Origin of the sequence: Nibribacter ruber (genome assembly GCF_009913235.1) — a bacterium.
GTDB classification, from domain to species: domain Bacteria; phylum Bacteroidota; class Bacteroidia; order Cytophagales; family Hymenobacteraceae; genus Nibribacter; species Nibribacter ruber.
Window position 1 is genome coordinate 287,960 of record NZ_CP047897.1, and the last position, 57,671, is coordinate 345,630.

The 57,671-nt window shown below is 50.7% G+C and carries 52 protein-coding genes and 1 tRNA gene (2 of these 53 running past the window's edge); 19 read left to right on the forward strand and 34 right to left on the reverse strand.

The features are described from left to right. A protein-coding gene (locus GU926_RS01215; RefSeq protein ID WP_160688259.1) for a tetratricopeptide repeat protein crosses the window boundary here: on the reverse strand, positions 1-1,107 show its 5' portion. Its footprint begins 684 nt before the window's first position; only the first 1,107 of its 1,791 coding nucleotides appear in the window; it begins with the start codon at positions 1,105-1,107; the stop codon falls past the left edge of the window. A 133-nt stretch (positions 1,108-1,240) separates the two neighbouring features. Here GU926_RS01215 and GU926_RS01220 point away from each other — a divergent pair, with 133 nt between their 5' ends. After that, a complete protein-coding gene (locus tag GU926_RS01220; RefSeq protein ID WP_160688261.1) occupies positions 1,241-1,459 on the forward strand; it encodes a PspC domain-containing protein in 219 nt (72 codons plus the stop codon). On the opposite strand, the gene GU926_RS01225 is transcribed toward GU926_RS01220, so the two are convergent. From GU926_RS01225 to hisS, 5 genes are all read right to left on the reverse strand, one after another. Then, positions 1,424-2,479 (reverse strand): glycosyltransferase family 2 protein, encoded by a 1,056-nt coding sequence (locus GU926_RS01225; protein WP_232058394.1) that lies wholly within the window; start codon positions 2,477-2,479, stop codon positions 1,424-1,426. The two genes, GU926_RS01220 and GU926_RS01225, sit on opposite strands and share 36 nt — an antisense overlap. After that, positions 2,469-2,804 carry a YbaB/EbfC family nucleoid-associated protein gene (locus tag GU926_RS01230; RefSeq protein WP_160688263.1) on the reverse strand — a complete coding sequence of 112 codons (336 nt, stop codon included), beginning with the start codon at positions 2,802-2,804 and terminating at the stop codon, positions 2,469-2,471. The genes GU926_RS01225 and GU926_RS01230 overlap by 11 nt, the downstream gene beginning before the upstream one ends. 183 nt (positions 2,805-2,987) lie before the next feature. Next, positions 2,988-4,622, reverse strand: a complete 1,635-nt coding sequence (locus GU926_RS01235; protein WP_160688265.1) for a T9SS type B sorting domain-containing protein — start codon at positions 4,620-4,622, stop codon at positions 2,988-2,990. Next, a complete protein-coding gene (gene hutH, locus GU926_RS01240) occupies positions 4,619-6,124 on the reverse strand; it encodes a histidine ammonia-lyase (protein WP_160688267.1) in 1,506 nt (501 codons plus the stop codon). Before hutH ends, GU926_RS01235 begins: the two co-directional genes overlap by 4 nt. Beyond that, positions 6,124-7,506, reverse strand: coding sequence for a histidine--tRNA ligase (hisS, locus tag GU926_RS01245; protein ID WP_160688269.1), 1,383 nt, complete (start codon positions 7,504-7,506; stop codon positions 6,124-6,126). Before hisS ends, hutH begins: the two co-directional genes overlap by 1 nt. Positions 7,507-7,713: 207 nt before the next feature. On the opposite strand from hisS, the gene GU926_RS01250 reads away from it, so the two are divergent. Continuing rightward, positions 7,714-8,490, forward strand: a complete 777-nt coding sequence (locus tag GU926_RS01250; protein WP_160688271.1) for a glycosyltransferase family 2 protein — start codon at positions 7,714-7,716, stop codon at positions 8,488-8,490. A 96-nt stretch (positions 8,491-8,586) separates the two neighbouring features. On the opposite strand, the gene GU926_RS01255 is transcribed toward GU926_RS01250, so the two are convergent. The 11 genes from GU926_RS01255 to GU926_RS01305 all read right to left on the reverse strand — a co-directional run bounded on the left by GU926_RS01255 (position 8,587) and on the right by GU926_RS01305 (position 21,138). After that, positions 8,587-10,140, reverse strand: coding sequence for a bifunctional GNAT family N-acetyltransferase/carbon-nitrogen hydrolase family protein (locus GU926_RS01255; protein ID WP_160688273.1), 1,554 nt, complete (start codon positions 10,138-10,140; stop codon positions 8,587-8,589). 163 nt (positions 10,141-10,303) lie between these two features. Beyond that, positions 10,304-10,960, reverse strand: a complete 657-nt coding sequence (locus tag GU926_RS01260; RefSeq protein WP_160688275.1) for a 3-oxoacid CoA-transferase subunit B — start codon at positions 10,958-10,960, stop codon at positions 10,304-10,306. Between the two features lie 89 nt (positions 10,961-11,049). After that, positions 11,050-11,406, reverse strand: a complete 357-nt coding sequence (locus tag GU926_RS01265) for a four helix bundle protein (RefSeq protein WP_160688277.1) — start codon at positions 11,404-11,406, stop codon at positions 11,050-11,052. 70 nt (positions 11,407-11,476) lie between these two features. Beyond that, entirely contained in the window at positions 11,477-12,175 is a 699-nt protein-coding gene (locus GU926_RS01270; protein ID WP_160688279.1) for a CoA transferase subunit A, read from the reverse strand. Between the two features lie 120 nt (positions 12,176-12,295). Next, on the reverse strand, positions 12,296-12,700 hold the full coding sequence (locus tag GU926_RS01275) for a YrzE family protein (RefSeq protein WP_160688281.1): 405 nt from the start codon (positions 12,698-12,700) through the stop codon (positions 12,296-12,298). Positions 12,701-12,797: 97 nt separating this feature from the next. Next, a complete protein-coding gene (locus GU926_RS01280; RefSeq protein WP_160688283.1) occupies positions 12,798-13,727 on the reverse strand; it encodes a bifunctional riboflavin kinase/FAD synthetase in 930 nt (309 codons plus the stop codon). Then, positions 13,724-14,416, reverse strand: coding sequence for a tRNA pseudouridine(55) synthase TruB (gene truB, locus GU926_RS01285; RefSeq protein ID WP_160688285.1), 693 nt, complete (start codon positions 14,414-14,416; stop codon positions 13,724-13,726). Before truB ends, GU926_RS01280 begins: the two co-directional genes overlap by 4 nt. Continuing rightward, positions 14,416-15,258: an undecaprenyl-diphosphate phosphatase gene (locus GU926_RS01290; RefSeq protein ID WP_160688287.1), complete on the reverse strand. Its 843-nt coding sequence runs from the start codon at positions 15,256-15,258 to the stop codon at positions 14,416-14,418. Before GU926_RS01290 ends, truB begins: the two co-directional genes overlap by 1 nt. Then, positions 15,259-15,486 carry a DUF3098 domain-containing protein gene (locus GU926_RS01295; RefSeq protein ID WP_160688289.1) on the reverse strand — a complete coding sequence of 76 codons (228 nt, stop codon included), beginning with the start codon at positions 15,484-15,486 and terminating at the stop codon, positions 15,259-15,261. 14 nt (positions 15,487-15,500) lie between these two features. After that, the gene (locus GU926_RS01300; protein ID WP_160688291.1) at positions 15,501-16,400 is read right to left on the reverse strand and encodes a cell division protein FtsX; all 900 of its coding nucleotides are present in this window, start codon (positions 16,398-16,400) and stop codon (positions 15,501-15,503) included. Positions 16,401-16,494: 94 nt separating this feature from the next. Then, positions 16,495-21,138 carry a translocation/assembly module TamB domain-containing protein gene (locus tag GU926_RS01305; protein ID WP_160688293.1) on the reverse strand — a complete coding sequence of 1,548 codons (4,644 nt, stop codon included), beginning with the start codon at positions 21,136-21,138 and terminating at the stop codon, positions 16,495-16,497. A gap of 6 nt (positions 21,139-21,144) precedes the next feature. Here GU926_RS01305 and tsaD point away from each other — a divergent pair, with 6 nt between their 5' ends. The 5 genes from tsaD (at position 21,145) to GU926_RS01330 (ending at position 26,970) form a co-directional block, all read left to right on the forward strand. Then, positions 21,145-22,158 (forward strand): tRNA (adenosine(37)-N6)-threonylcarbamoyltransferase complex transferase subunit TsaD, encoded by a 1,014-nt coding sequence (gene tsaD / locus GU926_RS01310; protein ID WP_160688295.1) that lies wholly within the window; start codon positions 21,145-21,147, stop codon positions 22,156-22,158. A 245-nt stretch (positions 22,159-22,403) separates the two neighbouring features. Beyond that, positions 22,404-23,813 (forward strand): M14 family metallopeptidase, encoded by a 1,410-nt coding sequence (locus GU926_RS01315; protein WP_232058395.1) that lies wholly within the window; start codon positions 22,404-22,406, stop codon positions 23,811-23,813. A gap of 214 nt (positions 23,814-24,027) precedes the next feature. Beyond that, positions 24,028-25,260, forward strand: a complete 1,233-nt coding sequence (locus tag GU926_RS01320) for a nucleoside recognition domain-containing protein (protein WP_160688299.1) — start codon at positions 24,028-24,030, stop codon at positions 25,258-25,260. A 283-nt stretch (positions 25,261-25,543) separates the two neighbouring features. Then, positions 25,544-26,554, forward strand: coding sequence for an MBL fold metallo-hydrolase (locus GU926_RS01325; protein ID WP_160688301.1), 1,011 nt, complete (start codon positions 25,544-25,546; stop codon positions 26,552-26,554). A gap of 182 nt (positions 26,555-26,736) precedes the next feature. Next, the gene (locus tag GU926_RS01330; RefSeq protein WP_160688303.1) at positions 26,737-26,970 is read left to right on the forward strand and encodes a hypothetical protein; all 234 of its coding nucleotides are present in this window, start codon (positions 26,737-26,739) and stop codon (positions 26,968-26,970) included. A 57-nt stretch (positions 26,971-27,027) separates the two neighbouring features. Here GU926_RS01330 and GU926_RS01335 read toward each other — a convergent pair whose 3' ends face one another. Next, a complete protein-coding gene (locus GU926_RS01335) occupies positions 27,028-28,284 on the reverse strand; it encodes a serine hydrolase (protein ID WP_160688305.1) in 1,257 nt (418 codons plus the stop codon). Positions 28,285-28,625: 341 nt separating this feature from the next. Between GU926_RS01335 and GU926_RS01340 the strand changes: the two genes are divergently transcribed. The 9 genes from GU926_RS01340 (at position 28,626) to cphA (ending at position 37,815) form a co-directional block, all read left to right on the forward strand. Next, positions 28,626-29,021, forward strand: coding sequence for a thioesterase family protein (locus GU926_RS01340; RefSeq protein ID WP_160688307.1), 396 nt, complete (start codon positions 28,626-28,628; stop codon positions 29,019-29,021). Continuing rightward, positions 29,022-29,495 carry an SsrA-binding protein SmpB gene (smpB, locus tag GU926_RS01345; protein ID WP_160688309.1) on the forward strand — a complete coding sequence of 158 codons (474 nt, stop codon included), beginning with the start codon at positions 29,022-29,024 and terminating at the stop codon, positions 29,493-29,495. It begins immediately after the preceding gene. Positions 29,496-29,606: 111 nt separating this feature from the next. Next, on the forward strand, positions 29,607-30,383 hold the full coding sequence (locus tag GU926_RS01350; RefSeq protein WP_232058396.1) for a C40 family peptidase: 777 nt from the start codon (positions 29,607-29,609) through the stop codon (positions 30,381-30,383). A gap of 97 nt (positions 30,384-30,480) precedes the next feature. Continuing rightward, the gene (locus tag GU926_RS01355) at positions 30,481-30,990 is read left to right on the forward strand and encodes an HNH endonuclease (protein ID WP_160688311.1); all 510 of its coding nucleotides are present in this window, start codon (positions 30,481-30,483) and stop codon (positions 30,988-30,990) included. 39 nt (positions 30,991-31,029) lie between these two features. After that, positions 31,030-31,377: a hypothetical protein gene (locus tag GU926_RS01360; protein ID WP_160688313.1), complete on the forward strand. Its 348-nt coding sequence runs from the start codon at positions 31,030-31,032 to the stop codon at positions 31,375-31,377. Positions 31,378-31,829: 452 nt separating this feature from the next. Beyond that, entirely contained in the window at positions 31,830-33,722 is a 1,893-nt protein-coding gene (gene rpsA, locus GU926_RS01365; protein WP_160688315.1) for a 30S ribosomal protein S1, read from the forward strand. Between the two features lie 131 nt (positions 33,723-33,853). Next, positions 33,854-33,924: transfer RNA gene (locus GU926_RS01370), tRNA-Cys, on the forward strand. A 348-nt stretch (positions 33,925-34,272) separates the two neighbouring features. Continuing rightward, positions 34,273-35,148, forward strand: a complete 876-nt coding sequence (locus tag GU926_RS01375) for a cyanophycinase (RefSeq protein WP_160688317.1) — start codon at positions 34,273-34,275, stop codon at positions 35,146-35,148. 36 nt (positions 35,149-35,184) lie between these two features. Then, complete coding sequence (gene cphA, locus GU926_RS01380) at positions 35,185-37,815, forward strand: cyanophycin synthetase (RefSeq protein ID WP_160688320.1); 2,631 nt, start codon at positions 35,185-35,187, stop codon at positions 37,813-37,815. Positions 37,816-37,946: 131 nt separating this feature from the next. Here cphA and GU926_RS01385 read toward each other — a convergent pair whose 3' ends face one another. After that, on the reverse strand, positions 37,947-38,888 hold the full coding sequence (locus tag GU926_RS01385; protein WP_160688322.1) for a hypothetical protein: 942 nt from the start codon (positions 38,886-38,888) through the stop codon (positions 37,947-37,949). 110 nt (positions 38,889-38,998) lie between these two features. On the opposite strand from GU926_RS01385, the gene GU926_RS01390 reads away from it, so the two are divergent. Next, positions 38,999-39,616, forward strand: a complete 618-nt coding sequence (locus GU926_RS01390; RefSeq protein WP_160688324.1) for a methyltransferase — start codon at positions 38,999-39,001, stop codon at positions 39,614-39,616. Positions 39,617-39,753: 137 nt separating this feature from the next. Then, entirely contained in the window at positions 39,754-40,566 is an 813-nt protein-coding gene (kdsA, locus tag GU926_RS01395) for a 3-deoxy-8-phosphooctulonate synthase (RefSeq protein WP_160688326.1), read from the forward strand. A gap of 181 nt (positions 40,567-40,747) precedes the next feature. Here kdsA and GU926_RS01400 read toward each other — a convergent pair whose 3' ends face one another. Continuing rightward, positions 40,748-41,518, reverse strand: coding sequence for an O-methyltransferase (locus GU926_RS01400; RefSeq protein WP_160688328.1), 771 nt, complete (start codon positions 41,516-41,518; stop codon positions 40,748-40,750). Positions 41,519-41,548: 30 nt separating this feature from the next. Further along, on the reverse strand, positions 41,549-41,935 hold the full coding sequence (apaG, locus tag GU926_RS01405; protein WP_160688330.1) for a Co2+/Mg2+ efflux protein ApaG: 387 nt from the start codon (positions 41,933-41,935) through the stop codon (positions 41,549-41,551). A 109-nt stretch (positions 41,936-42,044) separates the two neighbouring features. On the opposite strand from apaG, the gene ung reads away from it, so the two are divergent. Then, positions 42,045-42,707 carry a uracil-DNA glycosylase gene (ung, locus tag GU926_RS01410; protein WP_160688332.1) on the forward strand — a complete coding sequence of 221 codons (663 nt, stop codon included), beginning with the start codon at positions 42,045-42,047 and terminating at the stop codon, positions 42,705-42,707. Between the two features lie 106 nt (positions 42,708-42,813). On the opposite strand, the gene lepB is transcribed toward ung, so the two are convergent. The 13 genes from lepB to GU926_RS01475 form a co-directional block, all read right to left on the reverse strand. Further along, complete coding sequence (gene lepB / locus GU926_RS01415; RefSeq protein ID WP_160688334.1) at positions 42,814-43,914, reverse strand: signal peptidase I; 1,101 nt, start codon at positions 43,912-43,914, stop codon at positions 42,814-42,816. Between the two features lie 10 nt (positions 43,915-43,924). Then, entirely contained in the window at positions 43,925-44,641 is a 717-nt protein-coding gene (dapB, locus tag GU926_RS01420; RefSeq protein WP_160688336.1) for a 4-hydroxy-tetrahydrodipicolinate reductase, read from the reverse strand. Between the two features lie 3 nt (positions 44,642-44,644). Continuing rightward, positions 44,645-45,265 carry a DUF5683 domain-containing protein gene (locus tag GU926_RS01425; RefSeq protein ID WP_232058397.1) on the reverse strand — a complete coding sequence of 207 codons (621 nt, stop codon included), beginning with the start codon at positions 45,263-45,265 and terminating at the stop codon, positions 44,645-44,647. Positions 45,266-45,293: 28 nt separating this feature from the next. After that, positions 45,294-46,202, reverse strand: a complete 909-nt coding sequence (locus GU926_RS01430) for a ParB/RepB/Spo0J family partition protein (RefSeq protein ID WP_160688340.1) — start codon at positions 46,200-46,202, stop codon at positions 45,294-45,296. A 20-nt stretch (positions 46,203-46,222) separates the two neighbouring features. Next, positions 46,223-47,002 (reverse strand): ParA family protein, encoded by a 780-nt coding sequence (locus GU926_RS01435; protein ID WP_160688342.1) that lies wholly within the window; start codon positions 47,000-47,002, stop codon positions 46,223-46,225. An 8-nt stretch (positions 47,003-47,010) separates the two neighbouring features. After that, positions 47,011-47,691, reverse strand: a complete 681-nt coding sequence (locus GU926_RS01440) for a metal-dependent hydrolase (RefSeq protein WP_160688344.1) — start codon at positions 47,689-47,691, stop codon at positions 47,011-47,013. A gap of 1,156 nt (positions 47,692-48,847) precedes the next feature. Then, entirely contained in the window at positions 48,848-50,674 is a 1,827-nt protein-coding gene (gene yidC / locus GU926_RS01445) for a membrane protein insertase YidC (RefSeq protein ID WP_160688346.1), read from the reverse strand. A gap of 16 nt (positions 50,675-50,690) precedes the next feature. Further along, positions 50,691-52,313, reverse strand: a complete 1,623-nt coding sequence (locus GU926_RS01450) for a CTP synthase (protein WP_160688348.1) — start codon at positions 52,311-52,313, stop codon at positions 50,691-50,693. A 148-nt stretch (positions 52,314-52,461) separates the two neighbouring features. Continuing rightward, positions 52,462-53,829, reverse strand: coding sequence for a hypothetical protein (locus GU926_RS01455; protein ID WP_160688350.1), 1,368 nt, complete (start codon positions 53,827-53,829; stop codon positions 52,462-52,464). Between the two features lie 98 nt (positions 53,830-53,927). Then, positions 53,928-54,857, reverse strand: coding sequence for an aspartyl protease family protein (locus GU926_RS01460; RefSeq protein ID WP_160688352.1), 930 nt, complete (start codon positions 54,855-54,857; stop codon positions 53,928-53,930). Between the two features lie 206 nt (positions 54,858-55,063). Next, the gene (locus GU926_RS01465) at positions 55,064-56,206 is read right to left on the reverse strand and encodes a hypothetical protein (RefSeq protein ID WP_160688354.1); all 1,143 of its coding nucleotides are present in this window, start codon (positions 56,204-56,206) and stop codon (positions 55,064-55,066) included. A 127-nt stretch (positions 56,207-56,333) separates the two neighbouring features. Continuing rightward, the gene (locus tag GU926_RS01470; RefSeq protein ID WP_160688356.1) at positions 56,334-57,293 is read right to left on the reverse strand and encodes an ATP-binding cassette domain-containing protein; all 960 of its coding nucleotides are present in this window, start codon (positions 57,291-57,293) and stop codon (positions 56,334-56,336) included. A gap of 145 nt (positions 57,294-57,438) precedes the next feature. Then, positions 57,439-57,671, reverse strand: the 3' portion of a protein-coding gene (locus tag GU926_RS01475; protein WP_160688358.1) for a threonine aldolase family protein. Its footprint extends 793 nt past the window's final position; the window shows 233 of its 1,026 coding nt (coding positions 794-1,026); its start codon lies off the right edge, out of view; it ends in the stop codon at positions 57,439-57,441.

Sequence of the window (57,671 nt, forward strand, 5' to 3'; positions counted from 1 at the left end):
CGCGTACTGCATCTCCTCGGGGGTTAGTTGGTCGGTGTTGGTTTTGTTTTCTACAATCTTGCGAGCCAGCAGGTAAATCTCATAATCCTTGCGGGGGTTAGGCACATAGTCTACCGTCACCTGCGCATAACGTAGTACCGGGTACACGTACATTTCCAGATACTCATAAGCCGGCAAGGTGCGCAGTTGTTCTTCCTTTTCGGCAAAGGTGCCTTTGCTCTGTACAATGTTCGTGATCTGGGCTATCTGGTCTTTGGGCAAGGCTGAGTTCTGGATCCGTTCTAAGAAGGTGTCCCACTGCAACTGCCGGGAGGTGACGGCGAAGGCCACTTCCTTGGGATTGTTCACGTAAGACTCGGCGTTCAGTTTCTGCTTGATGTATTTTTCCAGGGCGGAGGCTCTTTTGGCGGCGAGGTGGCGTTCAGAGGTTTCTTCTTTCTCTGGGGAGTGCACCCCCAGAATCTCCACCTTGCTGGTCTTTTTGTTGGACAGGATGAAATCATCCAGCAGCTTGATGTTGGTGCCTTCGGCCTGCCGGAGGTTGGCAGAGCCCTGGTCAAAGAAGATGGTGAAAGTGAGTGGGTCTTTGCTCTCGTTCTTGTATTCGCCGGGCATATATTCTGCCGCAAACGCGTGCTTTACCAGGGTTGCCGTGGTTCTAATGCCGGGTGCCAGAATGACTGGTTTGGTGTAGCGTACCTTGCCTTTGGGATTGGTCAAAACACCCTGCGCCATGAGATTGCCTCGGGCCTTGGACGGCGTATAGGGAAACCCGAACGAGCGCTGCATATACGCCTTGCCATCCGCGAAATTATATTCGCCAAAATCAAAGCCAAGGGAGCCCACATGCTCCTGCACGTCTTTGCTGTTCTTGTAGTAGATGCGAATGCCGTAGCGGTAATCTTCCTTGAGCAAGTGTTGAGGCACCTCGGCTTTCACTTCTACGGGTACCAACTGGCCCCGGGTCATGAGCACTTTTGGATCTACCGTAAGCGTTTGCTGCCGCTCCAGTTTCTTGGCCAGTTTTGAGAAGGTGCAGCCGCTGCTGGCACACAATAAAAGAAGCACTAAAACGGTTTGAGTAGAGCGGAGAAAAAGTTGGGGCATATCTAAAAGTAGAAAAATATCGTATAATACGGCCTACAGCGTCATCAAAGATACACCAGCCACCATTTTGGGTCCGTTTAAGGATTGATTCGCTTTAAAAATAAGTATCTTAGGCATCCTAATAATCACTACCATGAAACAAGTGCAGTATTTCTTAGAAAGCCAGGCCTTTGGAGTGTGTACGAAACTGGGGGAGAAGCTGGGCTTTGCCACCAGCAGCATACGTCTGTCCTTTATCTACCTTTCCTTTTTAACGTTCGGCTCACCGGTTATCGTCTACCTGATCATGGCCTTCTGGCTGAACGTGCGCAAGCATTTACGCCGGGAGCGCAGCACCATCTGGGACGTGTAGGTCTTTAAACGTCTTTCTCCCTTTAATAAAATATTGCCAGACCACGCTGTGGCCGTACCAACCGGTCAGTTGCGTGGTTTCCTTTTTTACAGGCAAGGCCTGTCGCTTTTCCTTCCAGTACGCACCCTTCTGGCCGAAGAACTCACGGTGCGCCTTCCAAATAGCTTGCACTTGCTTCCATTGCCCCTTTAAGAGAAACTGCACCGCGGCTACGCCGTCCAACACCAACCGGGTATAAAAGATTTTGTTCAGCTCTTTGTCAGACAGGTTCTTGTAGAGCAGGGCCGCGCCGTTCCTGAAGTTAAGGAAGGTTTTTCTGGGGTTGTCTTTGGGCAGGGTGCCGCCGCCCACGTGGTAGACGGTGCTCTGGCCCTGGTAATATACCTGATAGCCTAAATTCTGAAAGCGCCAGCATAGGTCAATCTCTTCCATGTGGGCAAAAAAGGCTTTCTCCAGGCCCTGCGCCTGCCAATACGCACTGGCGCGCACCAGCATGCAGGCACCAGTGGCCCAAAAAACCGGAAGCGTGTCATCATACTGGCCACAGTCCTGCTCCAGGGAGTCAAAAATCCTGCCTCGGCAGAAAGGGTAGCCATATGCATCTAAAAAGCCCCCGGCGGCACCGGCATATTCAAAGTGCATGCGCTGGTAAAAAGACCTTATCTTGGGCTGACAGGCGGCAATCTTGGGGTTTTGCTCCAGCAGGCTGACCATAGGCGGCAGCCAGTTGGGCGTCACTTCTACGTCTGAGTTGAGCAGCACATAATAGGTGGCTTCTACCTGTTTCAGAGCCTGGTTATAACCCTCACAAAAGCCCAAATTTTCTGGCAGTATGATCTGCCTCACTTTGGGGTAGTGCTCTGTCAGGAAGGCCACAGAATCATCTGAAGAGTCATTGTCTGCCACGATGACCTCGGCCTCTGGACTGTTCTCCAGCACATTGGGCAAAAACTGCTCTAGCCAGCGGCGGCCGTTCCAGTTAAGGATGACCACCGCCACCGTAGGTTTCTTATAATCCAAAGCCGCTCAAGTCTAAGCCAGGTATGTTAGGCAGCATGCCCGAGGTGTGTTTTTTTAGCTCTTCCTGGGCTTTTTCGCCGGCGTCTGCCAATGCCTTGTTCACGGCGGCCACCACCAAGTCAGACAGCATTTCGCGGTCTTCGGGCTTTAGAAGGTTGTCGTCAATCTCAATTTTCAAGATGCGCTTTTCTCCGTTGGCCGTGGCTTTCACCATGCCGCCGCCGGCCTCTGCAGAGACGGTAATGTGCTTGAGATTTTCCTGGGCCTCTTTCATTTTGGCCTGCATCTCTTTCACCTTGCCCATCATTCCCATCATATCAAACATAGTATCTCCTTTCTATTTAATGAAGGCAGGAAGCACCCGCCTGTAATGTAAACTAACGCGAACGAGCCAAAAGAGATGGCCGCTGCCGTTGTCAGGCCAAAAGTACAGCCTGAAACATACTTTTCAAACCATCACTCTGTCTGTCGTTTTTGGCCTGTTTTCCAGAAAACAGGCTAAAAACGCTCATCGTACCAGAGTAACGGGGCCGCTCTTGGTCAGGCGCTGGCCGTTCACGTCTGTGGCTTCAAACCTATACAAATACGTGCCCGCCGGTGCCGGTTTGCCTTGATATGTGCCGTCCCATCCTTTGGTAAAGTCCTTGCTCTCAAAAATCACCTGCCCCCAGCGGTTGAGCACCTGCAAAGTAAACGTGCTGGCAAACTTACCAATAGCCCTGAACGTGTCATTAAGCCCGTCATTGTTAGGGGTAAACGCCGATGGAAAGTAAAACTGAAACGCCTGCTCCACGCTGGCCGTGTTGGAATAACTTTGGTACGATGCGTTTTTGGCCTTAGACAGGAGCCGGTACGTAAGGCGTTGGAAGCGTTCCTGTGGTTGCACGTCTACATACACCTGCCCTGTGACCGGAGTGGTCCAATACACTTGCCCTTGCTCATCTAAGAGCTCCAGCGTTTGCTGTTCTACGCCCTCAGGGAAGCCTTCATACGTAGTCCAGGCCAAGCGTACCTGCTCGTTTTGCTGACTTTCTGCGGTGAGAATGACAGGGCAGGCGGTGTTGCTTCTGGCCGAAGTGATGTTGCAAGAGTCAGTGTAGGTGGTTTGGTAGCAGGGCTTGAGCGAAAGATTTGCCAGTGAAGCATCAACGGCGTTTTTAGGCTGTTTTTCGAAAATAAGGCCAAAAACGCCCGAGCTCTGGCTGCGGTAAATGCTTTGATCCTTAAATGTTTCCTGGGCGGGCACCATTGTTTCTACCTGTACTTGGTTCTGCAGGTTAAAGCTCACCAGCAGCAAAGGCGCCGCTGGCGGAGTAGTTCCTGTGGTTGTCACCTGCACTGGAAGCGAAACACTCAGGCTTCCGTTCTGCAACAGAGTCACTAACTGGTATGTGTAGGTCCGTCCGCAGGCCACCTGAGCATCTGTGTAGGATCTCTGGGCAGGAACTAGGTTTTGCAAGGGCTGGCCGCCGCGCAGCAGTTGGTAGTTGACCACGTTGCCGGGACTTGGGTTGGGTTGCCAGGTCAGCAGATTTTGCCGGTCACCGGCGGTTACTTGCAGTTCTTGGGTACAAACAGTATTGGAGATGATGTTTTCCTGCCCGGTACAAACATTAATGACGCGCACTCTAAAACAGCCAGAGGAGGAGGCCAGGGTAATGGAGTGCTCGCTCTGCCCAATTGGAACTCTGGCCAGTGTGGTGACCGGCGTAAACGCACCTGAAGGAGAAGCCGCCTGCTCTACCAACACGTCATTCACCGCACTGGATTGAATCTGTAGTTGAAGGCCCCGCGGCTGCAGCGCCAGTTTTTGAAGGACGGGCGGTGAGGAGGGAACGCCTGCTTTGACCTCAAAGGTCCTCTCGCAGAGCGTACTACTTACGTTTTTGAGTTGCGTGACGGTGTACGTACCCGGCTCTGTGAACGTGAATGACGTCTGCTTCGCGTTGAAATCCAAGCCGTTGCTTTTGTCAAAGTCATAGTACTCTGTGCCACCGGTGGTATTGTCCTTGAAGGTGATGCGCTGGCCCACGCAAAACGTCTCTACTACCTGATTCTGTTCATTGTAGGCTAAAAAGCATTGGGCTTGAACGTTAAATGCCCAGCCACACATTATGAACAAAATCAGTAACAGGTTTCTCACGCGGTCAAGTCTTGGAATGGGAATTGCCGTAAAAACAGCACACTGGCCTGAATATCATCATGCAACACGCGGTCTTTGTCTAAAGCTGGTACCTGGTTTCTGTAGGCGCTCAATAGTTTTTCCAGGGCGGGTGATGTACGACCAGGGCCTCTGAATTCCATGGCCTGTGCGGCGGTCATCAGCTCAATGGCCAACACGCGCTCTACATTCTCCAGCACTTTGTACGCTTTGGTAGCCGCGTTGGCGCCCATGCTCACGTGGTCTTCCTGCCCGTTTGAAGAGACAATAGAATCTACGCTGGCCGGGGTGCACAATTGCTTTGTCTGACTAACGATGGAGGCCGCCGTGTATTGCGGAATCATTAAGCCAGAATTAAGCCCCGGATTGGACACCAGGAAGTGCGGCAGACCTCTCTGCCCAGAGATGAGTTGATAGGTGCGGCGCTCTGAAATGCTGCCCCATTCGGCTAGGGCTATACTGAAGAAATCCAGCGCCAAGGCCAAGGGCTGCCCGTGGAAGTTACCGCCGGAGATGATTAAGTCCTCGTCTGGGAAGATGTTGGGATTGTCCGTCACGGAGTTCATTTCACGGGTAATCACCTGCTCCACGTAGACCAGGGCATCCAGACTGGCGCCATGCACCTGCGGTACGCACCGGAAGGAATAAGGGTCCTGCACGTGTTGCTTGGGCTGCTGCTGCAACTCGCTTCCTTCCAACAACCTTAAAATAGTAGCCGCAGATGTCAACTGTCCTGCATGCGGACGCACCTGATGGATGAAGGGTAGAAATGGATCTGATTTGCCATCGAAGGCTTCCAGGGAAAGGGCCGCCAACACGTCTGCAGCGGCGGCGATCTGGCGGGCGCGCAAGCACAGCAACACGCCATACGCGTTCATGAACTGCGTGCCATTCAACAAAGCCAATCCTTCCTTGGCCTGTAATTGAATCGGGCTCCAGCTGAAGATGTCCAACACCTCATGGCCCTTCAGTTTAAAGTCCTGGAAACGCACTTTGCCTAAGCCTAAAAGCGGCAGGCACAAATGGGCCAAGGGAGCCAGGTCGCCGCTGGCACCCAGAGAGCCTTGTTGGTAGACTACGGGGTAAATATCGCGGTTGTAAAAAGAAATGAGCCTGTTGACGGTGGCCAGTTGTACGCCACTGTGCCCGTAAGCTAGGGACTGCACCTTGAGAAGAAGCATGATTTTGACCACCTCGGCGGGTACCTCGTCTCCTGTGCCACAGGCATGTGACATCATAAGATTGCGCTGCAATTCTTCCAGGCTGTCATGGCCAATGGTGGTGTTGCACAAAGACCCGAAACCCGTGTTGATGCCGTACACCGGCTCTTGCGACTGGGCCAGGCGCTGGTGCAGGTAGTCAAAGCAGTGCGTAATGCGTTGCTCTGCCTCTTGAGACAAGCCCAGCGTTAGGTTACCACGCAAAACCTGACCAATCTGGTCCAGGGAGAAAGGGGCCGGGGAGATGAGGTGCTGGTCAGGCATTAGGCAGAAAAATAGGTTTGAAGGTGGTCAATGATTTCAGCGAGCGTTAAACGCTGTTGCTCACCGGTGCGCATGTTGCGCAGGTTCAGAAGGCTGGTGTCCATTTCCTCAGAGCCTATCAAGAGCACAAACGGAATCTGCTTCTGATCTGCGTACGCCATCTGTTTTTTAAGCTTGGTGGAGTCTGGGTACAACTCGGTTGAGATGCCCATAGTGCGCAACGCTTGTAACACCGGCAAGGCGTAGCGCATGGATTCTTCGTCAAAGTTAGCGATGAGCACTTGCGTGATGGTCTGGCTGCCTTCTGGGAACAGGTTGAGTTCTTCCAGCACGTCAAAAATGCGGTCCACGCCAAACGAGAAGCCCACGCCAGACACGCCCGGCAGGCCAAACATACCCGTCAGGTTATCATAGCGGCCGCCACCACTAATGGAGCCCATCTGCGCGTTGTTCACCTTTACTTCAAAGATGCAGCCGGTGTAGTAAGATAGGCCGCGGGCCAGGGTTACGTCCAGTTGGAGTTTGGCTTGCTTTACCTCAAAGCTCTGCAAGAAACTGAGCATGCTCCTGATGTCTTTCAAGCCGCGCTTGCCTTCCTCAGAATTTTGCAGCAGCGCGTCTAACTTTGGAAGCAAATCATCAATAGCTCCGGTCAATGCCAGTACGGGTTGCAGGTTATTGATGGCGTCTTGCGTAAAGCCTTTTTGTAACAACTCCTGGTTCACGGCGTCCTGGCCAATCTTGTCTAGCTTGTCAATGGCCACGCATAGATCAGCCTCGCGGCCGCTGGCGCCAATGGCTTCGGCAATGCCGGCTAGCAAGCCGCGGTGGTTGAATTTGATGGTAAAGTCATCCAGGCCCAGGGTGCTCAGAACCTCATCCATCATAAGAATGATTTCAGCTTCGCAGAGCAGGGAGTTGGTGCCCACTACGTCGGCGTCGCATTGGTAGAACTCGCGATACCGGCCTCGTTGCGGACGATCGGCCCGCCATACGGGCTGAATCTGGTAGCGCTTGAACGGGAAGGCCACCTCATTGCGGTTCATGACTACGTAGCGCGCAAACGGCACGGTGAGGTCATAGCGCAGGGCCTTTTCAGAGATTTTGGGCGTGAGCGGTTTAGAGCCTTTTTCCAGGTCCTGCGGCGTGATTTTTCCGGCGAAGTCTCCCGAATTGAGAATTTTAAAAATAAGTTGGTCTCCTTCGTCGCCGTATTTGCCGGTGAGGACAGACAGGTTTTCCATGGCCGGCGTTTCTAGCGGCAGAAACCCGAATTTCTCAAACGTGCGCTTGATGACGGAGAAGATATAGTTGCGTTTCACCACCGTGGCGGGCCCAAAATCACGGGTGCCCTTCGGGATGCTTGGTTTGTCTTTGCTCATGGTCAAATGGGTAAGTCCGCGAAGATAGCAAAAACCCGTGAGTTGGCAGGGCCGGGCGGTTGTATGGTGCCATGAACTTCGTTTTTGGACTGTTTTCCAGAAAAGAGCCTAAAAACGGCGGCACACCATTCTCGAGGAAATGTAGGGTGTAGAAGGGAGTGCACAGGATTTAGTACCTTCACGCTCCCGTTTTGAATTTGCTACGCCATGACCTTAGTATCGCTCTCTTGTTATATTCTCACCCACAACAGTCAGGAGTACCTGGCGCAGGTGCTGGAACCTTTGCAGGGGGTGGTGGATGATTTGGTGATCATAGACTCCGGCAGCAAAGACAACACACAGGCCATTGCTGAACAATTCAAGGCGAGGTTCATCCATCGTCCGCTGGACAATTTTAAGAACCAGCGCAATTTTGCGTTAGACCAATGCCAGCATACCTGGGTCTTGAGCCTGGATTCTGACGAGGTGCCAGACAGTAGCTTCGTGCAGGCGCTGCAAGCGTTTAAAGCCACGGCCGCCTCTACAGACATTCAAGGATTTAAGATAGAACGCAAGTGGATTGTCATGGGCCAGGAGGTGCAGACGTTTTATCCCATCCTGTGCCCTGATTTCCCATTGCGGTTGTTTAGAAAAGACGTGGTGAACTTCAATGAGCGCAGCAACATGGTGCATGAAACACCCAGCGGTCATACCAAAGAAGGCACTCTGGATGGTTTTGTGCGGCATTACACGTTCAACAAAGTAGAAGACCTGTACCGGAAGCTCAACCTATATACCTCCATTGCCGCCCAGGACATGGCCGCGCGGGGAAAAACCGCTAGTTGGGATAAAATCATTTTCAGCCCGATGGCCGCCTGGATAAAATGGTACCTGATCAAACAAGGATTTAGAGACGGCGCCGTGGGCTGGGTGTTGGGCCAGTATGCGTATGACTATACCTTGCAGAAATACCTGAAACTGCGGTTTGACTTGAAGCGGAAGTAAGCAGTCGTTTTTGGGCAGTTTTCCAGGAATTTGCCTAAAAACGGATGGCTTAACCATAAAACAGAAACGGCGCCTTTAGGGCGCCGTTTCTGTTAATTAAATCTCGGTGAGATCGTCTTCTTTCTGGTGCAGCCAGCTGAGGTTGTACAAGTCCTTGCGACGGTCTCTGAGGTTGCGCACACTGCCGGTGGTGTTCAGGTCTTTGAGCAAGTCCAGGTCCAGGTCGGCAATGAGGGTCATCTCTGTGTTAGGCGTAGCCTCTGTGATGATGGCGTCATGCGGGAACGCGACGTCTGAAGGCGAGAACACCGCTGATTGCGAGTACTGGATGTCCATGTTCTCCACGCGGGGCAAGTTACCCACGCTACCGGTAATGGCCACGTAGCACTCGTTCTCAATGGCACGGGCCTGAGCGCAGTGACGTACGCGCAGGTAGGCGTTCTTGGTATCTGTCTGGTACGGCACGAACAAGATTTTCATTTCCTGGTCTGAGAGCATGCGCGCCAGCTCTGGGAACTCCACGTCATAGCAGATCAAGATGCCAATCTTCCCGAAGTCCGTGTCAAAAACGTTGAGTTTGTTGCCGCCGCGCATCCCCCAGTACTGAGACTCGTCTGGCGTCACGTGCAGCTTGTATTGCTTGTCATAAGTACCGTCTCTTCTACAGAGGTAGCTTACGTTGTGCAACTTGTTGTCAATGTACTCCGGCATGCTGCCCGCAATAATGTTGATGTTGTAGGACAAGGCCAGGTGAATGAGCTTCTCTCTAATGCCCTCTGTGTAATCTGCTAACTTCCGGATGGCGGCAGATGGCGTGGCCTCATCTGAGAGCGCCATGAGCGGCGCATTAAAGAACTCCGGAAACAGCACCATGTCGGCTTTATAGGAACTCACCGTATCCACGAAGAACTCCAGTTGCTGCTCAAAGTCTTCCAGGGAGTTCATCTGGCGCATCTGCCATTGAATGACGCCAATGCGCACCACTTTCTTGGTACCGCCCACCAGCGTTTCTTTCTCCTCATAGTACACGTTGATCCACTCCAGCAAAGATGCATAGGCCTTGGACTCCTTGTCCTGGGGCATGTAGCCTTTGATGATTTTTCTTACGTGGAAGCCGTTGCTCAGCTGGAACGTCAGGATAGGGTCATAGATCTCCTTGTTGCGCACCTGCTCAATGTACTTACCCGGCGTCATGTTGTGCGAGTGCTCCTTGTAGCCCGGAATACGACCACCCAGGATGATGCCGCGCAGGTTCAGGTTCTCACAAAGCTCCTTGCGGGCATCATACAAACGACGGCCCAGACGCAGGTTTCGGTATTCTGGGTGCACAAACACGTCCACGCCGTAGAGGGTGTCGCCGTCTGGGTCATGGGTGTCAAACTTACCGCCGCCGGTAATCTGCTCATAGTTGTGCTTGTCACCGTAGGCAGAATATTGCACAATCAGGCCCAGGGCAGCGGCCACCACGCGGCCTTTGTCTTCAATGCACAGCTGCCCGTCTGGGAAGCGCTTCAACAAAGACGAGAATTCTTTCTGGGTCCAGGAACCGCCCAGGTTGGTGTAGACCAGCTCCATGATCTGCTTCACCTCTTTGTAGTCTGAAGTGGTGAGCGGCCTAAGTATTAGTTTATGTTCAGTGGTTTCACTCATAGTCAGGGAAAATATTTACGCAAAGGTACAAAAGCGCATTTGGCGTTTCAAGGGTAACGCAATTCGCGCCGTTTCTGTTTTTGGCCTCTTTTCTGGAAAACAGCCTAAAAACGGCAAAGGCCCTTTGCAAGAAGGGCCTTTGCCAGAGAGGAAACGTGTCTGGTTAAACTTTAATTTCGGGGATGTCGCCTTCCACAATCAGGGTGCCTTCGGTTGCCGCCTGAATCTGCTCAACAGTGACGCCCGGTGCTCTTTCCAGCAATCTGAAGCCCTCTGGGGTCACGTCAATTACGGCCAAATCTGTGACAATCTTCTTCACGCAACCCAAGCCGGTAATGGGCAGAGAACAGTTCTTCAGAAGCTTGGACTGTCCGTCTCTGGAGGTGTGCTGCATGGCCACGATGATGTTCTTGGCAGAGGCCACCAAATCCATGGCGCCGCCCATTCCTTTCACCATCTTGCCTGGAATCTTCCAGTTGGCAATGTCGCCGCGCTCAGAGACCTCCATGGCGCCCAGGATGGTCAGTTGCACGTGCTCGCCTCTGATCATGGCAAAGCTCTCCGCTGAACTGAAAAGTGATGAACCGTCCAGATACGTCACCGTCTGCTTGCCAGCGTTGATCAAATCTGGGTCTACCTCATCCTCCGTGGGGAAAGGGCCCATGCCCAGCAAGCCGTTCTCAGACTGCAAGACCACGTTCATTCCATCTGGAATATAATTGGCCACCAAGGTGGGTATACCTATGCCCAGGTTCACGTAGAAGCCGTCTTCTACTTCCTGCGCTATTCTTTTTGCAATTCCGTGTTTATCGAGACTCATGTTATTCGTCAATTTGAAAATGAGAAGATGTGGAGATTTGAAGATTAGGAAATTTGAAGATTTGAAAATTTCTTAATCATTGTTTCTGCTCATTTATTGGTTTTAGAACTGATGATAATTTTTGAGATTATTTTTTTGATGGAAACGAGTGATTTTTGGAGATGCGAAGGGTCTGGATAGGAAGGAGTCCTTTGGCAAAGCAAAAGCCAGTATTCTGTTTCCTCTACTTCTTTGGCGGCAATTTTAAATTTGTGAATGAAGTCTGCTTTGCTTTCGGCATTCTGGGCTTCCCGCACATTGGCACCAATAGACGTTCCACTTTTAAGTAATTGATTGGCTAAGACGTATTTTCGTTTTGCTTCTAATTCTTCGGCATACAAAATAACAGCTACCGCAAACTCTAAGGTTAATTCTAAAATTAAGTTTTGCGGCGCTTTCTGATCCATTGAAAAATCATTTACAATTACCTCATCTCCAAATTTTCAAATCTTCACATCTTCAAATCAGGAAGGCAAGCTACGCTTGCCGCACCGTCCTTTGTTCAATCCGTTTCTCGTAGTCTTTGCCCTGGAAGATGCGTTGCACGTAGATGCCGGGAGTGTGGATCATGTTGGGGTCTAGTTCGCCTACGGGCACAAGTTCCTCTACCTCAGCGATAGTGATTTTGCCGGCGGTGGCCATCATGGGGTTGAAGTTGCGGGCCGTGCCTTTGTAGATGAGGTTGCCGGCGGTGTCGCCTTTCCAGGCTTTGACTATGGCAAAATCAGCCTTCAGCCATTCTTCCATCAGGTACATCTTGCCGTTAAATCCGCGGCTTTCCTTTCCTTCGCCTACCTCGGTGCCGTAGCCGGCTGGGGTGAAGAATGCGGGAATGCCGGCTCCTCCTGCCCGAATGCGCTCAGCCAGGGTTCCCTGCGGAATCAAATCTACTTCCAGTTCACCCGACAACAGCTGACGTTCAAACTCGGCGTTCTCGCCCACGTAGCTGGAAATCATTTTCTTGACCTGGCGTTGCTGCAACAACAAGCCAATGCCAAAATCATCTACCCCGGCGTTGTTAGAGATGCAGGTCAGGTTTTTTACGCCTTTTTTGAGGAGCTCTTGAATGGAGTTTTCAGGGATGCCGCACAACCCGAAACCGCCAATCATCAGCGTGGCTCCGTCTGGAATGTCCTGGCACGCGGCCGCGGCGTCTTTTACTACTTTATTAATCATAAAGAACTATAGTATGAAGATGAGCAATCGTGTTTTTGAAAGTGAATCTGCCTTAAAGGCAAAAGCCGTTTTTGGGGCTTTTTCTGGAAAAGAAGCCAAAAACGGAGTTCGTAAGAATGCTTATGGCATGTCGCGGGAACCCATGGCGCCGCCAAAGAAAGACATCAAGGGGTAAATGATCACCGCTGCAATGACAAACCAAATTGGGTGCGGGAGCATGTAAAAGTTGGCAATGCCAGCAAGAAGCAGCAGGATTCCTACCACCAAGGCGTGCACCATTTTTTTGCTAGGGGCGAGGCGAGCCGCTACCATGCCGCCAAGGAAAGCGCCCAGGGCATAGGCTAGCAGGATTAATACAAGTGAACCCATAGGCGCATTAGACATATAGGCAGCCATGGCGGCCGGGTCTTGCGGATTTTGTAAAACGGGAAGCGGGTACACTTGCTGGGCCACCAGCTCTACTAGAAAGATGGTGGTGAAACCCGTAGCCAAACCCACCAGCACGGCAAGGATGCTTTTAAACATAGCAAAGAAGGTTAATGACAGTAAAACAGCAAAGAGGGCTGCTTGCTCTTCTATCCTTATCGTGTAAGCCCGAGGTGAAGTTACGGATTTGCCAGATTTATCCTAACAGGTGTAAGGCGGATTCCTGGTCTTGGTGCAGTTGTTGGGTCAAAGCGTCCAGGCTGTCAAACTTGAGCTCGGGCCGAATGTAGGAGATGAACAGGAGCGTGATGTCCTGGCCGTACAGGTCTGCCTCGAAGTCAAAAATATGCACTTCAATGGTCTGCTTGCCGCTGTCATCTACGGTGGGGTTCACGCCAATGTTGAGCATGCCCTTGAACTGGCCGTGCGGCGTGTTCACCAGCACGGCATATACGCCCTGCGCGGGAATGAGCTTGAGCGCATCTGCCACGTCCAGGTTGGCGGTGGGATAGCCAATGGTACGACCCAGTTGTTTGCCCTTGACCACGGTGCCGGTGACGGTGTAAGGGCGGTTGAGGTATTTGCGCGCGGTGGCTACATCGCCTTTTTCTAAGGCCGTTCTAATCTTGCTGGAGCTTACGCCTACCTCGTCAATGTCCTGGCGCGGAATCTCCTCTACGGTAAAGCCATAGCGCGAAGCATTTTGCTGGAGGTAGTCAAAATTGCCTTCGCGGTTCTTGCCGAAGCGGTGGTCATAGCCAATCACCAGCTTTTTGGTATGCAGCGTGTTGAGCAGGATCTGCTGGATGTATTCTTCAGAAGATAGCTGGGCAAACTCTCTGGTAAAGGGCAAAATCAAGAGGTAATCCACGCCGTGGTTTTCCAGGGCTTCAATGCGCTCTTCAATTGTAGAAAGCAGGCGTAAGGAATTGTCGTTCGGGTTGAGCACCGTGCGCGGATGGGGCCAGTAGGTGAGCACTACGCTCTGGCCCATGCTTTGGCGGGCGGCCTCTGTCAGGCGCGACAAGATTTTCTGATGGCCCACATGTACCCCGTCAAAGGTACCAGAGGTGACCACTGCCTGCGGCAATTCCGGAAAATCGTTCAGATCCCTAATGACAATCATGCCGGCCCCAGTTGTTTCTCGCGCAGTTCCTGTAATTGGTCTAAAGACATGGCATCCTCCAAGCGGTAGTCTCCAATTCTTGTACGCACCAGCTTAGATAAATATGCACCGCAGCCTAGCTTCACGCCAAAATCGCGGGCCAGGCTCCTGATGTACGTGCCCTTGGAACATACCACTCTAAAAGAGACTTGGTTGCCCTCTATGGCCGTTAAGTCAAAAGCTTTGATGGTGATGCACTTGGATTTGATCTCGGCCTCGCCGCCGCGTCTGGCTATGTTATAGGCACGCTCACCGTTCACCTTCACCGCCGAATAAATTGGAGGCGTCTGGTCAATCTCACCTAAGAAGGAAGCAGCCGCTTCGCGGAGCATTTCTTCGGTGAGGTGGTCCGTAGGAGAGGTGCTGTCTATTTCGGTTTCCAGGTCAAAAGAAGGGGTGGTATGGCCTAGGACAAATGTGCCAGTATATTCTTTTTCCTGCGCCTGAATTTCTTCAATCCGTTTGGTGAATTTACCGGTGCACATAATGAGCAAACCCGTCGCCAAAGGGTCCAAAGTGCCGGCGTGGCCAATCTTTTTGATCTTCAACGCGAACTTGGTTTTCTTGACCAAATCAAAAGACGTCCAGGTAAGAGGTTTGTCTAGCAGCAGAATGGCTCCCGCTTCAAAATCATAGGGTGCTTCGTGCATTATACCAACTGTATGTCAATGCCCAAGGCCAGGAGCAACAAAATGATTAAGCCCACTAAAATGCGGTAATAGCCAAACAGCTTAAAGCCGTACTTGGTCAAAAAGCCCACAAAAAACCTGATGGCCGCCATGGCCACCACAAAAGCCACCACATTGCCCACCAGCAAGACTTGCCACTCTTCTGGTTTGATGCCGGCCAGACCTGCCTGAAACTTAGGAAGGTTAAATGAGATGATGTCAGAAATCTCCAGGTGCAGCAAATCCGTCAAAACAGAATATGTAGCAGCGGCCAGCATGGTAGGGACGGCCATGAAGAAGGAGAACTCAGCCGCAGTTTTGCGGGTCATGTTTTGCGTCAAACCGCCAATAATACTGGCCGCTGATCTGGAAACCCCTGGTATCATGGCAATGCACTGGAAGAAGCCAATGACAAAAGCATTCTTGTAGCTAGGCGTGGTCACCGGATTCTCAACATCCTTGAACCACTTGTCCACGAACACCAGGATAACGCCGCCTAAAACCAGGCTAATGGCCACTACTTCTACGCGTTCCAGCATGGCATCCACCACGTCTTTCAAGGCGAAACCTATCAACAGCGCGGGCACCACGGCCACAAACAGCTTTTGGTAGAAGTCAAGCGAGTTGATCCAGCGTTTCCAGTAAAGAACCACTACAGACAGGATGGCCCCAAACTGAATAGTCACCGTGAACATCTTGGTGAATTCAAAGGCACTGATGCCCATCAGGCTGGAGGCAATGACCATGTGGCCCGTAGACGACACCGGTAAAAACTCCGTGAGACCTTCAATGATGGCCAGTATGATTGCTTGCCAGAAGTCCATTTAAACGTCTTTGCGGGGTTTGGCCAGAATTGCGTAAAACTGGAACAGGAAACCTGCCACTAAGATGATAGGACCTACCGTCAAGCCCAAAGTGCCATAGCCATACGGCTCAGTGTCCATAGCCATCAAGATAAAGCCAATGGCCATAATCACCAGTCCAATGATCATGAGCATGAAATTGCGGCGCCCAAACGCCGAAAACGGTGCATTGTTGTTATTGTTTTCCATCTCGGAAGTATGTTTTAATAAAGATCGTCTAGGGAAGAGCGCAGGTATTTGCGTACCGCACGGTAAGAACTAAAAAAGCCGATTACACTGCCCAGTACCAGCAAAGTAGCCATGAGAATGAGAATTTGCTCATCGTTTCTAAGCAAATAAAGTTCTGCTATCTGGCTATAGGCGTACTGCAGCAAGCCCAGTAAAAGGGCAGAGGCAATGAGGCCGCTAATCAAGCCTTGAATGGTAGCCCGGTTCAAATAAGGGCGTTGGATGAAGAACGAGGTAGCACCCACCAACTGCATACTCCTGATTAAAAAACGCTGTGAGAAAAGCGCCAGCTTGATGGTGTTGTTAATCAAAATCATAACCACCAGCACCAGAATGGCGGCAAAAGAAAGCAGGATGATGCTCACTTTTTGCAGATTCTCATTAATGGAGTTGATCAGGCTCTCCACATAACCCACCTCATACACCCCCACAGTGTTCTGCAGATCGGTTTGAATTTTCTTGAGTTGGGCCGAAGTGGCAAATTCTGGGTTGATGCGCAGGATAAAGGCGTCGCGCAAAGGGTTTTCACCTAGAAAGGTCAGGAAGTCCTCACCGCTTTCGTCAATGAATTCCCGCGCTCCCTCTTCTTTTGACATATAAGTCACTTGCGGCTTGCCATTGTCCAGGGCTATGAATTCTTTGCGGCTGAGGGTGTTTTTAAGCTTTTCAATCTCCAGGGGCGTAAGGTCGCGCTCCAGATACACCTGCACCTCCATGTTCTCCTTCACCAGGTTGAAGATCTCCTTGGCATGAATGAGCAGCACGCCAAACAGGCCAATCACAAACAGCGCCAGCGTAATGCTGAAGATGACCATGGTGTGCGGGTAAGCGCCCAGTTTTTTCTTTTTGGTATGTTGAAGGTGTTTTGCAGCCATAAGGGAGTATCCCGACAAAAATAGCAATTATTTCAAACTTAGCCGGAGCACCAGTCGTTTTTGGCCTCTTTTGGCGAAAATAGGCCAAAAACGACTACTGTTTCACCGGAGGAGGTACCACGGGCCGGGGCGTAATATCATCATCTGTGATAACCGGCGTCTCACGCTCTTGGGCGCGCTGGGCCCGCCGGCTCAGGCGTTTACGCCGGAACAACTCCCCGAAGCGGTCAAAGTTGGCCTGGTGCAGCACACTGATGGTCTGGCGGCTGGTAGTAGAAACAGCCTCAAAATCACGGGGGGTTGTTTCATAAGTGGCCCGCAGGCGCAACTGCCCGTTCTTGCTCAGGTAATATTCCAGGGCCCAGTCGCCGGCGGCCGTGCTGCGGTTGCCCCCGGGACGGTTGGCGTTGTTGTTGTTGAAATTTCCTTCGCGGGTGATTTTGAGACGGCCCTCAAGCAGGGTATAGCTCAGGCGCAACTGCACGTCATCTAAAACCTGGTTCTGTGAGCCGCTTACCCCAATGTCCACTTCCAGGTTGGTATCTATCTGAGACAGCCAGTAGCTCAATTGGTTAGAGAACAATTCCCCCACAGAAGAACCTATGTCTGCCGTACCAATCTGAAACTCGTCCTTGGCCGATAAGCGCTTGAAGGCCAGCAAGGAGAACACCTGCCGGTTGAGTTCCTGCTCATCGTTTCTAATGTCACTCAGGTAGCCAGAAAGCAAGGTTTCCAAGGTGCCGGGGAGGTCGTTGAACTCCAGGTTCAGGCGAACCTGCGGCGTGGTGAGCGGGCCGTCCAGGTCCATGACGGCAGTAACCGGGTAGCGTACCGTCTGCTGCGCTTCCTGGCCCAAAATGGGTTGCAGAGACACGCGCTGGGTGTAGGTGGCGGTAATGTCCAGAATCCCTTCCAGCGGGTCGCCGTTCCAGGTGACGGTGCCGCCCGGGCGCACGTTAAATTCTTTGTTCACCAGGCCCAGCATGGTAAAATTGTAGCGGCCCTGTACAATCTCATACGACCCAAACATGGCAAACTCGCCGCGCGTGTCTATGGTCATTTTGATGTTACCCCGGCCGCGTCCCCTAATGATGTCACCGGTGCGCTCGTCAAAGATGAGTTCCAGGTAGGCGTTCTCATTGATGTCAAAGTCAAAATTGAGCCTGATGCCGGACAAGTCTACTTTTTTTGGTTCTATGGGCGTAGCCGTGCCGGTGCTGTCCGTCACGTTGTGGTTCACGAATGTGATGAAGTTCTGACGCTGCAGAGCCGCCTGGTTGTCCAGGGGGATGGAGATATTGGTGTTGTCTTCACTTCTAGCGGTGATGTCTACGGTGAGGTTGCTGGGTGCCCCAAAAGCCGTGGCCGTGCCCGTAGCGAAGGCAGTGCCATAATACATGGGGTTGTCATTCTTGGTGGTGTTCAAAACCATGAATTGCGTAAAGCGCGCCTTCAAATCCAGGACCATGTTCTGGAAGCCGTCATGGAAAATACCACCATTCAAGATGGCCGTGTTGTTGTAAATGTCACGTAGGCGGATGTTCCGGAAGGAGATGTCGTTCTCACTAAAGTACACGCGGTCTGCGAAGGTGTAGCGGGTTTTGAGGTAGTTGAACACAAATGAACCCTCAGACACCAGCACAGATCCTTTCAGAATAGGGCCGCTTAGCTTACCAGAGATCCTCACGCGCCCGTCCATGGTGCCTCCCAAGTCAGACATGATGGTTTTCAGGAGGGGTTCTACCAACTTCAACTGGGCATCATCCATCACGGCCAGCAAATCCAGTTCATTGGTAGGCGCGCTGGGGGTGTAGGTTCCCGTCAGGTTCAATACTTTTTGGGCGCCCCGGCTAATGCCCAGATTCACATCCAGGTATTTTTTGGTATTGTCCCAGGCAGAAACTCCGGCAATGTTCCCTATGTAGATGTCATCCATCATAAAGGAATCTACCTGCATGGTTGTGGAAAGACCGGGTTGGTTGTAGACATCGCGCAAGAGCAGCTCGCCGGTTAAGCGGCCGTCCAACTTGGTAGGCAGCAGCGGGTTCAGGTTCTCCAGCCTGAAATTGGTGATCTGCACATTTAACTGGTCCTGCGGGTTGCGCGAAATCATGCCGAACAGGTTCACGCTCTGCGGACCGTAGGACACCGTTACGTTGTCAAACCGAATGCCATTGCGGTTAAAGATAATAGTGTTGTTGGGCGAGATGTTCCATTGCTTGTCCAAAAGGTTGATGTTAGACCTATTAAAGACCACCTTCACGTCATTTCTTTCAAAGGACACGTCCCCGCTAATGTTTGCGCGGTTGGTGGTACCGGTCTGGGCAATGTTGCTGGAGAAATTAATGCGGCGCTCGTTCCAAACGGCCTCTACATACAAGTTATTGGTGTTTCCAGCCCCCTGCAGCAACTGCCGCTCAGAGGTGACCACGGCGTTGGCCAGCACGTCTGGACTGTTCCAGAGTTTGGACGAGGTGAATTCAATGTTGTTCTGGTAAAAGGCATTTTCACCCACCAGCACAGTGTCCACGTCGCCTACTAAGGATAAGATGGCTGTGGGACCGTTCCGAAAGGTGCCTTCCAGGTTGGAGAAGTCTGAGATGGAAATATCTGGCGCAAAGGCGTGCAGCACCGGGTTGAAATGCCTTAACCGTACATCCAGGTCCACCTCATACTGGGCAGGCGGGACGGATTTCTTCTGGCGGTAGTAATTGGCCAGGGCCACCGGATCATTCCTGAAGTTGAGCTCATATTCGCGGTACAAGGTCTTGAGGTCATTGAACAGCGTGGTGTACTGGAAATTACCGCCGGCCGTAAGCGCCAACACCTCTGACCCAATGTGCAACTCCCGTATGCCGTCATGGAAATGGGACACAATGGACACAGAATCTACTTTTACCTCCTTGCCATCATAGCGCAGCACAGAGTTCTTGAAAACGGCGGTCCCATGAATGGCATCCAGCTTAAGGCCGTTGAAATTCACGTCAGCGTCTGTGGTCAAAACCACGTTTTGGTTGGTGAAGCCCAGCGCCCTGAGGTCAATCTTAGTGATATGGCTGTCCAGGTCAAAAATCTGCTGGTTGTTCTGCAGATTGATGGTGCCCGTGGCTGCCACCGCCAGATTGGGGTCTTTGATGGTGAAATCTCCCTTAAACAACTGCTTGCTCAAGGCACCGTCCACTACAATGTTCCGGTAGTTGTAGTTGTTGAGGTTGATGGCGTTGATGGTGGCGTCCAGGTTCAGGTGAGCCGTTTCCAGCGTGAAGCCGCTGCCTTGCACACGGCCGTTCATGGCTACGGTCTTGATTACGCTTCGGTCCCCGATGAGGCCGCCCACGTCAAAGCCCCCCGTTTGTAGGTACCCGCGGTACGAGGCATGCTCTGCGTCGTCCTTGTTAAACTTTAAGTTGATGTCTGTGACAAACTTACCCAGCGCGGTATTGAAGTTACCGTTAGCTACAAAGTCATTGTAGAAACCCGTGAACTCACCCGCCAGTTTAATGGTACCGGCGCGGGCGGCAATGTCATAGGGCTTTTTAGGAATGTACTTGCGCAGATCACGGGCGTTGATGGAGCTGGGCCCCAAATGCAGATCCACGAAGGCGTTTTTAAAGTCGGGTAAACCGTCTGCGCTGATGTCTCCCGTAATATGGGTGTTCTGCCCGTACCGGATGTCCACGTTCTTGGCCTGAAACTGGTTCACATAGCCCTTCACCTGCCCAGAGAGCAGCACCTTTTCATTCCAGTCTTTGAGCACCGGGGCAAATAGGCCAATGTCATCTGTGGTGACGTAGGTGCTGTCAAAATTGGCCGTCACCTTCACGCTGTCGTTGAAGTCCACGAAATTCCCGAACCGCTGGTAGTCAAAGCGCACGTACTTGGCCAGGTGGCTGCCGTTCACGCGCAGGTTGAGCTTGTCCCATTCCCAGAAAGTGGGCGCATACGTCATGCGGGTGTCCAGGTCTTTGAGGTAGGTGCCCGAGCGCCGGTCCTTGGTGGTGAGGCTGGTGACCAGGGCATGAATGGTGTCTCCAACAATCTGAATGCCCGAAAAGGACCCGTTGATGTTCTCCAGGTCCATGTGCTTGTAATCCAGACCGTAGTCTGTGCGTGGCAGGTTGTAATTATGGTAGGTGAACAGACCGTTTTTAAGCACGATCTGGTCTATCTTGAAATCAAACGGCGCGCTCTGCTTGGCCGTGTCTTTGGTGATGAGGTTGCTCAAGGATTTGATGAACGAACTCATGTTCAAAGAGTCTGAGCCCTTGTACTGAATGAGGTTGGCCTCTGGATTGGTGAGCGTGAGCGAAGAGATGTACAGGCGGTTGGGATGTGCGTTTTTAAAGAGAACCAACTTTTTGCTGCCCGGCCACAGCTGAACCTCGCGCCTTTGCGGGTTCAGGATGCTGAACATGCTAATGTCGGCGTCCAGGGTGCCTACGTAGAAGAGCGTCTTTTTCTGGCGGTCCAGCACGCGTACGTCATGCAGAATCACGCTGTCGAAGAACTCAATGTCCACGCTGCCTACCGTCACCTGGTGGTGAATGGTCTCTGACAGGATGGAGGCTGCCTTCTGGGCCACTTTGGTTTGGACGCTCGGAAAACGCAGGGCCAGCATGAGCCCGCCCACCAATACCAACACCAAGATAAACAGGCCCAGAATTATTTTAAGAAGGGCTTTTGCTATAACTTGCGGGTAATTTTTATTCTTCTGCGTCTCTTGGTCTTGCGTTTCCAACGAAATATGAACCCTACGATATTAGCGATTGAATCGTCTTGTGATGAAACCTCGGCTTCTGTAATTAGGAACGGCCAGGTGCTCTCTAACATTGTGGCCACTCAGGCAATCCATGAGCAATACGGCGGGGTGGTTCCAGAGTTGGCCTCCAGGGCGCATCAACAGAACATCATCCCGGTGGTGGCCCAGGCGCTGCAAACAGCAAATATAGAAAAATCTGCATTGGATGCGGTGGCCTTTACCCGTGGCCCCGGATTATTGGGCGCCCTGCTGGTGGGCTGCTCCTTCGCCAAGTCCTTCGCGCTGGGCTTGAACCTGCCTTTGATTGAGGTAAACCACATGCAGGCGCACATTCTGGCCCATTTCATTGATGATCCTAAGCCCAATTTTCCGTTCCTGTGCCTGACCGTGAGCGGCGGCCACACCCAGATTGTGCTGGTACGCAGCCACCTGGACATGGAAGTGCTGGGCCAAACCACCGATGACGCTGTGGGCGAAGCCTTTGACAAATCTGCTAAGCTGCTGGGCTTGCCGTACCCCGGCGGTCCCTTGCTGGACAAGATGGCGACCACCGGCAACCCAGATAAGTTTACGTTTCCTATTGTGAACATGGACGGCTATGACTACTCCTTTAGCGGCATCAAAACGTCCATCCTCAACTTTGTCAAGAAAAACGCGGCGGCAGAACCAGACTTTGTGCAGAACAACCTGGCAGACATCTGCGCCAGCATTCAAAAAGCGCTCATCCAAACGCTCATGAAAAAGTTGGTTCTGGCAGCCAAGGAGCAGGGCGTGAAGGAGATTGCCATTGCGGGCGGCGTTTCGGCCAACACGGGCCTGCGCCAGACCTTGCAGGACTATGCCCAGCGGTACCATTGGAACGTGTACCTGCCTGCCTTTGAGTACTGCACAGACAATGCCGCCATGATTGCCATGGCCGCTCATTACCAGTATCTGGCCGGAGATTTCACCACGCAGTATGCCAGCCCAGACCCACGGTTGAAGTTCAGTAAGTTTTAAACCAGGCGTTTCGTTTTTGGCCAGTTTTCTGGGAAAGAGCACAAAAACGGCGAGTCCTTCGTTCACGGGGAGCAGCTGGAGTTGTATAGGAAAAAAATTCTTCCTTAACTTACCCCTTGGGTAGACGTTTATTCTTTCTAGATATTTCTACCAACCTACCACCTAAGCCAGTGGGAATGCGAAACGCCTTACTTCTCATTTTAACTTTCATGACCCTTCTTCAAGCACAATGTCAAACAAACCATGTGAAGCTTGGTAAGACCCTTTTTGACGCGCACAGCGCCTACCGGGAGCCTACCATTACCCACCGAAGGTTTAAGCACAAAGACATTGTCCCGCTGTTAGAAGAACTCAAGCAGCATCCTGCGTTTCAGGTGCAGGTGGTGGGAAAGTCTGTGGAGCAGCGCGATATCTACTTGGTCAAGGCGGGCACCGGGCCCACCAAGGTCATGCTCTGGTCCCAGATGCACGGCGATGAGCCCACCGCCACCATGGCCCTGCTGGACATCTTCAATTTCCTGCAAGCCTCCGGCGATGAGTTTGATGCCGTCAGGAAAGAGATTCTGGAGCAGAACACGCTCTACTTCATTCCCATGCTCAACCCAGACGGAACAGACGTCTACAAACGGAGAAACGCCCTCAACATAGACCTCAACCGGGATGCCATTCGGCTGCAAAGCCCCGAGGCCCGCTTGCTCAAGGCCCTACGCGACAGCCTCAAGCCAGAGTTTGGTTTCAATCTGCATGACCAAAGCCGCTTCTACACGGTGGGCACCACCCCAAAACCGGCCACCATTTCCTTTCTGGCGCCGGCCTTTGATTACAAGCAAACCATCAACTCGGTGCGGGAGCGGGCCATGCGCACCATTGTAGGCTTGAATGAAGTAGTACAGCAGTTCATTCCTGGTCAGGTGGCCAAATATTCAGATGAGCACGAGCCCCGCGCCTTCGGCGACAACATACAGAAATGGGGAACCAGCCTGATCCTGATTGAATCTGGCGGGATGCAGGGCGACCCAGAAAAACAGTACATCCGGCAGATCAACTTCGCCACCATTTTGGCCGCGCTGCAAATCATCGGCAGTAAGTCGTACACCAGGTTTGAACGCGCCGAGTACTATAAGATACCAGAGAACCAGCGAAACTTGTTTGACCTGGTCCTGCGCGACGTGCGTTACAAAGAAAACGGCAAGAACTGCGTAATAGACGTGGGCATCTTGCAGGAAGAAATAGACGCGCCCATTCCACAGCAATTCTACTATAAGAGCAGCGTAGAGGAGATTGGCGACATGAGCGTGTTTTATGGCTACCAGGAACTGGACGGCAAAGGCCTGACCCTGGTGCCGGGCAAGGTGCTGGAGACACCCCTGAATGACCTTTCTGAGCTGACGCATGAACGTCTGCTGCAACTGTTATCTGAGGGCTATACTACCGTGCGCATGCAAACGCTGCCGTATAACATCAACCCAGTGGAGCAACTGCCCTTGAACTTGGTGCACGTAAGCGGCCGGGTGTCACACGCGCTGGGCCTGGACCGCATGGCCAACTTTGTCTTAAGGCAGGAAGACGGCACGGTGCGCTACGCCATTGTCAACGGCTTTGTCTATGACCTGCAGGGCGAACGGCCCCGGCTCTTCCACGGCGTTGTACTGTAACCTCGTTTTTGGCCTGTTTTTCAGAATATAGCCTAAAAACGAACACGGCAAAGGTTTCTTTGCTTCTGGTTTGGACTGGTAAAAAAGGGAATAAATTAAAAGCCCAGAAACTCTAATGCTTGAAAACCGCCAGCCTCTCCTGGAGGTGTAGCGGTTTTTTTGTGCCGGCTTTGTATCTTACCGCTTCATTCCAACCTAGACAAACCCTTTTTCCATGGTTTTAAATTATTTGTGGGCGGCGTTCTTCATCATCGCCTTCTGCATTGCGCTGTTCAAGCTCATCGTTTTTCAAGACGTGGAGATATTTCAGAAGCTGGTGACCAGCATGTTTGATAATGCTAAAACTGGTTTTGAAATATCCCTTGGCCTGACGGCAGTCATGACTCTTTTTTTGGGTTTGATGAAGGTTGGCGAGCGGGGAGGCATCATTGCCATCTTCGCGAAGTTGGTGGGACCTTTCTTTAACCGGCTGTTCCCCGAGATTCCTAAAAACCACCCGGTGTTCGGCTCCATTCTCATGAACTTCTCTGCCAACATGCTGGGCCTGGACAACGCGGCCACGCCACTGGGGCTAAAAGCCATGAAAGAGATGCAGGAACTGAACCCGGAAAAAGAGACGGCCTCCAATGCGCAGATCATGTTTCTGGTGCTCAACGCCTCTGGCCTCACCATTATACCCATCAGTATCATGGTGTTCAGGGCGCAGATGGGCGCGGCAGACCCCTCAGACATCTTTATCCCCATATTGCTGGCTACCTTTTTCTCCACCATCACGGGTCTGGTGGTAGTGGCCCTGTACCAGCGCATCAACTTGTTTGACAAGGTGATTCTGGGGTATCTGGGTACTATGGTTCTGCTGGTTGGTGGGCTTATCTATTATTTTTCAACCATTTCTCAGGAGCGAATAGGGGTTATCTCGTCGGTAGCCAGCAATGTGATTTTGTTTAGCATCTTTGTATCCTTTGTCGCCTTGGCGCTCATCCGGAAGGTAAACGTGTATGATGCCTTTATTGAAGGCGCCAAGGAAGGGTTCTCAGTAGCTATTTCCATCATTCCATTCCTGATTGCCATCTTGGTGGCGGTGGGCGTGTTCCGGGCTTCGGGGGCGCTGGATTACCTGGTAAACGGCATTGGCTTTCTGTTTTCGCTCACGGGCATGAACACAGACTTTGTACCGGCCTTGCCGGTGGCCTTCATGAAGCCTCTCAGCGGAAGCGGTGCGCGCGGCCTCATGGTGGAAGCCATGCAAACCTACGGCGCTGACTCCTTCGTGGCCCGGGTGGCTTCTACCATTCAAGGGTCCACAGAGACCACGTTCTACATTCTGGCCGTGTACTTCGGGTCAGTGGGCATCAAGAAAACCAGGTACGCACTGGTCTGCGGCCTGCTCGCCGACTTGGCCGGCGTGATTGCCGCCATCGCGCTAGCCTACTTGTTCTTTAAATAAAACGCCGTTTTTAGGCTGTTTCCTGAGAAATAGCCCAAAAACGAATAGAGTAAATTCTCTAGTTTCAACCAAAAAGCGGCTCTCATAGTGGAGCCGCTTTTTGGTTGAAAGAATATTCTGTCTTGTCTTCTGTTACATGAAACTCAAGATGGGGCCTTATTGCCAACGCCAGCACGTTTAAGTTTTGCGCCGATGTTTCTTTCGGGTGAAAACTGTACCTTTCTTTACTACAGCACTTGCCGTTTTTGGCTTATTTTCGCGGAAACAGGCTAAAAACGAGACCATGTCCACCCAACTGCAAAACCCTACGCCAGACCAATACTTAACCAATCCCGCGCTGCCGGTGATCAGAAAAGACTGGCAGGGGAACCCTATGTACAAAGGTCGGTTTTTGAACGAGTTCAGGCCGGGCGATCATTCGCTTAAGAAAGTACTCAAGTGGATGCTGCAGGCCAACCCCCAGAAGCAGGCGAAAAAGCAGGACCACTGGACGCCAGCCCTCCATGACCCCAAGCCCTTCCTGCAAGGCCACCAGGACGGAATGTTCTGGCTGGGGCACGCTACGTTTTTTATTAGAATGGAAGGCGTGACGTTCCTCACAGATCCCGTCTTCTTTGGAGGGCCCATGATGAAGCGCAAAACCGCCCTGCCGCTGGAAATAAAAGACCTGCCCAAGATAGATTATGTCTTGCTCTCCCACGGCCACTATGACCACTGCGACAAGAAAAGTCTGAAGCTCTTACAACAGCACAACGCCTTTGAACTGCTCTGCCCGCTCAGGTTAAGCAGCGTGGTGCAGAAGTGGCTCCCCGATACCAAAATACAAGAGGCCGGCTGGTACCAACAGTTTGATCTACCCATTGCCACAAAGTTGTTCATGCTACCGGCCTTCCACTGGCACAAGCGCGGGCTGCTGGATGAAGACACCTGCCTCTGGGGAAGCTTCCTGCTGCAGGGGCCTTCGCAGACGGTGTATTTTGGGGCCGATTCTGGGTATGAGCGTCATTTTAAAGAGATACAAAAGCTGTTTCCGGAGATGGATGTCTGCCTGCTGGGCGTGGGCGCGTACAGTCCCAATTTCATGATGCGCGACAGCCATACCAACCCAGAAGAGGCGGTGCAGGCGTTCCATGACCTGGGCGGCAAACGTATGGTGCCCATGCATTATGGTACGTTTGACCTTTCAGACGAGCCCGCCAGTGAACCCGCCACTCAACTCAAAGCCATGGAACAGTCTGGCGCTGTGCACGGTCAACTATGCCTTCTGGGCCTGGGAGAACCACTGCTGTTTTAGAACCTCGTGCTAACCTCGTTTTTGGCTTATTTTCCAGAAAACAGGCTAAAAACGAGTGGGAAAGTTTCTCGGGAAAGAAATCATTTAAGTGAAATCATCAGCCTACTTCTAGCATTTGCCCATTGACCTAAAAATGGTTTTACCGTATGCTAAAGATACGTTTCACTTAAATGGATACCGTTATGGCAAATGAACTGAATAAGAACCGCGATGACCGTCAGGATAAAACGGGCAATACTGGTGCAGAAAATAAAAAGACCGATTTTAAAAATAGAGCAGTGCCACCAGACGCCTCCTCAGATGAGCGGCGTACCAAAGACATGCCGGGCATGCCCAACCAGGATAGCGGCAGCCGAGGCGCTAAAAGCGTAGAAGACGGCGGGCAGTCTACGGGTAACTCTGCCGGTGGCCATTAATATTTCTTCCTTCCAATAAAAAACGCCCCAATTGCTATCTGGCAGGTGGGGCGTTTTTTATTGGTCATAGGTGCAGATAAACTTGCTTAAATCTGGGGAGTGCCGGCGGTTACGCTTTAACTCATAGTCATATACCACCCGACCCAGGTCTCTCAAAAATGGAAACCCAATGCTGTCATACTCATATTTGCCGTCATTGTAAATACCGTCTTCATTGGTGTGCACGACCGCGCTCAGCAGAAACTCCACCTTGTTCTCAAAGTCCACTATGTAGGCATTGTCAATCAGAAACCCGTAGGACTGGCCAATCTTGTTGAAAATCCTGATGTGGCCCGGAATGCGCTCCTGCCGGGTGGGCCCGCCGTAGAGCAGGTATTTCACAAAAGCGTCTGGGTACTCGGTTTCTGGATATTCAGGATAAGTGGTCTCACGGGGCAGCTGGGACATATACTGGTAGAGAAACCGGTAATCTTCTGGCGTTAAGTTGAATCTGTTCTGAGCCGGCACGGACTCGGGGAACAGAAGGGCCCGCAGCATCAGGTGCTGGTCTTCCAGCGCGAAGGTATTGGAATAGGCAAAGTCGCGGGGTTTCATCTCCAGCACATCGTCATTGGTATAGTTGCCAATGCCTTTGAGAAGGGGCGTGGGGTTCTGGTAGCTCTTGCTGCTCTTCACCAACGGTTGCTGGTGCACCAACTTATCCTTCTGGTAAAACCTGACGGGATTGGTGTATTGGTCCAATTCAAAGGGCAGAAAGGTAGAAAGCCGCACCGGCAGCCTGATGCTATTGTACCCTTTGGCTTTTAATCCTTCGTTCAAAGGCTCCTGGCCCACAAACTCATACAGGCGGTTGTAGGCGTCATTGTCACTGGTCACCAGAATCTTCTTAATATAATGAGCAATGGACGGAAAGCCGCTGGCCGAGGTGGAGTCTTTGCTCACCGCCGTCTGGCCTTGGTGGGCACTGTCTGTGAGCATGACCGCCTCTTTGGTAAGGCCCTGCGCGGCCAGGCAGTTCACCTTCTCCAGCGCCATGAGCGCACCGGGCAATTTGACGGTGCTGGCCGGGTTAAAATATTGATTAGGGTTTACCTGGTAGTGGTAGGTTTTAAAAGATGGTTGGTTGTGTTTGTCGCGGTTGATTTGGGTGTACAGAATCTGGATTTCATACTTTTCTGGATGCTCCAGCAACTGCCTGAATTTTTCTGGATGCTTTTTCAGGAGCCGCTCTAACAATTTGTCCGTTTTGGTTTGGGCAGAGGTAGCATTGGTGAGCATAAGCAGGGAGAGGAATAGGAGCAGGGGAGATTTCATGGATGTTTGCTGATGGGTAGAGCCAGAGACAGGTCCTATTTAAGAAGGATTCGGCGTTTTTCAAACTGATTGGATTTTATAAGACAGGGCAGGCAAGGACATCAATCTTTCAATTTTGGTGATGGATGCTACATTTCTTTGGCGCTCGTTTTTCGCTTGTTTTCCAGGAAATAGGCCAAAAACGACCTGCAATGGAGGAAGGCAGATTTCAACTTCGGAGCAATCTGGCCCACCAGAAGAGAGGTAAGCACCTATTATTTCGTCGATTTTCCCCCAAGCTAGTTTCCAGAAACTACCGTATCTTCAGGGGCAGAAGTCAAGTTTCATTCGTCCTTATCTCCATGCAACACTTATTTGAGCCCGGGGCTACCCAAGAATACCGTAAAACCGTCACAGCGGCAGAATTTGCGCGTTTTGAGGCAGGGTTGGTGCACCCGGTCTGCTCCACGTTTGCGCTGGGCCAGGCCATGGAGTGGGCCAGCCGGCTGTTTGTGCTGAAAATGCGCGACCCAGACGAAGAAGGCATTGGCACCATGCTGCACATTGATCACCAAGGGCCCGCTTTTGAAGGAGAAGAACTGGTGGTGGTGGCCACGTACAAAAGCCTGACCGGCAACGCACTGCTCTGTGATATTTCCGTACACGCAGGAGAACGGTTGGTGGCCACGGGTCAAACCGGCCAGAAGATTTTGAAAAAAGAGAAGATACACCGACTTTTGACGAACAAACCCCAGTAGATGGCCAAAGGAAAAGAGAAAGACAGACTGCAGAAAACGGTGAACATTGTGAACCGCCGGGCTAGCTATGAGTATTCCTTCATAGTCAAGTACACCGCCGGCATTATGCTCAAGGGCACCGAGATCAAATCCATACGCGAAGGCAACGTGAACCTCACAGACGGGTACTGCACCTTCCACGGTCTGGAATTGGTCCTGCACCAGGTCACCATCGCCAAATACACTGAGGGCACCCACTACAACCATGAGCCTACCCGGGACCGCAAACTGCTCCTGAACAAACGCGAGCTAAAGCAGCTCAAAGAAAAGGCCCAGGAGCAAGGCGTGACCATCATACCGTTGCGCTTGTTTATAAGTGAGCGTGGATTTGCCAAAGTAGAGATAGCGCTGGCCAAAGGCAAGAAACTCTATGACAAACGCGATGACATCAAAGAACGTGACATCAAACGCGAAATGGCCCGCGAACGCTTTTAGCGCCAGAGGCGCCAATTAAAAATTAAGAATTATAAAAGTATCTAATAGTTCTAACTCTTACCGGGCACAGCCCATTTCTAATTTCTAATTTTGAATTTCTAATTAACGTAAGTGAACGTCGGGATTTGTAAGCTGAGTTTGGTGCCGGTGCGCAGGGAGCCGTCAGATAGGAGTGAGCAGGTGACGCAGTTGGTCTTCGGGGAGTGCTATGAAGTGCAGCAAACCCAGGAGAAATGGCTGCAGGTGCGCATTGCTTCTGATGATTATCTGGGTTGGATAGATGCCAAGCAGCATTTTCCCGTGTCTGACGCGTATTTTCAGGAATGGAGCGCGGTGGAGCATCCCAGGTCCATGGACATTGTGCAGACCGTGAGCGGCGGCAACCAGGTTATTCCCATTGGCCTGGGCAGTCGGCTTCCTTTTTTTGACGGAATCAACCTGAGAATAGGCGAGGAGAAGATGGTCTACAACGGCCGTGCCACCAACCCGGCGCTGCCCTACCGCGAGAACTTCCTGCAGAAAATGGCGCTGCTGTTCATGAAAGCGCCCTACGTGTGGGGAGGGAAGTCGGTGTTCGGGATTGATTGTTCTGGGTTTGTGCAGCAGGTGTACGGGTTGTGCGGCCATTCTTTATTACGAGACGCCAGCCAGCAGGTGGTTCACGGCCAGGAGGTGCATTTTGTAAGCCAGACCCGCCCCGGCGACGTGGCCTTTTTTGACAACGACGAAGGCCGCATCATCCACGTGGGCATTGTGTTGGAAGACCAGCAGATCATTCATGCCTCAGGTGAGGTGCGCGTTGACCAGCTAGACCACCACGGCATCTACAACCGGGAGCTGAAGCGTTATTCCCACAAGTTGCGCATCATCAAACGAATTCTTTCTTAGAATAAGGCAATCCGTGTAACTCTATATTTGCGTATTCAGTTTTTAAGAATCTGGAAGTTTCTGTGTATCTTCCTGTTACCTTCTAACTGGATGCCTTATGACCGGAAAAGTACTTTTGCTGAATCAAGACTATTCAGCCATTGCCGTGTGCAGTATCCCTAAAGCGTTTGTGCTGCTTTTCCTGGAGAAAGCCGAGGTCATTGCCCAGGACCAACTGAACGGCATTCGGACGGTGAGAACCGTCTACCCACTGCCGCTGGTCATCAAACTACAGCATTACGTGCGCGTTCCCTACAAAGGCATTTCTCTTACCCGGCAGAACGTCATGCGCCGGGACCGTAACTGCTGCCAGTACTGCGGCTCCACCAGAAACCTCACCATTGACCATCTGGTGCCCCGCTCCCGGGGCGGCGAAACCTCTTGGTACAACCTGATCACGGCCTGTTCGCGCTGCAATTCCATCAAAGGCGACCGCACCCCGGAGGAAGTCTCCATGAAGCCCAAGAGCAAGCCGCACAAGCCTTCTTTGGTGTCCTTCTTAAGAGCCAACATTCAGGAAATGGACCATGTCTGGCTGCCTTATTTGGGTGAACGGGTGAGAGCTTAATAAAATCTGTATATTAGGTTTCCATTAATCCATAAGTCCATGAAAAAGACCTTCTGTTTGGTAATATTGGCGGCCGGCCTGCTTTCACTTGAAGTACAAGCCCAGGATGGCACCAATGCGCTGGTGTGGCCTCTACAAAAGTCTTATGCCGCCGTTCAAATGGAAAGTTCTCCCTATTGTGTCATGAAAATTGGCCGGGACGCGCATGCTTTCAACCACAAGGACGTGGATAAAATTAACAAGCAATGGATTAGTTCTGTGGAGGTGTATAAAGACGCCAAGGCGCTTGAACTGTATGGAGAAAAGGCAAAAGATGGCGTTGTGATTATTAATATTAAAGAAGAATATGCTAACCAAGCGCTGGAGTTCCTGAATAAGAAGGAGTAAGGTTAATTCCTTTTCTCCTTGAATAAGATGAGCCTCGTTTTTGACCTCTTTTCTGGAAAAGAAGCCAAAAACGAGGTTTTTGTTTTGAGGTTCTCCAATAGTTGTCTTTCAAACAAACATTCTAGTGGTTGGTGGAAGTTTACATGTTGGCAACGTCAATAACAACGGCCCGGCATATCATATATAGCGTCTTTCCATGGAACGACGCTACGATTTCCGTTTTTGGCGTGTTTTCAGGAAAAGAGGCCAAAAACGGGCTTCTGGCTTAGGATCATTCACTCGCTGGAGAATATAGCCAAGTCCTATCTAATTCTATCTGGAAATTTTGTAACTTCGCGGCGCGTTCAAGGTGAATGCCGCAGTCTTTAAGTAAAGATTGTGTCTGTTTTAGAAACTACGCTTGGGCAAGTGGCTCATAGTCCAGGCGTTACATTCTGGGCCAACGCTTATTTATGGCAAATTTAGAAGATTTTGACTGGGGAAAATTTGATTCTCAGGGCTTCGGTGGTTCTTACTCAGCTGATGAGAGAGCCAAGATGGAGCAAATGTATGCCGACACCCTGAACACCGTTCAGGAAGAGGAAGTGATCAAAGGTACCGTTGTTGGTATCACGGATCGCGACGTAATCTTGAACATCGGCTTTAAGTCTGATGGTCTGGTTCCGGTTTCTGAATTCCGTGACATGCCGGATTTGAAAATCGGTGATGAGGTTGAGGTATTCATTGAGGATCAGGAAGACCCGAACGGTCAGTTAATCCTGTCTCGTAAGAAAGCCAAAATTGTGAAAGCGTGGGAGATGATCTACGGCGCTTTGGAGAACGACACTGTACTGGAAGGTGTAGTGAAACGCAGAACCAAAGGTGGTTTGATCACAGACCTTTACGGTGTAGAGGCCTTCTTGCCAGGTTCGCAAATTGACGTGAAACCAATCCGCGACTTCGACATTTATGTTGGTCGTAAGATGGAAGTGAAAGTGGTGAAAATCAACGCCGCTTTTGATAACGTAGTAGTGTCGCACAAAGTGTTGATCGAGAAAGACCTTGAGCAACAACGTGCCGCCATCTTGAACAACCTTGAAAAAGGTCAGGTTCTGGAAGGTGTGATCAAAAACATGACCAACTTCGGTGTGTTCATCGACCTTGGTGGTGTAGACGGTCTACTACACATCACAGATATTTCATGGGGACGCATCAACCACCCGCAAGAGGTGTTAGAGCTAGACCAGAAAGTAAACGTGGTAGTGTTGGATTTCGACGACGACAAGAAGCGTATTTCTCTAGGTATGAAGCAATTGACTGCTCATCCTTGGGATGCTCTTCCTGGCGAAGTGGAAGTTGGCTCACGCGTGAAAGGCAGAATTGTAAACGTAGCCGATTACGGTGCGTTCTTAGAATTGATGCCAGGCGTAGAAGGCTTGATCCACGTGTCAGAAATGTCTTGGTCTCAGCACCTGCGCAACCCACAAGACTTCATCAAGCAAAATGATGAGATTGAGGCAGTTGTGTTGACTTTGGATAGAGATGAGCGCAAAATGTCATTGGGCATTAAGCAGTTGTCTGAAGATCCATGGACTAAGCAAGATGTATTGACTAAATATGCAGTAGGTACTAAGCACACAGGTGTTGTTCGTAACCTTACTAACTTCGGCTTGTTCATTGAACTGGAAGAAGGCGTAGACGGTCTGGTACACGTGTCTGACCTTTCTTGGACTAAGAAAATCAAGCACCCTTCTGAGTTTGTAAAAGTTGGTGAGAACCTAGATGTAATCGTTCTTGAATTGGACGCTACTTCACGTCGTCTGGCCCTTGGTCACAAGCAATTAGAAGAAAATCCTTGGGATACGTTCGCTACTGTATTCACGGTAGGTTCTACGCACAAAGCCACTGTTTTGGAGAAATCTGACAGAGGTGCTACGCTAGAGTTGCCGTACGGTATTGAAGGTTTCGCGTTCCCTAAAGGCTTAGCCAAAGAAGACGGTTCTGCCGTTGAAGCTGGTGAGCAATTGGATTTCAAAGTAACTGAGTTCTCTAAAGAAGATCGTAAGATCATCTTGTCTCATACTGCGGTACACACTGCCCAGCCAGAAGACGCTAAGAGAAAGAAATTTGAGAAGAAAGATGCGCCGGCCGCTGGTACAGCCAAAGCTGCTGCCCCTGCTGCTCCTAAGAAAGAAGAAGTACGTGCTACTTTGGGCGACTTAGATGCTCTTTCTGCCTTGAAAGATCAAATGATGTCTACTGAGAAAGAAGCTGGCGAGAAGAAATTGGCCGCTGCCGCAAAAGCGCGCGCTGAGAAGTCTCCAGAAGCTGACGCCTCAGCAGAAGCTACTGAGTCTGCTGAGTAATCTGCCGGTTTAGTAAATTTTAATGGAAAGAGCCCCAAGCAGTTGGGGCTCTTTTTTTATGCAGAGGGCTAAAAAGTGCCCAGAAAATTGGCCTCCTATTAAAATGAGTGTATATTTGCATTCCCAAACACGGTAACGTGGCCGAGTGGCTAGGCAGAGCTCTGCAAAAGCTCGTACAGCGGTTCGAATCCGCTCGTTACCTCATTTAAGGAAGGAAAGCCCGCTTAGAGAAATCTACAGCGGGCTTTTTCGTTTATAGACTGTTCTTGTTGGCCGGGTGATTTGTATTCCTTCTTTTCTCCTCCAAGCTCTTCCCATCTTCGCTAAAAGTCTCTCATCTGGCAAGCCCATGCAAAAGGTGAAAAAACGGCCTCAGTACTTTCCGCAGGTAGTTTTTAGGGGTAAGACGCAAATATTCAAGTTCTCTAATCTTTTTGGTTTTTTCTGCGTACGCCCTACGTCTCCCGGTTGTTAAAGGAACCCTCAAGCAGTAGTGGTATTGGCAACGGGTAAGGCGTAAGAACACCACCCATCATAAGGAACAATGCTTATGACTGTAAAAGCCAGAAAACAAAAAGAGCTGGAACAAGCCCCTGTAGAATATAAGACCCCCAACGGAACCTTGATTGCCATAGGTGGCGCTGAGAACAAAGGAGATGAGACCCATGAAGAGATAAAGAACCACAATTTTGTAAAGAATGAGATTCTTCAACGCTTTGTAGACGAGCTTAAAAAGGAAGACCCCATGGTGGTGGTCATTCCTTCAGCCTCAGAAACGCCAGAAGTAGTGGGGCAGGAGTATGTGCGCGTCTTTAAAAAGCTTAAGGTGAGAAACGTAAAGGTGCTCCATCTTGCCTCCCGCGAGGAGTCTAACCTAGAGAGGCACCTTATGCTGGTCAAAAAAGCAGATGGGATCATGTTTACGGGCGGAGACCAGTTGCGCCTCACGGCCATATTTGGCGGTACAGAGGTTATGCGGCTCATCAAAGACCGCTATTATAATGAAAGGCTGGTCATTGCCGGCACTAGTGCCGGAGCCGCGGCCATGTCTACCCAGATGATCTTCCAGGGCCAGAGTGAAGGCTTCATCAAGGGGGCTGTCAGCATCACCGCCGGGCTAGAGTTGTTAAATGATGCGGCCATAGATACCCATTTTATTGCCAGGGGACGTATTGTAAGGATGGTACAGATGATTGCCACCAACCCCACGTTCATAGGCATTGGCCTTGAGGAAGATACGGGAGTGGTGGTCAAAAAAGGCAGAAATCTGGAAGTGATAGGCAGCGGCCTGGTTACTATTGTAGACGGCAGAAAAAGTACCTATACCAATATTTATGAAATTGAGGAGGGCGCCCCGGTGACCATGCGGGACCTGCGGGTTCATTTATTGGGCAAAGGTGATACCTACACCTTAGAAATTTTCTAACACCTATTCATATAAGATCCATACTGGACTGATTCAATGAAAATTGCAGAGATGCGCATTATGCGCGGGCCAAATTTCTGGTCTGTTAAGCACCCGAAGATTGTAGTACTGAAGTTGGACATGGAGGACCTGGACGGAGTTCTCACCACGCACTTAGATGGTTTTGCCCGGCGCCTGGAACAGATGTTCCCGGGCATGGTGGAGCACCGCAGCACAGAAGGTCAGGAAGGGGGGTATCTGCGGCGTGTGCACGAAGAAGGAGTTCCCTTAAGCAATGTAGTAGAACATGTGGCCCTGGAACTGCAAACTATGGGCGGAATGAACTCGGGCTTTGGCAGAACCTATCCGGCGCCGCAACCAGGGTTTGAGTACGTGGTTTTTTCGTACCAGGAGGAGAAAGCAGGTGTATACGCCGCGCACGCTGCCATTAGAGTAGTGACCGCTTTGGCTCAGAACCAAGCTTATGAAATAGCCCCAGACGTGCATGAGCTGCATGAGATACGGGAAGACGAGCACATAGGCCCTAGTACCTACGCCATTGTCTCAGAAGCCGTGGCCAGGGGCATTCCGTACATCAGGTTAAACAAGAACTCTCTCATTCAATTAGGTTACGGCGTAAACCAGAAGCGCATACAAGCCACCATGACCTGCCGCACGGCATCCTTTGCCGTAGAAATTGCTGGTGACAAGAACGCTACCAAAGAGATGCTGCATGAGGCGGGCGTTCCCGTGCCCGAAGGCGAGATTGTCTATGATCTGGAAGAACTCAAGCAGGCCGTGAAATTCTTGGGTTATCCCATTGTCACCAAACCGCTGGACGGTAACCATGGCAAGGGCGCTGGCATTAACCTACGTACATGGGAAGAAGCTGTGCGCGGTTTTGAAGTGGCCCAGCAGTACTCAGAGGCGGTGATTGTGGAGCAGTTCATAGAAGGATATGACTTCAGGCTGCTGGTGGTCAACCGTAAGTTTGTGGCTGCCGCCAAGCGCACGCCGGCCATGGTGGTGGGGGATGGCACATCTACCATTCAACAGCTCATTGACACCGTCAACAGCGATCCTAGACGCGGCGTAGGCCATGAGAAAGTGCTTACCAAAATCTCCATTGATAAAGACACCCAAGGCATTCTGCAAAAGAAAGGCTACACACTGGACACGGTTATCCAAGCAGGAGAGGAGCTGCAGTTAAAGAGCACCGCCAACCTTTCTACCGGTGGTACCGCCACTGACGTAACCGACCTCATTGACCCCTACAACGTGCTCATGGCAGAACGCATTGCCGGCACCATTGGTCTGGACATTTGCGGCATTGACGTTGTCACCACAGACATTGCCATTCCTTTGCCAGAAGCCCGCGGTGCCGTCATAGAGGTGAATGCTGCTCCCGGATTTAGAATGCATACCTCGCCCACAGATGGATTGCCGCGCAACGTAGCAGATCCTGTGATTGAGATGCTGTTCCCAGGTAACTGTCCATCCCGTATTCCAATCATTGCCATTACCGGTACCAACGGAAAAACCACCACTACGCGGCTAATAGCGCATATGGTCAAATCCAAAGGGTATCAGGTAGGCTTTACCACCACAGACGGCATTTACATCCAAGATAAGTTGTTGGAGAAAGGCGATACTACCGGTTCAAAAAGTGCTGAGTTTGTCTTGCGCGATCCTACCGTAAATTTTGCCGTGTTGGAGTGTGCCCGCGGCGGTATGCTGCGCCATGGCCTGGGCTTTGAGCAATGTGACATTGGCATTGTGACCAACGTGGCCGAAGACCACATGGGCTTGCGTGACATTTACACTCTGGAAGACATGGCCCGCGTAAAAGCCGTAGTACCCAAAAGCGTGAGCAAAGACGGCTACTCCATTCTCAACGCCGATGACGACCATGTCTTCAACATGGCCAAGGAAGTGGAGTCAAAAGTTGCGCTCTTCAGCATGGATGAAAACAACCCCAGAATCTTGAAGCACGTGGCCCAAGGAGGTTTGGCGGCGGTGTTTGAGAATGGCTACATTTCCATCTTCAAGAATACCTACAAGATACGCGTTGATCGTGTGGCAGACATACCGTTGACGTTTGGCGGTAGAGCCAAGTTTAACATTGAAAACGTGTTGGCCGCTACTTTGGCCGGCTACATCTCTCACTTCGAGATTTCTGAGATTAAGACGGCCTTGCGTACGTTTGTACCTTCGGCGAGTAAAACCCCGGGCCGCATGAACCTCTTCAAGTTCCCTACTTTTGAGGTGCTGGTGGACTACGCGCACAACCCGGCCGGCATGAAAGGCATCGCCGACTTTTTGCAGAACACAGACGCCCGGAAACGCGTGGGCATCATTGCTGGCGTGGGAGACAGACGTGAAGAAGACATGGTGGAACTGGGCAGAATGGCCGCTGAAATGTTTGACGAGGTGATTGTTCGCCAGGACAAAGACTCCAGAGGCCGCACCCCCGAAGAGATCAATAAATACGTGATTGAAGGCATTCTGCAGGCAGACCCCAACAAGCCGTTCCGCGTGATTCCGCAGGAGATGGTGGCCATTGCCTACGCCCTGGAGCACGCAGAGCGCAATTCCTTCATCACCATTTTCTCTGAAGACACTACCGAAGCCGTGAAGCTGGTAGAGAACTTCAAAACCATTCAAGATAGACGCGTGATGGTAGACTAATTAATATGAAGATGTGGAAATTTGAAGATGTGAAAATGACATTTTAAAATCATTGTAACATTCACTCACTCATTTCCATAAAAAAGCCCCAAAACGAGAAATCGTTTTGGGGCTTTTTTATGGAACAGTTGTTACTTGAGGGTGAAGGTGGCTGTGCCAATTAAGTAGCCGCCCGAGTAAAGCTCTATGGTATGCTTTCCGGTTTTGTAGGCTGCGCCTTTAGAATATAAGAAGGTCACTTGCTGTTGGGTGTTGTCAAAGACAATGTCACGTTTGGCGGTGTAAAAGACTTCCTTGCCTTCATGCTCAAACGTGCCGGAGCCCATGGCCAGGTTGTAGAGGGGAGAACCATCTGGCTCAATCAACCTCATCTGAATTTCTTTGCTTTCTTTTGGAGCTACCTCGTTCTTAGCCAGGTTGAACATGATTTTAATTTTGTCTACCTGCTTGGCTTTGAATTCCAGGTCATCGTCATCTTTCTCCTTTCCTCTGTTGTTCAAGATGGTGACGCGCACATTCTGGGCTTCCAGCTTTGAGGCCAGGGCTACTTTGTCTGAAAGTGCCTGGTTGTCGGTGGCCAGGGTGGTGATGGAGTCAGAGAGTTTGTTCTGGGTGGTTCGAAGGTCGGTGTTCTGGGTGTGCAGTTCTTCGTTGGCCTCCTGTAGCTTGGCTATTTCTTCATCTTTGCGCTTGAGGGCAGACTCCAGGCCGGCGGCGCGGTCTTTGAATCGTTTTTGGTCTGCCAGGGAGAAGCTACCGTTTCTGAAAGAGCGTAACTGCGCCAGGTCAGCGTTGATGGCGGCAATACGGGTTTCTAAAGAATCATTGGTGAGTCCCATGGATTGCAGCTCCTTGCTTTGACGCTCAAAGTCGGCTTTGAGGGTTTCAAACACCTTGATCTGGTTTTCCAGCTCAGTGCTCTTCACCTTGATGATCTCTTTCTGCTCCTCGTTTTCTTGCGTTTTCTGCTGCTGCATGTAAATAAGGATGCCGTTGATGCTGAGCAGCACAATGATCAAACCTACTACTAACAGTTTCCGGTTGCTATCCTTTTCAGGGGTTTCAGTGGCCATAAGATGGGTATATGTTGGTAAAATGGGGTTGCACGGCGTACCGTATCCTTACAAAAATACGGTTCTCTCTATCCTTTGCAAATCTCAGCAGAAAATAGTTATTTACAGATATGCACGAAACCCCAGAATTAAACGCCGGGTATTGGTCCAGCCGATACCAGCAAAAGGAGACCGGTTGGGATGCAGGATTTATCACCGCCCCCTTAGAAACGTACATCAATCAGCTTGAAAACAAAGACCTTTCCATCCTGATTCCGGGGTGCGGCCACGGCCATGAGGCTGAGTTCCTGCACCGGCAAGGATTCCCGCAGGTCTACCTGATGGACTTTGCGCCAGAACCGTTGGAGCGGTTTAAAAGTAGGAATCCCAACTTTCCGGCAGACCATCTGCTGCAACAGGATTTCTTCCAGCACACAGCCCTTACCTTTGATTTGATTTTAGAGCAGACCTTTTTCTGCGCCTTGCCCAGAAACCGTAGGCCTGACTACGCCAGAAAGATGTTTGACCTGTTAAAACCCGGCGGGAAGTTAGTGGGCGTCTTGTTTTCTGAGGAATTTTCTACACCGGGCCCTCCTTATGGGGGCACTCCCCAAGAATACCAGGCTTATTTTGAGCCATATTTTACGTTTAAAGTGTTTGAGCCCTGCTACAACTCTATTCCGCCGCGGGCCGGCAGAGAATGGTTCATGGTGCTGGAGCGCCGTCCAAAACCGCAGTTTATCGCTTAGATTATGTACTTTTGGGCATTGAACTAGGCTACTTGTCTTAGTCTCCGTTTTTGGCCTGTTTTCTGGAAAATAACCAAAAAACGGCACTTAACACTGGCTACTAGTTCCTGTTTACTGCACACTGAAAATTGATTCCAATGAATATCTCCATTCCTAAATTACAGCACACAGATTCTGGCAACTTCTTTTTAATGGCCGGACCTTGCGCCATTGAGGGCGAGGAAATGGCCCTTCAGATTGCCGAAGAGCTGGTGCGCATTACCAACCGCCTGCGTATTCCGCTTATTTTCAAAGGATCTTACCGCAAAGCCAACCGTTCCCGCCTGGATTCTTTCACAGGCATTGGCGATGAGAAAGCATTGAAGATTTTGGCTAAGGTTAGCCAGACCTTTGGTATCCCCACCGTCACTGACATTCATGAAAGCCATGAGGCCGCCATAGCCGCAGCCTATGTGGACGTTCTGCAAATCCCAGCTTTCCTGTGCCGTCAAACTGATTTGTTAGTAGCCGCTGCGCAAACCGGCAAGGTGGTGAACATCAAAAAAGGCCAGTTCCTTTCTGGAGAGTCTATGCGTTTTGCCGTAGATAAGGTGAAAGAATCAGGCAATGCCAACGTGATTTTAACAGACCGCGGCAACACGTTCGGGTACTCAGACATGGTGGTGGACTTCCGGAACATACCAGCCATGCAGGAGAACCAGGTACCGGTGGTGATGGATGTTACCCATTCCTTGCAACAACCCAACCAAGCCTCAGGCGTGACGGGCGGCAAGCCGGCCTTGATTGAGACCATTGCCAAAGCAGCCATTGCCGTAGGCGCTGACGGGCTTTTCATTGAAACCCACCCAACCCCCGCCACTGCCAAATCTGACGGCGCTAACATGCTCCAATTGTCAAATTTAGAAAGTCTGCTGGAGAAGCTGGTGAGAATCAGAGAAGCGGTGCGGTAATGATTAGTGAATAATGACTAATAATCTTTTACTAGTCTTACATAATTAATTCACTTCCTATACACTTAAAGCCCTTCCTTTTTGGCCTGTTTTCTAGAAAACAGGCCAAAAAGGAAGGGCTTTTTATGGTTGGACCATTTCAATAATGAAAAGCTAATAACTGGTGGTTAATCACTGATCATTAGAAGCGTAATGTGAAGTTTTGTTTTGGCTGGTTCTTCCGGAAGAAGACGAGGCCTATGTAGAACAGGTCAACAGTGATCATCACTTGCGGATGGGCCTTGATATTTTGCCAGGCCTGGGCCATTTCACTGGACCAGTAAATATCGTCAAAGATGAAAACGCTGTCTTCATGGGCTTTTTGCAAGCATTGCTCAAAATAGGCAAGGGTAGGAGCCAGCCGGTGGTTGCCGTCAAAGAACACGAAGTCTAGCTGCCCCATTTTGTCCAGGGTTTCCGGCAGCGTGTTATCCATATTCCCTTCCACCAGACGCACATTCTGCAAGCCTAGCTTGGTAAAGTTTCGGCGGGCTTGGGTAGCAATGGCCGGGCAGCCTTCCAAGGTGTACACTTGGGCAGTTTGCCGGGCTAGGGCTAAGTAGGAAGTGGTGAGGCCCAATGAGGTTCCCAGTTCCAAAATGGTGCCGGGCTTGAAATGATTGGCCAGCCTGAACAGCAGCTGGCCCAGGCGGGCTGGTTTGGCTGCAGTTTTAGCAATGGAGGCAATCGTTTTCTTTTTGGTTTTGCCCGTATGTGATCCTGCCCCGAAGTCTGTGACCTCTAACACCGTGTTATTAGTCAATAACTCCTTCCGTAAGGCTTCCACCTTGTCATAGGCCAGAAAGTAGCCCGTGTGGTGGATGGTGAAACAGTACAGATTGAAAACAAACGGGGAGTGCAATCCATGCGCATTCCCTGAACGCCACCAGAAAGCGGCGTATCTTAAAACCATGCCAGCGTGCTGCAAGAAAAGAGGGGTAGGTTAGTTGAGCTTATACGGAACAATGAGGGTGAATTCAGGGATGGTGGCGTAGAATTGTCTGCCGTCCACCAGGCGCTCCATCAGGAAGGTGCCCTCCATCTTGCCAATGCCGGTCTTGAGGTTGCACCCCGACACGTATTGATGCGACTCGCCTGGTTCCAGCACTGGCTGCTGGCCCACTACACCTTCGCCCTCTACTTCCCGTATTTCATTGTTAGAATCAAAGATATGCCAGTGGCGGCGTAACAACTTTACCGTAAATTCGCTGTTGTTTTCAATGGTGATTCTGTACGCGAAAACAAAGTGCTGCTGCGCCGGACTGGAATAGTCTGGCAGGTAGTTGGTAGTGACCAAAACATTCACTCCTTGATTTGTTTTCGTATCCATGCGTGCCGTTTGTTGGTAAGAAAAGGAACAGCTATCCTGGTGGATTAGTTTAGCCAGCCGGATTCATACCCTAAAAATACGTGAAAATCCTTTAAAGATATAGAAATCTATGCAGGTAAAGATAGAATCAAGTTGGCAGGAGGTGCTACAAGACGAGTTTGAAAAGCCGTACTTCAAGAATATGACGCAGTTTGTGAAGGAAGAATATGCCCGCACAGAGGTTTACCCGCCCGGCAAACTCATTTTCCATGCCTTTGAAGAATGTCCCTTTGACCAAGTGCGTGTGGTAATTCTAGGCCAGGACCCGTACCACGGGAAAGGGCAGGCCAACGGCTTGGCGTTCTCAGTGGCTGAGGGTGTGCGCACGCCGCCCTCCCTGCAAAATATTTTCAAGGAGATTCATTCTGATTTGGGCAAACCCATTCCGGCCACAGGAAATTTGGAGCGCTGGGCAGAACAGGGCGTCCTTTTGCTTAATGCTACCCTCACGGTACGAGCGCATGAGGCAGGTTCTCACCAGAAAAAAGGCTGGGAGGAATTTACAGACGCCGTCATCCAGAAAGTATCTGACTTGAAAGTGCACGTAGTATTCATGCTGTGGGGCGCATATGCACAGAAGAAAGGTGCCGTCATAGACGAGAAGAAGCACCTGGTGCTAAGAGCGGCCCACCCGTCTCCGTTTGCCGCTGACAAAGGCTTCTTTGGCACCCGGCACTTCAGCAAGGCCAATGCCTACCTCAAGCAACACGGATTGCCCGAGATTGAATGGTAATGCAGGTATTTACAAAAAAGAGAGGCCGCCCATAATAGGCGGCCTCTCTTTTTATGCAACGTCGTTTTTGGCCTCTTTTCTTGAAAACAAGCCAAAAACGTAAGTGTTATTCTATGCCCATGAAGATGCGGCTCCAGCGAATCTTGTTCAACAGGCCTTCATTCGGGTCAGCGGACATCCATACTAAAACGGCCTTGCCTACCACGTGGTCTTCAGGTACGAAGCCCCAGTAGCGCGAGTCCAGGGAGTCATGGCGGTTGTCGCCCATCATCCAGTAGTAGTTTTGCTTGAAGGTGTATTCTTTGATCTGCTTCCCGCCAATGGTAATGGTAGAATCCGTCACCACTACGTCCTCGTTGCCTTCATACCGTCTAATGACCATTTCATACAAGGGAATGGTCTGGGCATTGATTTGCACGGTCATGCCTTCCTTTGGTACTACAAAAGGCCCGAAGTTATCTTTGTTGTACGGGTACATGGACGGCTTGAAGGGGAACACCTTGTCATCTACCGCACCTACCTTATCACTCTGCAACTCTATGCGCTGAATGAAGTCATAAGTAGCCAGTTTCTTGGCCGTCTCTGGCGTGGTGTTGATCTGGTAGCCCTGTACGCCGTAGGTAGGGTAAATGTCGGTGATGTTGTGCTCTTTAAAGAACTTCGGGTTGATGGGGTTCTGGCTGAGCAGCAAGTAAGAATACTGTACCTTCTCAGGTTCTGGCAACAACTTGCCGTTGATGTACACCTGCATGTTGCGCATCTCAATCTTGTCACCAGCAATGGCAATGCAGCGCTTGATGTAGTTGGTACGCAAATCTGCGGGGTGCTGCTCTTCCGGTGGGTAGTTGAAGACCACCACGTCATTGTTCTTCACGGTGGTAAAGCCCGGCAAACGGTGCGACTTCAGCTGGATGGCGTCTGAGTAGGAGGGAATATCCGTTCCCCAGATGGTCTGGTGGGTGAGGGGCACCTGCAAGGGCGTCATGGGGGTACGCGGGCCGTAGTGCAGCTTGCTCACAAACAGGTAATCGCCTACCAGCAATGACTTCTCCATGGAAGGAGTAGGAATGGTATACGCCTCAAAGGTGGCCCACCGGATCAAGGTGGCGGCTACTACGGCAAAGAGAATGGCATCTCCCCACTCGCGCAGAAATCCTTTGCGTTGCTTCGGTTTTGATTCTTTCTTGGTCCAGAAACGGGTGCTCATGTAATCTTAGTTAAAGTTGCAGCAAATCAGTCATGCCAAAAATACCCTGCTTGCCTGGTAGCCATTCGGCGGCCAGGAGGGCGCCGGCGGCAAATCCTTCTCTGCTGTGCGCAATATGGTGTAATTCAAAAGTGTCGTTGGGAGAGGTGTACTGCACTACGTGCGTGCCCACCACTTCGCCCTCGCGTTCAGATTCAATGCCCAGAATGTCCGGTGAGGTGGTCTTATCGTTCACCCAGCCTTGCTTGTCTGGGTAGTTTTTCAGGATTCCTTCGGCAATGGTGAGGGCCGTGCCGCTGGGCTGGTCTAGCTTGTGTACGTGGTGAATCTCCTTTACCTGCACGCCATATTCTGGGTACTGTTGCATTTTTTGGGCAACGTACTCATTGAAATGGAAAAACAGGTTTACGCCCACGCTAAAATTAGAGGCATAGAACAAGGCGCCGTTGTGCTGCTGGCACGTAGCAGTTACCTGGGGCAGGTGCTGTAACCAACCCGTAGTACCACACACTACCGGAATGCCCTTCTCCAGGCAGGTCATGATATTGCTAACCGCAGCATCTGGGCTGGTGAATTCAATGGCCACGTCTACCTGGTCTTTGGTGTAAGAGGCAAGGGTAGAAGCATCCTCTACAGACAGTGCAGCTACAATTTGGTGTCCTTTGGCCAGGGCGAGACGTTCAATGGTACGCCCCATTTTTCCATAGCCAATAAGCAGTATGCGCATTACTTAGTTTTTAAGATTGAGCTGGAGCGTGAACATGGGAGCATACGCCGAATTGGCTACTCTCTGCAAGCCGGGCGTGATCTGCAAGGACAAGTCATCGCTTACATCAAACCCTTTCAAGTGGGCATCTACGTGGGCTTCCATCACGTTCAAACCATACGCCAGCACTGCCAAGATAATATCTAAATCTCTATATTTCCTGAAAAAGTCTCTGGACCTGCGTAAGTTGTTAGTGCCTTGGTTGTTAGGTAATTCTAAGCTGTACCCGTACACATCAACGTAGGCGTCTACTGTGTTCTCATCACCGTCCAGGCGGGCTTCCAACGCACGGGCAAAGCCCTGGTACTTGCGGTTGTTGTCATAGATGAAGTAGCCAATCACTCCGCCGGTGGCATAGATCAAGGGAATCTTCCAGTAGCTTTTGTTGTAGGCTTGCCCCAGCCCCGGCAGCACCGCTGAATAAAAGGCGGCCTTGGCCGGCTTGCTCCAGTCTACCAGAAAGCGTTTTTTGGCGGCGGTGGTATCAATGGCCGGCTGCGTGGGCACTACCACAGAATCAGGAGTTGCTGTAATGACTTGTGCCTTTGCCTCTGGTAAATTACCCAAAGCAAAGGCACACGTCATGAAAAATACGGCTGCAATAGACCGCATATTAAGAGTAGTTTAAGATTTCAAGAATGCGGTTCAGGTCATCTACAGAGACAAACGGGATTTTGATTTCGCCTTTGCCCTCAGGCGTGGACTTTACCTGTATACGCGTGCCGAAATAGGTAGATAACCTGGTTTCCACCCGCTTTACTTCATTCTCTAACGGATGCAGGTTGAGTTTGGTCTGCGGGTCAGGCTTTTTGTTTTCCTGGTTGATCTTTCGTACCAGTTCCTCCACCTTGCGTACGCTCAGCTCTTCGTTCACAATCTTGCGGTAGATCTCCAGCTGCATCTCCACGTCTTCCATGTTGATGATGGCGCGAGCGTGGCCCATGGAGATGAGGTTGTCCCGGATGCCAATCTGGATGTCTGGCGGCAACTTCAGCAAACGCAGGTAGTTGGTGACCGTGGTGCGTTTCTTGCCTACGCGGTCGCCCAGTTCTTCCTGCTTTAAGCTACACTCCGTTAAGAGGCGCTGATAGCTGAGGGCAATCTCTATGGCATTGAGATTTTCACGCTGAATGTTCTCAATCAGGGCCATTTCCAGCATTTGCTGGTCATCTGCCTTTCTGATGTAGGCGGGAATGGTATCCAACCCTGCCAGTTTAGCGGCCTGGAACCTACGCTCCCCTGAAATCAACTGATAGGCGTCTGCATTTAGCTGACGCACCGTGATAGGCTGGATGATGCCCTGTACCCGAATGGACTCGGCAAGTTCCTCTAACGCGGTTTGGTCAAAGTGCGTGCGGGGCTGAAACGGGTTGGTTTCAATCTGGGTTAAGGCTATATCCGCGATGGTGTTAACGGCGTTAGGGGTGACAGGAGATTCTTTACGCTCATAGCTGCCCGAAATGAGGGCATTGAGGCCTCTTCCAAGGCCTCCTGGTTTTTTCTTGGCTGAATTATCAGTCATGTACGTTTTCTGCTTAAAAATTATTGGGCAACGGCTACGCCGTTTTTCTCCACAATCTCGCGGGCCAGGTTCAGGTAACTGATGGCGCCTTTGCTTTCTGCATCATGCAAAATAGCCGGCACGCCAAAGGAAGGAGACTCGCTCAGCTTCACGTTTCTAGGGATGATAGTATCAAATACCATCTGCTGGAAGTGCATTTTCACTTCTTCCACCACTTGGTTAGACAAGCGCAGACGCACGTCATACATGGTCAACAGCAAGCCTTCAATCTCCAGTTCTGGGTTCAACCGTGACTGGATAATCTTGATGGTGTTGAGCAATTTGCCCAAACCTTCCAAGGCGAAGTACTCACACTGCACCGGAATGATCACGGAGTCTGCGGCCGTCAAAGAGTTCACCGTAATGAGGCCCAAAGAAGGAGAGCAGTCAATGATGATGAAGTCATACTTGTCCTTGAACGGCACCAGCACCTCTTTCATCTTTTCCTCGCGGTTGGGCAGGTTAATCATCTCAACCTCAGCACCTACCAAGTCAATGTGAGAAGGAATGAGGTCCAGGAAATCTATAGGCGAAGTCATGATGATGCTACTGGCGTCAATGCCATCTACCATGCACTCATAGATGCTGTTCTCAATGTCCTTGGGGTCAAACCCAATCCCTGAGGTGGCGTTGGCCTGTGGGTCTGCGTCTACCAAAAGGGTTTTAAATTCTAAAGCGGCTAAGCTTGCTGCCAGGTTGATGGCCGATGTGGTTTTGCCCACACCGCCTTTTTGGTTGGCAACGGCAATTATTTTTCCCATTCTAAAAATTACAATTCTATGGTTTGACCAATTTCCAGCAAGAGCAACTCTTTCTGCTGGCGCCGGGCTAGTTCCAAAGCCTCTACATGATCAATCTCAATGTACGGGAACGTGTCAAAGTGCATCCCAATCACTTTTTTGGTGTTTACATAGGTGGCGGCCACCAAAGCGTCTTCTACATCCATGGTGAAGTTGTCACCTATGGGCAGCATGGCAAAGTCAACCTTGTAGCGCTCGCCAATCAGTTTCATATCCAGGGTAAGGGCCGTGTCGCCGGCGTAGTAGAACGTTTTCTCAGCGCTCTCTACCACAAAGCCTGCGGCTACACCTGCGTAGGTGCCATCTGGCAAGGAGCTGGAGTGGATGGCGGTGACCATTTTTACGGTGCCAAACGGCAGATGCACTTTGCCCCCAATGTTCATAGGGTGTACTTTCTCTATGCCTTTGTTCTGGTACCAGCCCACAATCTCATAGATGGCTACCAGAGTGGCACCGGTCTTCTTGAGCAAGTATTCCGCATCGGCCACGTGGTCTGCGTGCCCATGCGACAGTAATATGTAATCACACTCTATCTGGTCCAGCTTCACGTCAGACGCCAGCGGATTGCCCGAGATAAATGGGTCGAACAAAACCTTGGTGCCGCCCATGTCCAGCAGAAAACAAGATTGGCCGTAGTAGGTGATTTTCATAAAAAGTAGACTTTTTAAGTTCGCGCTATACTAAACAATTTATGCTTTCACAAAGATACGGGAAATAAAAGATACTTTTTAGCGCAACTTATTAACACTTAGCGGGTATTTATCCCCATTTTCTAAAGAGCCAACCTTGAAGTCAGATGCTTGTTGAGATATAGTAAAAGCTTGATACTAAATTACTAATGACGCTGCGCGAAGGAAAAAGGCAGTGAAAGGTATCCTTTAGTTAGCACCCAGGCCAGAACCGCCTTTTCTTGTACTTTTCTATAACGAGTGCCCCCTCAATCTTCGTTTTTCTGCCCAGTAAAATTCATTCAATTTTGGACGTGGCAAGCAAGACTCCTATTAAAACTGATACTTCGTTTTTGAGCTATTTTCTGGAAAAGGGGCAAAAAACGAGTTATAAGTTAAGAGTGAAATCTTTGTGCGTAAACTGGTGTAAGGTAAAGGGACGGTCATGGTCTGTTGAGTGCGCATACGAGAAGTAGTGTAGTGTCGATTCGTAGAACGACGCTACAACCGGCGGTCTAGGCCGCAAGGCCGGGCCGGTCACGTGCCAGCAGGTAGAAACCGTGCCCCGGGCACGTATGCCTCTTCAGCGACAGGAACCGGTATCACCTACGACAAGCAAACCAAGCATCCAACGTAAACAGAATGGAACCGAAACCAGTCCTGGTTCTGAGCGCCTCTGGTGTTTGTGCGCCGCGGCCAGCGGCGGAGGGGACAAAGTCCCACAAACAACAGCAGTGCGAAGGGCCGGGACGAGGCCCCGCGGCCGTGAGCGCTTACCGGAAGAAATGAAACAGGACAGTGAGTGCGCACCGGAACAGACGGCACTGCCAAGGGAAAGGCCAACGGAAGTGCACACAGGCAGCAGCAAAAAGTGGACCGAATGGAAAAGGCTACGAAGGGGTAACCAACCGTAGTGTACGGACAAGGCAATAACACAGAAAGCCACTAAATTAAATCTGCGCCATAGTGGGCAAAGAGACAGTCATAAAAGGCATTAGTTTTCAATTAGACATCACACTAGGCAGTCCTGCAAAGAGACAATCCTTTACACAAACCAAACTTTCCCTTCCAAACCATGCAAAAACAAAGAAGCCCGACCTATTGGCCGGGCTTCTCAAATGCATTATTTCAAAAGAAACTACTTCGTCTTTTTACGCTCTGCTTCTTTCTCAGCTGCGGCCTTCATAGCATCCTGAATCTTCTTCTGGAAGCCGCCTTTCGGTTCTTTGCCTTTGTTTTTGGCTTGGTAGTCTTCTAAATTCTTACGGATGGTGGCATCGTCTACAAAGCGTCTGATCAAAGCCTGTTGCCCGAAGGTGACAATATTAGACACAAAGTAATAGAAGCTCAAACCGGCAGGGAAGCTGTTCAGCACGAACATGAAGATGATCGGCATGAGGTAAGAGTAGAACTTCATGGGGCCCTGCACGCTGCTCACCTGGTTGTTAGACCAAGTGTACAAGATGGTAGAGGCGGTCATGAGCAAAGTGAACATACTCACGTGGCTGCCATAGAACGGAATGGTGAATGGCAGTTTGGCGAACACGTCATAGGTGCTCAAGTCATGCGCCCACAAGAACGGCTCCTGGCGTAACTCAATGGAGTTAGGGAAGAAATTGTACATGGCAAACAGAATAGGAATCTGCAACAGCATAGGTATACAACCGCTCATGGGGTTAACGCCCATTTTTGAGTACAGCTGCATGGTCTCTGCCTGCGTCTTCTGCATATCGCCTTCGTATTTCTCCTTGATGGCGTCAATCTCAGGCTTCAACACCTTCATTTTGGCCATGGAGATGTAAGACTTGTAGGTCAACGGGCTCAGAATCAACTTGATGTATAATACCAGCAAGATGATGATGATACCGTAGTTGCCGATAAAGTCTTCCAGGAAGTCAAAAGCTGGTAAGATCAAAAGTTTGTTCACGTACGCGAAGATGCCCCAGCCTAATTCCAGGTTTCGGTCAAAGCCCTCCGTCACGTTCTTCAGGATGTCATGGTCGTTGGGACCGAAGAAGTAGGTGAAATGCGCTTTGTTGGCCAAGGCATCCTGCATGGGAATACCCAAGGTAGAACGCAGGGTCTTAATGCCTACAGTGTCCGTTTCAGGCAAAACTTCCAACCGCATCTCGGCAGTTTCAAAGCTGTTTTGGGCAATGATACCGGCGGTGAAGAAATTTTGCTTGTTGGCCACCCATTTCACAGGCTCCTCCAACTTCACGGTTTCGTTCTTGGTGGCGCTGGCAGAAATTTTGTCAAAGTCACCCTCGGCGGTGTAATAGTTCACCGTGGAGTGGGCTCTGTTCTGCTTCACGTCGCGTTCCAGGCGCTTCAGGCGGTCTGTCCAGGTGAGCACGATAGGCTTTTGGGCCACCACCTGCTGCATGCCTCTAAAGTTCAACTGGTAACCCACCTCATAAGACTGGTCTACCAGCGTATACACTTGCTCAATGGTTTGCCCGGGAGCCACCTGTGCCGTGAAGGTGATGACCTTAGCCGGCAATTTGTTGACCGTGGTGTTGGTAATGCCAGACGGCTGGAAGAACAGGTCATTCAGTCTAACGGTGCGGCCAGAATTGGTCTGGAAGGCAAACACCTGCTCACTGCTCTCTTTGTCAAAGAGCAAAAGCGCTTTCTGGTTCCAGGTTTTGTAGTCTTTCAACTCCACCTGCTCCAAAGCACCGCCTTTGCTGCCCAGCGTGAGGCGCAATACCTGGTTCTCCAGGGTGACGGTCCGGTTCTGGCCTGTGGCCAACGTACCGAACTCGCCTAGCTGGGCCACGCGCTGCGCAGTTACCAGGGAATCATTGACCGGAGCCGGAGTAGTGGCGGCAGAAGCCACCTTGGTAGTAGTAGGCTGTTTTTGCGCAGGGTCCGTTTTGGGGGCATCCTGCATGAAGAAGACGCTATAAAGCAGCATCAACACGGCAATCAGGCCCAAGCCTATTGCTTGATTTCTATCCATATTAATTTAAAGTGGGTTATTTGTTCTTGTTTTTGGTGTAGGTAATGGCTGCCTTGATAAAGCGCACAAACAAAGGATGCGGCGTAAGCACCGTACTTTTCAGCTCGGGGTGGTACTGGGCGCCCACAAACCAAGGATGGTTCTGTAATTCAATGACTTCCACTAATCCTGTATCTGGGTTGATGCCTGAAGCCACCATGCCGGCGGCCTCAAACGCGGCAAGATACTCATTATTGAATTCATAACGATGCCGGTGACGCTCCTGAATGTGACCTTTGCCGTAGGCTTGATATGCTTTTGACCCTTTTTTAAGGTCGCAGGCATAAGAACCCAGGCGCATGGTACCACCTTTCTGGGTGATGCTTTTTTGCTCTTCCATCATGTCAATGATAGGATGCGGCGTGGCCGGGTCCATTTCATTGGAGTTGGCGCCTTCCAGTTTCAACACATTTCTAGCAAATTCCACAGAGGCACACTGCATGCCCAGACAGATCCCGAAGAACGGAATATTATTTTCCCGCACGTACCGGATGGCCTCAATCTTGCCTTCAAAACCGCGTTCACCAAAGCCAGGGGCCACCAGCACGCCGTCTACGCCGTGCAGGTGGTGGTCTACGTTCTCAAAAGAGATGAACTCAGACTGAATGGTCTTCAGGTGCACCTTGCACTCATTAAAAGCGCCGGCATGGATGAAAGACTCAATGATGGACTTATAGGCGTCTGGCAGCTCCACGTATTTTCCTACCAGGGCAATGGTCACTTCCTCAGTTGGGTTCTTGAGACGGCCCAGGAATTCTTTCCAAGAGTCCAGAATAGGGTCATGACCACCTGAAAGCTTCAGTTTTTTCATGACACGCTCGTCCAGCTTCTCCTTCTTCATGTGCAAGGGCACATCATAGATGGTTTCGGCGTCCAAGGATTCAATCACGGAATTAGTAGCCACGTTGCAGAAAAGGGCAATCTTCTTGCGCATTTCCGGCGGAATAGGGTACTCAGAACGGCACACCAGAATGTCTGGCTGCACGCCGGCCTCAGACAAGGCTTTTACAGAGTGCTGCGTGGGCTTGGTCTTTAACTCGCCGGCGGCTTTCAGGTACGGCAACAAGGTCAGGTGAATCACCACGGAGTCATTGGGATTCAAATCCCAGCGCAGCTGGCGTACGGCCTCAATAAACGGCAGAGACTCAATATCTCCTACACACCCGCCGATCTCTGTGATGACCACGTCAAACTCTCCGCTTTGGCCCAAAAGCAACATGCGGCGCTTGATTTCATCTGTGATATGAGGAACCACCTGCACGGTCTTGCCCAAATAGGCGCCTTGGCGCTCCTGGGTAATTACGTGGTTGTAAATGCGGCCGGTAGTGACGTTGTTGGCCTGTGAAGTGGGGGTGTCTAAGAAGCGTTCGTAGTGGCCCAGGTCCAGGTCGGTCTCAGCACCGTCATCGGTGACAAAGCATTCGCCGTGCTCATACGGGTTGAGCGTGCCTGGGTCAATGTTAATGTAGGGGTCAAATTTTTGGATTGTTACCGAGAATCCTCTGGCCTGTAAGAGTTTAGCCAGTGATGCAGAGATGATGCCTTTTCCAAGGGAGGAGGTGACACCCCCGGTAACAAAAACGTATTTCGCAGAAGCCATAAGTAGTGGTTGTCTTATGGACTGCAAAGTTACTTGAAAATCTTAGACCTACCTGATAAATGTTCACCAACTCAGCAGAAATACGGAGCGGGAATTAGAAGAAAGTCCGTTTTTGGCCTGTTTTCCAAGAATTAGGCCAAAAACGACGCTATTGCTTACTTTCTAGCCACAGGATGGAATTACCCGTGCGGTACTCGTTCTGTTCCCACAGCGGATTAGCAGGGTCCAGGATCCATTCTCCGTCTACAATGAATTTATAGCGGTTCTTGCCCATGGGCAGGAAAACGGGCAGTTGCCAGTCATTGCCCACTTTGCGCATGGGGTTGCCTTCTGGGTTCCAGTTGTTAAAATCTCCGGCCACAGACACTCTTTTGGCTTGGGGCCGGTTCTTGAACACAAACGTGTAGTTAGGCTGAAAGACCAGCAAGGAGTTTCCGTCGCGCGCGTGGCCAGGTGGCAGGTTTTTGGGGTCTGCCATCCATTGGCCGTCCACAATAAACTTATATTCATGGTTACCGGGGCCCAAAGTGTAGGGCAGCTCCCAGCCGGTGGCCGTTTTGCGCATGAACAATTCGTGCTCTTTCCAATTGTTGAAGCTGCCAGATAGAACCACTTTCTGGGCCTGCGGGAATCCGTCTAACGTAAATACATGCGACGCCCCGCGCCGAACGACTGAATTAAAGCCGCCGTTCTCATCTGGTAACTTTTCTGCGTTGGCCACATCCTGGTACCATTTTCCGTCTACTATGAACTTATAACTATGTGTGCCCTGGTTCAGGTAGAGAGGGAGTTGCCAGCCTTCAGCGGTTTTCACCATGGCCAGCTCGCGTTCACGCCATTCATTGAAAGAACCCGCCAGAAATACTTTTCGGGCGTTGAGAAAGCCTTTTAAGGAGAACAAGTGATTGGGCACGAAGAACACAGAATTCACGTTGCCATGGCCGTCATCTTCCCAGATTTGGTTGTCGCGGTCCGTAGTCCAGTTGCCATCCACCACAAATTTGTACCAATGCTTGCCCGGGCTGAGTTTTAAATTGGCCACCCAGCCGCTGTCAGTTTTATGCATGGCCAGGTTATCCTCTGACCATGTATTGAAGCTCCCCGCCAGGTACACTTTTCTGGCCTGAGGGTTGCCCTTCAGGTAAAAAGTGACCACAGAATCCTTCACAGTAAAAGGCGCTTTGTTCCTGAATTTGTTGACCGCATATTTAACCTGATGGTTGGCCGCCGCGCTGGCCTCGGGCCCCAGCACCTTTTCCGTCATCCTTAATTTCTCCAGCGAGTTGGCCACGTTAACTGAGCCCAGCAAGCTCTTGCTGATCACAAAAAGGTTGCCGGCCATTTCTACCTGCCACCCTTGCTGCTCCAGAGAGTCTGCCAACTGTTTTTGGAACAAGCGCTCTAAGCCCAGGTCATGGAGGTTAAACTGCACCATGAAGCTGTCTAAAGCCGCGGGGGAGAGGTTCTTGCTCAACTCAATGTGCATCTTGCCGTCTTTCACGGAATATTTTTTCACCGCCGTTTGGGCATGCGTTGCTGGCAGCCCCAAAAAGAGGGCAAGCAGCAGGCAGCAGCTCAGGTGCACCCATCTTACAAGCAGCGTACGGTTGTGCATCACTTCCATATATACATCTTTCGGGTCACGAAATTAAAGCCGATCTTATTTTTGTTAAACGATAGAAAATCAAAGCCCAGCACGCCCTGAATACACCCGTTGTAAGAGAAACAGGTATTGCCCAGGTTGGTGATTAAAACCGGCATGCTGCCAATGGCTTGGTTCCCGAGGGTAAGGTTGTTGGCCGTGCCGGTCAGGGCTTCCACCTTTTTGGTGCCGGTTCCATTCACCAAAACACGGCCCGTGATGATAACGTTCTCAAACACCTTGTTAGAAAGGCGGGAGTCCAGCAGATTGGTTTCGGCGCCGCAGTCAATGATGAAATCCAGGTTTTTGCCTTCCATCACCAGCCGGGCCACAATCCGATTGTCTTTCAGGTCGATGGGCACGGTCTGGTAAGCCGTAGTATCTGCCAAAAGTTTGCTGCGGTAGGTCTGGGCCTGTTTCTTGGCAATCTGATGGACGTACAATAGGCTGTTTTCATAGTCAATAATCAATTCGCACTGCCTGAACAGCTCCATGCCCAACAATCCCAGAATCCTGATGCCTTTGGTGTTTTCAATGTGACCCAAGTCTATCAAATCGGCTTTGGGTCTAACGAATTTCATCTCCCCGAAGGCGAAATTTTTCACCTGGGTTCTTATGGCGGGGGCAGCCGTCCCCGACACGCTGGTTCTCTCAGTGCCCTTCACGGGAATTTTAGGATACTGCCGGAAGTAGATGATGTTCAAGACTAGATGCTGCGCGCCCGTGTCCAGAATGAAATTGCCCGAGGTGGAGTCTGCCGTGCCTTGCAGAATGATGAGATTGCCTGCCCTGGTAAACGGAATGACGCTGGTCACGGAGTCTGGACCCGCAAAGGGAGAAGGCAACGTTCTAAAGGTGAGATTGCCCAAAGAGATGCTGCCACCCGTTTCTGAGCCAGGCATGCCCATTCCCCGGCTCGCCCAGAGGCAAAGCAGAAAAACGAAGGCTACTCTCAGGGATATTTTCAAAGGAACAAGAACGATGACAGAATAAGAGCACGAAGAAACCAGAATTTTGGGAGAAAGTAAATACTGTGGCAACTTGCGGTCAAGGAAGAATCGTTTCGTTTTGGGGCTGTTTCCCAGAAAACAGCCCAAAAACGAAACGCTTATTGGTCTGTTTTTCTAGGGAGCTTGTAGCCCACGGCAAAGCTCACAATCTTATAGTCATTGTAAGAAAGCCCCAGGTTTTCTACCTGCGCGTACGCCTTCCAGTTCTTATAATAGAAACCAGCCCCGTACGTAAACTTAGGCAGCAGGATGCTGGTAACGCCAAAGTTCATGAACGGCAGTAGTTTCTCCTCAAAGGACTGGTTGAAATTGTATTGTAGCAGCAGCGGGATTCTAATGTAGTGGCGGTCATTGAAGGAATTTCTCTCCGCTGTGGTAAGAGGAAACCTCTTGGGAGACACGTCCTTGTTGTAATAGTACATGTACATGTAATTCACCCCGATGACCGAAGAAATGCGTCGGCTCAGGTCTGGCTCCATGATGTCCCAGAAAAATCCCAGCGAATACCCTTGGCTCTGAGAGATGTTATTATCACCCGGCGAATAATACCGGTTAAAGGATGTCTCAATGCCGTGTCTCACTATGGCTTTGGATGAGCTTTTCAGTTCCTGAGTGACCATCTGCGGGTTCTTGCAGGCATTGTAGCGGGTCACTATTTCATTTATGTCTTTGTCTTGAAAGGCGGTCTTGTCATAATCATTGTTCGTGATCATGCCGCAATCCTGGAACAAAGCCTTCAGCATGCCCTGGTACCTGTTCTGGACAATGTAGGTGCCGTTAACATACAATTTAAACTTGGCCAGGGTGTAAAAGGCGGTGTCTTTTTTAAGGATGTAGTAAAAGGCGTGGTTTGCGTCTTGTTCTTCCACCTGCAAAGCCACTTTGTACAATTCGGTGTAGCCCTTCAGCCAAACTTTGGCAAACCTTCTGGTTTCAACCGGCGTGCCATTCACCCTGATGGAAACAGGCACCAACCGGAAGTGCATCTGCTCCTTTACAAACCCAAAGCCTTCCAGGTTGGAATTGTCAAAATGTTGAGTGGCTGTGTCGTTTTTAGGTTTGAAGGTAATGCCCAGGGTTAAGGCTTTTTCATCGGTCCATTCAATTTGCCCATACACCGTGTCTTGTTTTTGCAGAATGTAGGCGTCTTTATAAAACCCTTGGGCAAAGATTTCTTGATGACCAGATGCGGTCTGGAGACAGAAAATAAATAGAATAGTGCAGGTAACCTTAGAATACATTTTAAGATCAGATGTTAAAGGAAGTATAGGATATTCAATGCAAGATAGGTGCTTCCTCGTTTTTGGCCTGTTTCTCAGAAAATTGGCCAAAAACGAGGAAGCATGAAAAATGTGGCCAAAGGTAAGATTATTCCATTGCCCTCAGAATAACTTGGTCTCCCTTCTGGAAGCTATTCTTTTGCGTTTTCACCGTCGCCATGGTTTCAGCGGTTTGGACTTGAACCTCCAGGAAACTGCCAAAATAAAACACCTCAACCACTTGGCCGGCCAAGCCCGTTTGCTCAGGAGCGTGCAGTAGCAGGTTTTCGGGGCGTATGAAACCAGTATTCGCCTTAGGCGAGGTGCCCTTATAGAGTTGCCGTACTTCCTGTTCTGAAAAAGTAGTAAACTCTCCAAACAATCCGGCCACGTAAGCATCCTTGGGGAGTTGGTAGATTTGTTCTGGTGTGCCGGTTTGAATTAGATGGCCGTCTTTTAGCACCAGAATATGCTCTGCCCAAGAAAGGGTGTCATGCGGGTCATGCGAAATGAGGGTGCAGGTGATGTCCAGTTCCTGGCTTATGTCTTGGATGACGGTCTTGAGGGTGTTCTTGTGAATCTTGTCCAGGTTGGAGAAAGGCTCATCTAGCAACAAGAGGCTGGGAGAGGAGGTGAGCAGCAGGGCCAGGGCAATCCGTTGGCGTTCTCCGCCAGACAATTCATCTGTGCGGCGGCTTAGCAGGTGTTCAATCTGGCAAATCTCATACAGGTTCTGGGCTTCAGAGGCACTGAGGGAGTTGGCATACCGCAGCACCTGCTCCACGCGCAGAAAAGCCGGCAGCTCATATTGCTGAGACAGATAGGCAATGCCTTCATGGCCTGCTACCAACTTCTCCTGAGGGCCCAGTACGCGCTCTCCTTCAAAATGAACCGTTCCCGCATCTGGCTGAATCAAGCCGGCCATGATTTTGAGCAGCGTGCTTTTGCCCGCCCCGGTTTCGCCGGCAATGGCAATCTTCTGCCCTTTAGTCTGAGAAAAGGAAATGTTCTGAAGCACTACGCCTCTGGCATCTGTTTTCTCAATGCCAGTTACTTGTAAAAAGGTCATGTATTTAATTTGAAGGGTATTCCCTTACGGAAGGATTGAAAGATTTGCCGGCAAGAGGAAAGGAAGGTAGAGGGTCTTGCATTAGCGCTGTCGTTTTTGGGCTCTTTTCCAGGAAACAGCCCAAAAACGACAGCGCTGCTAAAACTTAGGCTTGGTAAGTGTCTAAGGCTTCTAGCAGATGGAGCATCATTTCTTCGGTTAGGTCCAGGTGGGTAACCAACCGGATCATCTGCGGCCCGAAGGAGGAGGCGAGAATACTTTTGTCTTTCAGGTAGTTCAGGTACTGCTCTGTATTCACGTGGTCCTCCAACCGGAAGATGATGATGTTGGTTTCTACGGGTACTACTTCGGCCACGTAATCTGCCAGGGCCAGCGTCT

Excerpts from the sequence above, each read along its gene's own strand:
- tsaD (WP_160688295.1), top strand. The coding sequence starts at position 21,145 with ATGAACCCTACGATATTAGCGATTGAATCGTCTTGTGATGAAACCTCG.
- GU926_RS01295 (WP_160688289.1), bottom strand. The coding sequence starts at position 15,486 with ATGGAAAACAATAACAACAATGCACCGTTTTCGGCGTTTGGGCGCCGC.
- GU926_RS01460 (WP_160688352.1), bottom strand. The coding sequence starts at position 54,857 with ATGCCTGGCTCAGAAACGGGTGGCAGCATCTCTTTGGGCAATCTCACC.
- GU926_RS01320 (WP_160688299.1), top strand. The coding sequence starts at position 24,028 with ATGGTTTTAAATTATTTGTGGGCGGCGTTCTTCATCATCGCCTTCTGC.
- GU926_RS01340 (WP_160688307.1), top strand. The coding sequence starts at position 28,626 with ATGCAACACTTATTTGAGCCCGGGGCTACCCAAGAATACCGTAAAACC.
- GU926_RS01465 (WP_160688354.1), bottom strand. The coding sequence starts at position 56,206 with ATGTATTCTAAGGTTACCTGCACTATTCTATTTATTTTCTGTCTCCAG.
- GU926_RS01325 (WP_160688301.1), top strand. The coding sequence starts at position 25,544 with ATGTCCACCCAACTGCAAAACCCTACGCCAGACCAATACTTAACCAAT.
- GU926_RS01280 (WP_160688283.1), bottom strand. The coding sequence starts at position 13,727 with ATGATTGTCATTAGGGATCTGAACGATTTTCCGGAATTGCCGCAGGCA.
- GU926_RS01390 (WP_160688324.1), top strand. The coding sequence starts at position 38,999 with ATGCACGAAACCCCAGAATTAAACGCCGGGTATTGGTCCAGCCGATAC.
- GU926_RS01470 (WP_160688356.1), bottom strand. The coding sequence starts at position 57,293 with ATGACCTTTTTACAAGTAACTGGCATTGAGAAAACAGATGCCAGAGGC.
- ung (WP_160688332.1), top strand. The coding sequence starts at position 42,045 with ATGCAGGTAAAGATAGAATCAAGTTGGCAGGAGGTGCTACAAGACGAG.
- GU926_RS01430 (WP_160688340.1), bottom strand. The coding sequence starts at position 46,202 with ATGACTGATAATTCAGCCAAGAAAAAACCAGGAGGCCTTGGAAGAGGC.
- hisS (WP_160688269.1), bottom strand. The coding sequence starts at position 7,506 with ATGAGCAAAGACAAACCAAGCATCCCGAAGGGCACCCGTGATTTTGGG.
- GU926_RS01330 (WP_160688303.1), top strand. The coding sequence starts at position 26,737 with ATGGCAAATGAACTGAATAAGAACCGCGATGACCGTCAGGATAAAACG.
- GU926_RS01255 (WP_160688273.1), bottom strand. The coding sequence starts at position 10,140 with ATGAGTGAAACCACTGAACATAAACTAATACTTAGGCCGCTCACCACT.
- GU926_RS01250 (WP_160688271.1), top strand. The coding sequence starts at position 7,714 with ATGACCTTAGTATCGCTCTCTTGTTATATTCTCACCCACAACAGTCAG.
- rpsA (WP_160688315.1), top strand. The coding sequence starts at position 31,830 with ATGGCAAATTTAGAAGATTTTGACTGGGGAAAATTTGATTCTCAGGGC.
- GU926_RS01435 (WP_160688342.1), bottom strand. The coding sequence starts at position 47,002 with ATGGGAAAAATAATTGCCGTTGCCAACCAAAAAGGCGGTGTGGGCAAA.
- GU926_RS01355 (WP_160688311.1), top strand. The coding sequence starts at position 30,481 with ATGACCGGAAAAGTACTTTTGCTGAATCAAGACTATTCAGCCATTGCC.
- cphA (WP_160688320.1), top strand. The coding sequence starts at position 35,185 with ATGAAAATTGCAGAGATGCGCATTATGCGCGGGCCAAATTTCTGGTCT.
- GU926_RS01265 (WP_160688277.1), bottom strand. The coding sequence starts at position 11,406 with ATGGATCAGAAAGCGCCGCAAAACTTAATTTTAGAATTAACCTTAGAG.
- GU926_RS01450 (WP_160688348.1), bottom strand. The coding sequence starts at position 52,313 with ATGGCTTCTGCGAAATACGTTTTTGTTACCGGGGGTGTCACCTCCTCC.
- lepB (WP_160688334.1), bottom strand. The coding sequence starts at position 43,914 with ATGAGCACCCGTTTCTGGACCAAGAAAGAATCAAAACCGAAGCAACGC.
- GU926_RS01275 (WP_160688281.1), bottom strand. The coding sequence starts at position 12,700 with ATGTTTAAAAGCATCCTTGCCGTGCTGGTGGGTTTGGCTACGGGTTTC.
- yidC (WP_160688346.1), bottom strand. The coding sequence starts at position 50,674 with ATGGATAGAAATCAAGCAATAGGCTTGGGCCTGATTGCCGTGTTGATG.
- GU926_RS01440 (WP_160688344.1), bottom strand. The coding sequence starts at position 47,691 with ATGAAAATCACCTACTACGGCCAATCTTGTTTTCTGCTGGACATGGGC.
- GU926_RS01425 (WP_232058397.1), bottom strand. The coding sequence starts at position 45,265 with ATGACGTGTGCCTTTGCTTTGGGTAATTTACCAGAGGCAAAGGCACAA.
- GU926_RS01335 (WP_160688305.1), bottom strand. The coding sequence starts at position 28,284 with ATGAAATCTCCCCTGCTCCTATTCCTCTCCCTGCTTATGCTCACCAAT.
- hutH (WP_160688267.1), bottom strand. The coding sequence starts at position 6,124 with ATGCCTGACCAGCACCTCATCTCCCCGGCCCCTTTCTCCCTGGACCAG.
- apaG (WP_160688330.1), bottom strand. The coding sequence starts at position 41,935 with ATGGATACGAAAACAAATCAAGGAGTGAATGTTTTGGTCACTACCAAC.
- GU926_RS01270 (WP_160688279.1), bottom strand. The coding sequence starts at position 12,175 with ATGATTAATAAAGTAGTAAAAGACGCCGCGGCCGCGTGCCAGGACATT.
- GU926_RS01230 (WP_160688263.1), bottom strand. The coding sequence starts at position 2,804 with ATGTTTGATATGATGGGAATGATGGGCAAGGTGAAAGAGATGCAGGCC.
- GU926_RS01300 (WP_160688291.1), bottom strand. The coding sequence starts at position 16,400 with ATGGCTGCAAAACACCTTCAACATACCAAAAAGAAAAAACTGGGCGCT.
- GU926_RS01260 (WP_160688275.1), bottom strand. The coding sequence starts at position 10,960 with ATGAGTCTCGATAAACACGGAATTGCAAAAAGAATAGCGCAGGAAGTA.
- smpB (WP_160688309.1), top strand. The coding sequence starts at position 29,022 with ATGGCCAAAGGAAAAGAGAAAGACAGACTGCAGAAAACGGTGAACATT.
- GU926_RS01360 (WP_160688313.1), top strand. The coding sequence starts at position 31,030 with ATGAAAAAGACCTTCTGTTTGGTAATATTGGCGGCCGGCCTGCTTTCA.
- kdsA (WP_160688326.1), top strand. The coding sequence starts at position 39,754 with ATGAATATCTCCATTCCTAAATTACAGCACACAGATTCTGGCAACTTC.
- GU926_RS01385 (WP_160688322.1), bottom strand. The coding sequence starts at position 38,888 with ATGGCCACTGAAACCCCTGAAAAGGATAGCAACCGGAAACTGTTAGTA.
- truB (WP_160688285.1), bottom strand. The coding sequence starts at position 14,416 with ATGCACGAAGCACCCTATGATTTTGAAGCGGGAGCCATTCTGCTGCTA.
- dapB (WP_160688336.1), bottom strand. The coding sequence starts at position 44,641 with ATGCGCATACTGCTTATTGGCTATGGAAAAATGGGGCGTACCATTGAA.
- GU926_RS01375 (WP_160688317.1), top strand. The coding sequence starts at position 34,273 with ATGACTGTAAAAGCCAGAAAACAAAAAGAGCTGGAACAAGCCCCTGTA.
- GU926_RS01220 (WP_160688261.1), top strand. The coding sequence starts at position 1,241 with ATGAAACAAGTGCAGTATTTCTTAGAAAGCCAGGCCTTTGGAGTGTGT.
- GU926_RS01290 (WP_160688287.1), bottom strand. The coding sequence starts at position 15,258 with ATGGACTTCTGGCAAGCAATCATACTGGCCATCATTGAAGGTCTCACG.
- GU926_RS01400 (WP_160688328.1), bottom strand. The coding sequence starts at position 41,518 with ATGGTTTTAAGATACGCCGCTTTCTGGTGGCGTTCAGGGAATGCGCAT.